This window comes from Pseudomonas sp. Xaverov 259 (assembly GCF_019352915.1).
In the GTDB taxonomy this organism is placed as follows: domain Bacteria; phylum Pseudomonadota; class Gammaproteobacteria; order Pseudomonadales; family Pseudomonadaceae; genus Aquipseudomonas.
In genome coordinates this window covers 153,003-210,673 of record NZ_JAAAFV010000023.1, presented here as the reverse complement: position 1 = coordinate 210,673, position 57,671 = coordinate 153,003, and the positions used below count along the sequence as shown (strand labels likewise).

The following is a 57,671-nucleotide window of genomic DNA, read 5'->3' as shown; positions in this document are numbered from 1 at the left end:
GTAGGTGACCAACTGCACCGGCGGGCCATCCTCCGGCAAGCGGCCATCCTGCAAGCGCGCGATCAGGTCATCTTCGATGCAACCGCCCGACACCGAGCCGATCACCACGCCATCGCCACGCAAGGCCAGCATCGCCCCCGGCGGGCGTGGCGCGCTGCCCCAGGTCTGGACCACGCTGTACAACACTACTCGGTGCCCGGCGCGGCGCCATTCGAGCACGCTGCGCAGGACATTCAGATCCACACTGTCCATCAGGTCTCCTACAGCGGATGAAGTATTTACTTACTGTAAAGCAAGCAAAACCCAAAGCGCCACGTCAGAAACGCAAACGCCCCGAACCAGTCGGGGCGTTTGCAGGCGTTGGGTGTTGTTCACACCCTGGGCAATTTACTTGATAGCAGGAGCAGGGCCTTCGGCCACGCCCAGGTCATCTTCCGGACGGGTATCGGAGATACCAGTGCCGCCGGATGCCAACTCGCTGTGCAGCTTGTCGGTGTCCAGTTCTTTAACCCACTTGGCCACAACAATGGTGGCAACCGCGTTACCCACCAGGTTGGTCAGTGCGCGGGCTTCGGACATGAAGCGGTCGATACCCAGGATCAGCGCCAGACCGGCAACCGGCAAGTGGCCGACGGCCGACAGGGTGGCAGCCAGTACGATGAAGCCCGAACCGGTCACACCTGCAGCGCCTTTGGAGGACAGCAGCAGCACCAGCAGCAGGGTGATCTGGTGGGTGATGTCCATGTGGGTGTCAGTCGCCTGGGCGATGAACACGGCAGCCATGGTCAGGTAAATCGAAGTACCGTCGAGGTTGAAGGAGTAGCCGGTCGGAATCACCAGGCCTACTACGGATTTCTTCGCGCCCAGACGCTCCATCTTGATCAGCATGCGTGGCAGTGCGGACTCGGAGGAGGAAGTACCCAGTACGATCAACAGCTCTTCACGGATGTAACGAACCAGCTTCAACACGCTGAAACCGTGGGCGCGGCAGATGGCGCCCAGCACTACCACCACGAACAGGATGCAGGTGATGTAGAAGCAGATCATCAGCTGACCCAACTGCACCAGCGAACCTACGCCGTAGGCACCGATGGTGAACGCCATGGCGCCCAGGGCACCGATTGGCGCGAGCTTCATGATCATGTTGATGATGTTGAACATCACGTGGGCGAAGCGATCGATGAAGTCCAGCACCGGCTTGCCGTAGGCACCCAGGCGATGCAGGGCGAAACCGAAGATCACCGAGAACATCAGCACTTGCAGGATGTCGCCGTTGGCGAAGGCACCGACGATGGTGTTGGGGATCACATTGAGGATAAAGCCAACCACGCTCTGGTCTGCACCGGCGGTCACGTAGGCCGCGACTTTGGAGGCGTCCAGGGTCGCTACGTCGATGTGCATGCCGGCGCCCGGTTGCACGACGTTGACGACGATCAGGCCGATCAGCAGGGCGATGGTGGAAACAACTTCGAAGTACAGCAGCGCGTAGCCGCCGGTTTTGCCCACCGATTTCATGCTTTGCATACCAGCGATGCCGCTGACAACGGTGCAGAAGATGATCGGCGCAATGACCATTTTGATCAGCTTGATAAAGCCGTCACCCAGTGGCTTGAGGGCCACGCCGGTCTGCGGGTAGAAGTGACCGAGCAAAATACCGATAACGATTGCGACGATCACCTGGAAATACAGGGATTTGTAGATTGGCTGACGAGTCGTCATTGCAAAGTTCCTCAATCGCACCGTGTGGCAAAGATCCGCCATTGCCCACGACACTTGAATTGCGAACCCTCCTGCACTGGAGGGATTTGTTGTTTGCGAGGTCTGTAGGAACAAGCCTGCGCTGTAGTTCTTATCGCAAACGCCGTGCCACTTTGCTAAAAAGCCCTGAAGGCCTTTAGACATCAGGGCCGAGGCCACGCACCACGTCATCGACACTGTGGATGAGGTGGCGGAATTCCGCCCACCCACCCAATCTCGTCCTACAATTTGGCGGATATCCGCCTTGTCGCCCCAGCCGGTGATGGCTAACATCCGCCACTCCATGGACGAGGCCCTCACATGCGTGAACGTACCATCGCCAGTCACTACGCCCGCGCCGCCCTGGGCGGTGCGCGCCGCGCGGGTTACGACTATTCGGGCCTGCTGCTGCAAGTGGGCATCACCCCGGAGCTGCTGAGCGAACCCCGCGCCCGCATCGCCCCGGAGCAATTTACCCGGCTGCTGCAGATGCTGTGGCTGGCGCTGGACGACGAATACCTGGGGTTTGCCGAAGGCCCGAGCAAGCGCGGCACCTTCGCCATGATGTGCCACGCGCTGATTCACTGCCGCACCCTGGAGAAGGCTCTGGAACGCGGCTTATTATTTTATAGCCTATTCCCGCAGGGTCCGCGCTGGCAGCTGAGCAGAGAAGGCGACATGGCCCGCTTGAGACTGGACGATTCGCAATTGTGGGACCCGGACCACTTCCTCAGCGAGTGCCTGCTGGTGATCTGGCATCGCCTCGGCAGTTGGCTGATCGGCCAGCGCATCCGGCTGCAACAGGCCACGTTCAGCTACCCGATGCCGGCTCATGCGGGCGAATATGATTTGCTGTTCCCCTGCCCTCAGGTATTCGACGCGCCGAACAGCAGCCTGGTATTTCCCGCTCGTTACCTGGCTCTGCCGTTGCTGCAGGACGAGCGCACCCTCAAGCACTTTCTCGAGCGCTCACCCGCCGACCTGTTGTCGCGCCCGGATGAAGGCGACAGTTTAAGCAGCCAACTGCGTCGCCTGCTCAGCCGCGACCGCACGCCCTGGCCGGACCTGGAAGCCGTCGCCCAGCACCTGCACATCAGCCCGCAAACCCTGCGCCGCCATTTACGTGAGGAAGGCACCAGCTTTCAGGCGCTCAAGGATGAGTTGCGGCGGGACATCGCCATTTATCACTTGGGGCGTGCGGATTTGTCGCTGCAGGAGATTGCCGAGCAATTGGGGTTCTCTGAACCGTCGGCGTTTCACCGGGCGTTCAAGAAGTGGACGGGGCTGACGCCGGGGGCTTACCGCGCGCAGGAGAGTTAGAAGTGTAGTGCCTGGGCGGGCCTCATCGCGGCATAGGTATCTACACAACCGGTTAACACGAAGTCCGTGGCCAGTGAGCTGTTGTGGCGAGCAGGCTTGCCCTGCGTTGGGCTGCGAAGCAGCCCCAGTAAAGGCACTGCAATTTTCCTGAAAGAACTCAGTGTCTGGGTTTGGGGCCGCTTCGCGGCCCAACGCAGGGCAAGCCTGCTCGCCACAGGAGAAATTGACTGCCTTCAGAAGTTGTATAGATACCTATGCTCATCGCGGGCAAGCCCGGCTCCCACAGTTGAACGGGTTCACACAATCAAAAAGGTGGGAGCTGGCTTGCCTGCGATGGGGCCGGTAAGGGCAATTAAGATCAAGCTGCCGGAAAGTGAATCTTGAACGCCGCGCCACCCAACGGTGAGTCACCCAGGGTCAAACGCGCGTTGTAGCTTTCAATGATGTCCTTGACCACCGCCAAGCCGATACCCTGCCCCGGATGTTGACGGTCCAGCCGCTCGCCCCTTTGCAGAATCCGCGCACGCTGATCGGGCGGCACGCCAGGGCCGTCATCTTCGATGCACAACTCAGTACCTTCAAGGTTCTCCGTCAGGCTGATGCGCACTTCACTCAGGCACAGGCGATAGGCGTTTTCCAGCAGGTTGCCAAGCATTTCCAGCAAGGCGCCCTTCTCGATCGGCACATCACACTCGGGCGGCAACTCGAAGGTCACGGTCACGCGCTTGTCGCGGTAAACCTTGTCCAGCGTGTCGCACAGGCTTTGCAGTACCGGTTCGAGGCGCACCTGGTGACGCACCAGGCCGCTTTTGCGCAGGCTGGCGCGCTGCAACTGGTAGCCGATCTGTTGGCTCATGCGTTCGATCTGCGATTGCAGCACCCAGGCCTGGCCGCGCTCTTCCGGGCGCTGGGCCATGTCTTCGCTCACGCCCTGCAACACCGCCAGCGGAGTTTTCAGGCTGTGGGCCAAATCGTCGAGGGAGTCGCGGTAGCGCGCCCGTTGCTCGCGCTCGCTGTGCAGCAAACGGTTGAGCGAGCCGGTCAGGCGCAGCAGTTCGCGCGGGTGTTCTTCGGTGAGGCTTTCGCGGGTGCCGCCTTCGATCTGGTCAAGCTCCTGGCTCAAGCGCCGCAAGGCTTGCAAGCCCCAAGTCAGGCCCAGCCACAACAACGTCAACAATACGAGCAAGGCTGCGCCGAAACCCAGGTAGAGGTTTTCCTGCAGGCCTTCGAGGGTCAGTTGGTATTCACGCACCGGTTGCAGCGCGACGATACTGAACGCCGCGCTCTTGCCGCCCAGCAGCTTGACCTCGACGTCATACACGAAGAACTCCTGGCCATTGGCTTCGCGAATCCGCGCAAATTCATTGCCGCGCCCGTCGTAGCGCGGCTTGTAGTTGATGTTTTCTTCCTGGGTCGCCCGCGAGCGCCACACCAGATGGCCTTCACGGTCGTAGATGTAACCGAGCAGGCGACTGTCTGTGAGGTTGAAGCGTTCGTCCGGCAACTGCGCCGGCATCAACAGGCGGTTGTTTTCGACCCGCGCGGCGGAAATCAGCGTGGTGACGTCCGAGGCCAGGCGCTGCTCGATGGAATCCTGCAGCGCCAGGCTGAACGCGCCTTGCATCGCGGGCAACAAACCCAGCATAAACAGCACAGCCAGGGTGGTGGCCGCGAGCATCAAGCGCACACGTAGCGAGCGAATCAACGGCAGCGCTCATTGAACAGGTAGCCCAGGCCACGCACGGTGTCGATCGGCTTGAACCCGGCCGGGCCTTCCAGCTTGCGGCGCAGGCGCCCGACCAGCACTTCGATCACGTTCGGATCACGCTCGTCGTCATCGGGGTAGAGCTGTTCCATCAAGCGGTCTTTGGCGACCACCTGCTGATGGTGACGCATCAGGTATTCGAGAATCCGGTACTCGTAGGCCGTCAGCGCCAGCGGTTGCTCATCCAGCGAGGCTTGCTTGCGATTGAGGTCCAGCAGCAACGGCCCGGCGACGATGGTCGATTGGGTAAACCCACTGGAGCGGCGCAGCAAGGCGTTCATGCGCGCCTCCAGCTCTTCGAACTGGAACGGCTTGACCACGTAATCGTCGGCACCGGCGGCCAGGCCTTCGACCTTGTCCTGCCAGTTGCCGCGCGCGGTGAGGATCAGGATCGGGAACGTCTTGGCCTGGCTGCGCAGTTGGCGGATCAGGTCCAGGCCGCCCATGCCGGGCAGGCCCAGGTCGATAATCGCCAGGTCATGGTTGAATTGGCCGGTCTGATACAGGGCCTCCTCGGCATTGGCCACGGCTTCGACCACATGGCCGCTGTCGGTCAGGCGGGTGAACAGGTGATGGCGCAGCAGCGCCTCATCTTCCACGACCAGCAATTTCATAAGGCTCTCCAAGGCGATTCAACTGTCCGACAGGGGGATATCATAGCGGCCCTGCAAGTCTTGCGGGCGCAGTTTAATGCCATTGTATTGGCCCGTCAGGTGTTCGTAGCCGGTACGGTAGGCTGGTTGCGGCAGGGTCATGCCCAAAGATTGGCCCCAGGGCGCGGCGTGGCTGCCCACTTCTTCGAAGCTCACACGTTGGATCAGGTTGCTGGATTTCCTGGTTTTCTCGCTGCCGAAAGCGGCAAAAGCACCGTCCGAAGCCTGAACCCCGGCAGTGGCGCCGAGCATGCTTAAGGCCAGAATCAGCTTTTTGATCGCAGTCATGGGGCTTACCTCTACGCGTTTTGGCTGTTGAAGCCAGACTACGCAGGCGCCCCTGAACTCCCCCTGAACGGGCTCTGAACCGGGCCTGAACCGTTACGGGCTATCCACCGGCGCGCCAACTGACGCAAAATACCGCGCATGACGCCTCTACCCGCTTGCTGCACCCCGCTCAATGCCCACTGGCCACTGCCCATCCCGCTGCCGGGCACGGTGTTCTTGAGCACGCGATTCGACCCGGCCTTGCTGCTCGCCGATGACTTCCAGCGCAGCGCTGTGCCGCCACCCGCCAGCATTCAGCGCTCGGTGGCCAAGCGCCAGGCGGAGTTCCTGGCGGGTCGCCTGTGCGCCCGTGCAGCGCTGCAACAGCTTGACCATCTGGATTGCGTGCCCGCCATCGGCGACGACCGTGCGCCGGTGTGGCCTGGGCATATCAGCGGCTCCATTACCCACAGCACCGGGCACGCAGCGGCGATTGTCGGGCACAAGGCGCAATGGCGCGGGCTGGGGATGGACCTCGAAAACGTGCTGTCACTGGAACGAGCGGAACGTTTGGCTGGGGAGATTCTCACCGCCGACGAGCTGCTGCGCATGGCGTCTGTGCCGCGCGAACAGGTTGCCTTGTTGGTGACGCTGACGTTTTCGGTTAAGGAAAGCCTGTTCAAGGCGCTCTACCCGATTGTGCAGAAGCGCTTCTACTTTGAGCATGCCGAGGTGCTTGAGTGGTCGCAGGCTGGGCGCGTGAGGTTGCGGTTGCTGACGGATCTGTCTGCTGAGTGGTGTTATGGCAAGGAGTTGGAGGGGCAGTTTGCGCTGGAGGGGGAGCAGTTGTTGAGTTTGGTGGCTATCGGCGCCTGAACTACCACCTTCGCAGGCAAGCCAGCTCCCACAGGGGAACGCATTCCAAATGTGGGAGCTGGCTTGCCTGCGATGGCGGCCTTATGTTTTATCCTGATCCCTGGGCCAACTCAGACTAAAGCACGCCCCACCCAGGTTGTTGCTCTTGCTGATCAACGCCCGCCCGCCATGCCAATAAATAATCCGCCGCACAATCGACAAACCCAGACCATGCCCGCCTGAAGCTCGCGTGCGACTGTCGTCCAGACGCAAAAAGGGCGTGAATATCCGCTCCCAGGCGCTTTCCGGCACGCCCGGCCCGTCATCCTCCACATCAATGCGGCAACGCACCTGGCCCACTTGATAACTGATCAGCACCCGGCCCTGGGCATGGCGCATCGCATTGCCCACCAAGTTTTGCAGGGCACGGTGCAGGTAACGCGGCTCGGCGTCGACCCAGGCGTCATCCCAATGCGCCGATGACAGGCAGATACCCCGGGTGACACTGACCTGCGGGCGCAGTGGCGATAATTCGCCGATTACCTGATCGAGCAAGGCATCGAGGTCGACCCGCTGGAAATTCAGCTCCGGCGCACCTTGCTCCAGGCGGGCGTAGGTGAGCATTTCGTCGACCAGGCCGTCGAGGTCCTGGATATCGCTGTCCATGCCTTCCATATATTTACGCCGCGCTTCTGGTGTGGCGGCGTCGCCGATCATCTCCAGGCCGAAACGCAGGCGCGCCACCGGGGTGCGCAATTCGTGGGAGACGGCGCGCACCAGTTCGCGCTGGATCGCCAGCAATTGCTGCAAGTGCTCGGCCATGCCGTTGAAGGCGGCGGCCAAACGCCCTACTGAATCGGCGCCACGTGCCGGTACGCGCACTTCCAGGTTGCCTTTGGCAATGCGCGTGGCCGCCGCCTCCAGGCCTTTGAGGCGGCGCTCAAGCTGGCGCACCAATAAATAGACGATCAAACCGATCAGCGTGAGGCTGATCAACGCGATCAGGATCAGCCACTGCGGCGGGTACGGGTTCATTTGATACAGCGGGCCGATTTCCAGCACCCACGGCGTGCCGACCATGCCGGCGAATACGCGAATGGAGTCACCGCCCTTGCCCAGCGCCATCACCGTGTCGCCCTCCGCGACGCGGCGGCGCTGGTCGTCATCCATATCTGCCTGATCCAATGTCATCAGGTGCATCTCAAAACCAAAGCCCTTGGCCTCTTTTATGTCCGCCAGGCGTTGCGGCTGCTCGGCCACCGGGAAACGCACCAGTTCGTCAGCCAGCAGGTAAATCGTCGCACGCGCCAGTTGCTCGCTGATCTGCTGCACTTCACCGGTGAGCACCAGTTGCGACTGTTCGCTGACCAGGCGCAGCACGCGCGCGGCATGCGGGCCGGTCTGTTCCACCAGCACCTGGCCACGTTGCAGGCGGTTGCGCTGGGTCAGGTCCAACTGCGCGTCCGCCAACGGCCGCAATTCCAGGGGAATGCCGAGCAAGCGCTCCCACACCGCCAGGGCGCGCTGGCGCTCGATGGGGCTCATGGGTTGCAGGTTGTCGCCCATCAGCGCAAAGGTGCCGTGGGCCAGGCGCTCACGGTACTGGCCGCTGCGCACTTCATTGAGCAGGTGCAAGGCCAGCACGCCGAGCAACGCCACCAGGATCAGCGCCGCGCACATGCCGCCGTAGATGCGCAGGAAGATCGAGTTCACAGCGGCATGTCGGCGGCAGCTTCAGGCACGAACAAGTAGCCTTTGCTGCGGATGGTCTTGATCAGCCGCGGGTGAATCGGGTCGTCGCCGATTTTGGGCCGGATACGCGAGATGCGCACGTCGATGGAGCGGTCCTGGCCGTCGTAGCCAACCCCGCGCAAGGCGATAAAGATTTCTTCGCGGGACAGGATGCGCCCGGCATTCGCCACCAGCAGCCACAGCAGGTCGAACTCGGCACTGGTCAGTTCGATGCTGCCTTCATGCAGCCAGGCTTCGCGCAGGGCGTTGTCCACCACCAGTGGGCCGAATTGCAGGCGCCGCTGGTTTTCCACGGCGGCGGGTATTGCCGGCTCGCTACGCCGTAACAACGCCTGGATACGCGCGAGCAACAGGCGCGGGCGCACGGGTTTGCACACATAGTCGTCGGCGCCCATGTCCAGGCCTTGTACCTGGTCCATGTCGTCGGTGCGGGCGGTGAGCATCAGAATCACGCCGTCATAGCGCTCACGCACTTTGCGGCAGATGCTCAGGCCGTCCTCGCCGGGCAGCATCAGGTCGAGGATCACCAGGTCTGGTTGTTCGGCGATGATGCGCGCCGCCGCCTGGGCGCCGTCGCTCTCCACGGACACCTGCAAGCCGTTGCTCTCCAGGTAATCACGGGTCAACTCGGCCAATCGCTCGTCGTCCTCGACGATCAATATCTGCCAGGCTTCTTGCTCCATGCGCTACCTCGGTTCTCATTATTGTCATGTGCAGCAAACACACTACTGCCTCTTTTTATAGAGGCCGATTGTAGCCATGGGCCAGCCATCAAACACAAGCCGGGAATCCATTCGGTGATCACCATTTTTATGATAGGGTTCGCGCCCTTCGAAAATCGGCAGGTTGTTTTAAAGCCGAAACATTTAAAGACAAACGGTTCAATCCAGCAGTAATGCGGCCTACACAGCGATTCAACCTTTCTTACACATTTTACCCACAGCGTTATCCACAGGTTACTGCGTTGCCAACCCTACGAAAACGCATTATCTTGTACCTAGACGACTTGAAAGACCCTACATGTGGGGTTTTTGATAAAAGCGTCCAACCACACAAGTGGCTAAAAACTCAAGCGTTTTATTGCTTACACAGCATGGAACCAACCGATTTTCAGTAGACCAAACCGCTCACGCGGATGGCAGCTGTTTCCCATCCCCGATATGGAAAACGGTACGGGTGTTGCAGGAAGAGCCTGACACTCGCAATCAAATATAGAACGTGGAGACAACCCCCCATGCAAACCGACACAACTCGCGAGAACCCGCAGGGCTCCGTGCCGCAGGCCGCTGATTCGAACCTGGATCTGTCCGCCACCGCACCTGGCCAACTGCGCGTGATCAAGCGTAACGGCACTGTCGTTCCTTACACCGATGACAAAATCACCGTCGCCATCACCAAAGCGTTTCTTGCAGTTGAAGGCGGCACCGCTGCCGCTTCGTCGCGCATTCACGACACCGTTGCCCGCCTGACCGAACAAGTCACCGCAACCTTCAAGCGTCGCATGCCATCGGGCGGTACCATCCACATCGAAGAAATCCAGGACCAGGTCGAACTGGCCCTGATGCGTGCCGGCGAGCAGAAAGTGGCGCGCGACTACGTGATCTACCGTGACGCCCGTTCCAAGGAACGCGCCGTGCGCTCCCCGGCTGAAGAAGCGGCCGTGCACGCTCACCCGTCGATCCGTATCACCCTGGCCGACGGCAGCTTTGCGCCGCTGGACCTGGGCCGCCTGAACACCATCATCACCGAGGCCTGCGAAGGCCTGGAAGAAGTCGACGGTGACCTGATCCAGCGCGAAACCCTGAAAAACCTGTACGACGGCGTAGCCCTGACCGACGTCAACACCGCCCTGGTGATGACCGCCCGTACCCTGGTTGAGCGTGAGCCGAACTACTCGTTCGTGACCGCGCGCCTGCTGATGGACACCCTGCGTGCCGAAGGCCTGGGCTTCCTGGGCGTGGCCGACAGCGCCACCCACCACGAAATGGCTGACCTGTACGCCAAGGCGCTGCCGGCCTATATCGCCAAGGGTATCGAATTCGAATTGCTGAACCCGATCCTGGCCACTTTCGACCTGGAAAAACTCGGCAAGGCGATCAACCACGAGCGCGACCAGCAGTTCACCTACCTGGGCCTGCAAACCCTGTACGACCGTTACTTCATCCATAAGGACGGTGTGCGCTTCGAACTGCCGCAAGTGTTCTTCATGCGCGTGGCCATGGGCCTGGCAATCGAAGAGAAGCACAAAGAAGACCGCGCCATCGAGTTCTACAACCTGTTGTCGTCCTTCGACTACATGTCGTCGACCCCAACCCTGTTCAACGCCGGTACCCTGCGTCCACAGCTGTCGAGCTGCTACCTGACCACCGTGCCGGATGACCTGTCGGGCATCTACCACGCGATCCACGACAACGCCATGCTGTCCAAATTCGCTGGCGGCCTGGGCAACGACTGGACGCCGGTTCGCGCCTTGGGTTCGTACATCAAGGGCACCAACGGCAAATCCCAGGGCGTTGTGCCGTTCCTCAAAGTCGTCAACGACACCGCCGTTGCGGTCAACCAGGGTGGCAAGCGCAAAGGCGCTGTGTGTGCCTACCTGGAAACCTGGCACATGGACATTGAAGAGTTCATCGAGCTGCGCAAGAACACCGGTGATGATCGTCGTCGTACCCACGACATGAACACCGCCAACTGGATCCCTGACCTGTTCATGAAGCGTGTCTTCGATGACGGCCAATGGACCCTGTTCTCGCCGTCCGAAGTACCGGATCTGCACGACCTGACCGGCAAGGCCTTCGAAGAGCGTTACGAGTACTACGAAGCCCTGTCCCAGTACCCAGGCAAGATCAAGCTGTTCAAGACCATCCAGGCCAAAGACCTGTGGCGCAAAATGCTCTCCATGCTGTTTGAAACCGGCCACCCATGGCTGACCTTCAAAGACCCGTGCAACCTGCGCAGCCCGCAGCAGCACGTGGGCGTGGTCCACAGCTCGAACCTGTGCACCGAGATCACCTTGAACACCAACAAGGACGAGATCGCCGTTTGCAACCTGGGCTCGATCAACCTGCCGAACCACATCGTCAACGGCAAGCTGGACACCGCCAAGCTGGAACGCACCGTCAACACCGCCGTACGCATGCTCGATAACGTGATCGACATCAACTACTACTCGGTGCCACAGGCGCAGAACTCCAACTTCAAGCACCGCCCGGTCGGCCTGGGCATCATGGGCTTCCAGGACGCGCTGTACCTGCAGCACATTCCTTACGGTTCGGACGCTGCAGTCGAGTTCGCCGACAAGTCCATGGAAGCGGTCAGCTACTACGCGATCCAGGCTTCCTGCGACCTGGCCGACGAGCGCGGCGCCTACGAGACGTTCCAGGGTTCGCTGTGGTCCAAAGGCATCCTGCCGCTGGACTCGCAACAGATCCTGATCGAGCAGCGTGGCCAGAAGTACATCGACGTTGACCTGGAAGAATCCCTGGACTGGGCGCCGGTACGTGCCCGTGTACAGAAAGGTATTCGTAACTCCAACATCATGGCCATCGCACCGACCGCGACCATCGCCAACATCACTGGCGTATCGCAGTCGATCGAACCGACCTACCAGAACCTGTATGTGAAATCGAACCTGTCGGGCGAATTCACCGTGATCAACCCGTACCTGGTTCGCGACCTCAAGGCTCGCGGCCTGTGGGACTCGGTCATGATCAACGACCTGAAGTACTACGACGGTTCGGTGCAGCAGATCGAGCGCATCCCGCAAGAACTCAAAGAGCTCTACGCGACAGCCTTCGAAGTGGACACCAAGTGGATCGTTGACGCCGCCAGCCGTCGTCAGAAGTGGATCGACCAGGCGCAGTCGCTGAACCTGTACATCGCCGGTGCTTCGGGCAAGAAACTCGACGTGACCTACCGCATGGCCTGGTACCGTGGCCTGAAAACCACTTACTACCTCCGTGCCCTGGCCGCGACCAGCACCGAGAAGTCGACTATCAACACCGGTAAGCTCAACGCTGTTTCCAGCGGCAACCACGGTGATGATTCGGTGCTTGCAGCGCCAGCCGGCCCGGCGCCAGTGCCGAAGGCTTGCGCGATTGACGAGCCGGATTGCGAAGCTTGCCAATAAGCTGAGTGAGTCCTGGGCTTGAACGCCCAGGATATAAAAAACCGATAAACCTGGATGCATTTGGGTTTATCGGTTTTTTTTGCGCTACGTGAATGCGTAAGCGTTGCCTTCCCGGGGTGTTTCGCCGCGGTCACCCCACGCTTCTATGCGCCCGCCAATCACCGCCATTGAATGGCCGCCATAATCCACAACACCCAGCCTGCCGCTTGCCAGCTCGGCACTCGAAGACTGCCTGTAGAGACCTTTCAGCCCAAGCCGGTCCAGCGCTTCCCAACCCATTTCGCCATTGTTCAAACTTTGCATCGCATGAGCGAAACTCTGTTTTGCAGTATTGGGGTTGTCATCATAGCCATTGCCTTCCATTTGAGCCCGCTTGGCGCTCGCGGCATACATGAAATTTGCGTCGGTAAGCATGCCCGGATTATCGCCCTTGAACTGCGCGTAAGTGGCTGCATGCCTTAACTCGCCCTTCGATAAAGCAAGCTCGAAACCGTCTCGCATTTTCACGTAGTAACCACCTCCCGTCTCTTTCACCTCCTTGAAGACGTCGGTAGGTTTTTGACCAAACTTCATCATCGCGCCCTTTATCGCCGACACGGTGACACAATTGCCGTCAGGGCCCTGGCTGAAGCCACTCCAGATATTGTCCGGCTTTTTACCTGGGTTGCTTGCATCCACCTGGTAGTTGAAGTACTTGGAGCCCTCGGTAATCGGCAGATTACTCATGGGTTCGCGACCGCCGAAATCCTTCGGATTTACCCTGACACCACCACCACCACCACCACCACCACCGGGTGACGGTCGAGGAGCAGGTGCTGGAGACGGCTCATCCGCAAATAAATCCGGAAACAGCCTCTTCAACAATGCGAGCAAATCGGTAGACGCGTCCTTCTTCAGTTGCTCAAGGATCTCCTTGAACTTCTCGCCCCCCAGCGCTTTGCGCTTTTCGTTGAGCTTGTCCCGCAAGTCCTGGGCAGTTTGGTTTTTATTGCCCTTTTCGGCCTCATCCAACTGTTTGAGCATCTGGGCGACGTTTTTTTTATCGGCGTCTACGTCATCCTTTTTGTTCTCTGAACGGCTTACGCCCCACAGGTTTGGCCCCGCACCACCCACGCCATAACGCACACCCCCAGCCCCATGGCCAGACATCGACGAATTCCACATAGCCATTCCCCGTAAGATCCACGACCTTTAAGTCCGATAAGTGGAAAGAACGGCGTAGTCAGTTCCAACAAAGGCAGTTCAGCTTGCAGTCGAGCGCAGGGTGGGAATCGTCTCTGCCCAGGACAACAGGCAAAAAAAAGCCCCTCGCTAGAGGGGCTTTCATTCACAGCCGTGTCAGGCCAACCGCATCAGGTCATCTGAATAATGGTCTGCATGATAGTGCTCTGGGTAGAGATGGTCTTGGCGTTGGCCTGGTAGTTGCTCTGGGCCTTGATCAGGTCCACCAGCTCGTTGGTCAGGTTGACGTTGGAGTTCTCCAGGGACTTGGACACGATCGAACCCAAGGTGCCGGATTGCGGGGCATCGTAACCCGGCTGGCCCGAGGCGAAGGTCTCTTTCCAGGTGGTGCCACCCGCTGGCTGCAGGCCCTGTTCGTTGTTGAAGCTGGCCAGGGAGAGCTGGCCAATGGCCTTGCTCTGCTGGTTGCTGAAGGTGGCGAACAGCACGCCGTTACCGTCGATGTTCAGGCCGGTGATCTGGCCGGTGGCGTAGCCATCGGTGACCGGCGGGTTACGGTAGGTGGCCGAGTTGTACTGGGTGATGTTGCCCATGTTAATGGCAATACCGCCAGGGTTGGCATTCGCGCCGTTTTTGGTCCACACACCATTGGTCACGGTGCCCGGCACCCAGCCGTTCAGTTGCAAGGTGGTGCTGGAAGTGGTGCCGGTAACAATCCCGGTGAGTTTGCCGGCGCCGTCAAAGCTCAACGTCGATGCAACTGGTGGCGTCGAGCCTGTGCCGGTCGGCGCCGAACCATCAGGGTTACGGCCGTCGATCAGGGTGTAGGACTTCCAGGTGTTGGAGTCGGTTTTGACCAGGTACTGCACCATCGGGTGCGCGTTGCCCTGGGTGTCGTACAGCGTGGTGTTGTACTGGGTGCTGAACGAGCTGGATTCGGTTGGATCGAACGGGTGGGCCGTTTGGTCGATTACCGGCGAAGACGAGTTCAGGTTACTGGTGGAATCCACTTTGGTGGAGGCCTTGGGCGGCAGGTTCGACAGGTTCAATTGCAGGTCGGTCAGCGCGCCCTTGATGATGTTGCCATCTGCATCCGCCGCGTAGCCTTGCAGGCGCGAGGTGCCGGTGTTGTTGGTGATGTAGCCGTCTTTGTCCGAACGGAAGGTGCCGCTGCGGGTGTATTCCAGCGAACCGTCACTGCCCTTCTGCACGAAGAAGCCGCCGCCCTGGATCGCCATGTCCAGCAGGCCGCCGGTGTTGTTGACGTCACCTTGAGTGAACTGCTGGGACACCGCCGCCAGGTTCACGCCACTGCCGACACTGTTCTGGCCAGTGCCCAGTTTGGACGCCGCGTAGATGTCGGAAAACTCCGCGCGGGACGATTTGAAACCCGTGGTCGCAACGTTGGCAATGTTGTTGCCGGTTACGTCCAGTTGTTTGTTGGCCGCATAGAGGCCGCTAAGGCCGATGTTAAAAGACATGTTTCTCTCCTTCTGCCGTATTTAGCCGGCTCTATGTACCGATAGTCTGGATTTGCGACAGCTTGACGCTGCCCATGCCGCCGGCAAGGTTGAGCAGCATTTCGCCGCCGGTCTTGCTCAACGTCACGCTGGTGACTGTTGCCGGCAGCGACGTCAACAGGGCAACCGCGTCGCCTTTGTCATTCTTGGTGCTGGCTGCGAAGGTATAAGTGCCGGCGGGTGCGACTTCACCTTTGTCGTTCTTGCCATCCCAGATAAAGCTCGAATCACCGGCGCTTTGGGCGCCCATGTCGATGGTGCGTACCACGTTGCCGTCTTTGTCGGTGATTTTCACCGAGACATTGCCCGTCGCTGCCGTCACGGCCACCGAGCCGGTCATGCTTTTGCTGGTATCAACCATGGCTTTGTCGGTCTGGGTGATGATCGAACGCCCGACCAGCGAAGACGCCTGCAGTGCCTGCGAGGAGCTGAAGTTGCTGGAGATCGCATTCACCGAGTCGTTCAGGGTGTTGATGCCTTCCAGGCTGCTGAACTGTGCCAACTGGGCCACGAACGCGCCGTTGTCCTGAGGCGACAGCGGGTTCTGGTTTTTCAGCTGGGTCACCAGCAGTTGCAGGAATGCATCCTTGCCCAACGCCTGGTTGCCCGTGGCCGCCTTGGCAGCACCATTGAGGCCGCTGTTGTCTGTGGCGGTCTTGACCTTGGAGTTGAACAGGTCCTGGACCGCCGTGTTGGGTGTAGAAGTGGTATCAACAATGGCCATTATTTGGCGCCCCTTATCACTGACCCAGGGTCAGGACCTTCTGCATCATGGTTTTGGCGGTGTTCATCATTTCCGCGTTGGTCTGGAACGAGCGGCTGGCGGAAATCATGTCTGCCATTTCCTCGACCACGTTGACGTTGGGGTAGTAGACGTAACCCTTTTCGTTCGCGGCCGGGTGGTTAGGCTCGTAGCGGGCTTCCAGGTTGCTCTGGTCTTCGACCACGCCGAGCACCTGCACGCCTTGACCCGCCGCGTCCTGGTTCTGGAACAGCGAATCACCGCTGCCGCTCTGGCCGGCTTGGCCGCCCTGGAACATGGTGGCGAATACCGGATGACGGGCGCGGTAGGTCTGGTCAATGCTCGAAGACACAGTCTCGGCGTTGGCGATGTTACTGGCGACGGTGTTCAAACGCGTGGTCTGCGCGCTCATGCCACTGCCGGCAATATTGAAAACACTGGCGAGGGACATGGCTTACTCTCCACGCAGGGCTGACATCAGCCCTTTGAATTTGCTGTTAAGCAGGGTGAAGCTGGCCTGAAAGTTCACCGAGTTCTCGGCGTAGGCCGATTGCTCCAGCTGGGCGTCGACGGTGTTCTGGTCGATCGACGGCTGCATCGGCGTGCGATACAGCAGCAACTCGTCACCATTGCCCAGGCCTTGCGCTTCGATATGACGGCTGTTGGTCATGTTCAAAGCGAAGGTGCCGTTCTTGGTCTTGTCCTGCTGTGCGGCGAGCACGGCGGAGAAGTCCAGGTCCCGAGCCTTGTAGTTCGGGGTATCGGCGTTGGCAATGTTGTTGGCCAGGACTTCGGCACGCTGGGCGCGGAAGCCCAGGGCTTGTTCGTGGATACCGAGCGCTTTATCGAAGCTGATGCTCATGGCGGAAACCTTTAGGCTGACCTGCTGTTCGTAACTGGGTTATAGCAAGGTGCATGCCAATTAGCGCAAGGCCCGTTATTCAAGGGGTTGCGCAAGGTTTGACGGCGGCAATGCCAGAAAAGCGGCAATGGGCTTCCGCGTGGCGCCAGTTAAGCGGCAATGGCGGTTGCCGCTTTTACAGTCGGTGGCAATATTCAACAGGCTGCCCCAATGTGCCGGAGACCTTGACCGCTCATCTGCACTGTCATTTCTGACAGTTGTGGCGCCTGCCCCTCTGCGTGCCTCATCGGGTAATCCCCTACATGCGTAAAGCAGAGGCACACCATGCTTGATATTCCAGCCCTCAAATTCATCCTGCAAGACAGAAGACAACCCATTCCAAACCTGGATACCCGCCTGATCGTGGGTGACGTAGTTGAGTTGCTGTGTGATTTCGCCGTGCAACGGTTGGACTTTATCAATGTGAGCATGAGCAGCCGTATCGTCGGGGGCTATTACAATCTGGGTTTCCAAGTGGGAACTGACGCACCGTCACTCAAGATTTACCTTCCAAAAGACGTGGTTATTGCCAACTCAGGCAATAATGTTCAGTTACTGCTGCGCATCCGGCGCGACATGTCCTATTCCGCACCAGACGCAACCGTGTCCATCGACGCAGGCGGCATCGTTGTGCCTATTCCTGGCACAGTGTGGGATTTCGCCGATGGCACGTTCCAAGGCTGGGTACCTCCGACAATTTATGCAGGCGGGAAGCTGTACGTCGTCAACGGCAGCGTGGTCGTTGACCTGCCCAACAGCCAGGTAACCCGCGCTCACATCATCACTCGACCCGTATCGGTGATCGCAGGGCGCACCTACGATGTCAGCTTTGAGGCCATGGGTGGTACAGCCGCTGGAGATGGCTCGACGCTGTACCTGGCGGTTAATGGCAGACGAATCGGCGACAAAGTACAAAACATAACCAACGCGTCAAAACAGACCGGAACCGGGACATTTACCGCAAGCAGTACCGGCACTGTGCATTTGGGTATTTTCAACGAGAATATCCCCCGCACGAACAATCTTCTATTCCTGGGCAATATCCAAATGACACCCAGGCCCTAAGCACCGTCCGTGAAATAAACTGGCGCTTTGCGCGCATAAAAAACGGGAAGCCTTTGCGGGGCTTCCCGTTTTTTATGCTCAAGGCACCTTCACTTGGCCTGATAAATGATGCCAGGACTGCACTGCACCATCTGGTAATGATCCGGTAGCCCGTTGAGCGCTTCGGACGCGCCAAGAAACAGATAGCCCCCGCGTTTGAGCGTACCGTGAATGCGCAACAGAATGTCCTTCTTCACTTCCGCAGAGAAGTAGATCAGCACATTGCGGCAAAACACCATGTCGAACTTGCCCAGACTGGCATAGCTGTCGAGAAGGTTGAACGAGCGAAACTCCACCCGGCTCTTGATCGGCGCCTTGACCGCCCAGCGCCCTGCCCCTTTGGGGTCGAAAAAACGTTGCAGGCGTTCCTGGGACAAACCACGGCCCAGGGCCAGGCTGTCGTATTCGCCGGTCTTGCAGTTGGTGAGCATGGTGCCGGACAAGTCGGTGGCGACAATTTGCGCACCGGCCTTCAATTGGCCCATGTTCGTGCGCTCGAACTCATCGATCGACATCGAGATCGAGTACGGCTCCTGCCCGGACGAACAGGCCGCCGACCAGATACGCAGGCGCTGGCCCGGGCTGGCCTTGATGGCCTCCGGCAGCACTTTGTTCTTGAGCACTTCAAAGGGGTAGGTATCACGAAACCACAAGGTTTCATTGGTGGTCATGGCATCCACCACCATTTCCTTGAGCCCGCTGCGCGGCTGGCCCTGGATGCGCTGGACCAACTCACCCAGGGACTTAATGCCCTGCTGTTCCATCAGTTTGTTGAGACGGCTGGATACCAGGTACTGCTTGTTTTCACCGAGCAATATGCCACAGGCTTTTTCCAGGAAGACCCGGAACTGTTCGAAATCCAAATTACCCGTAGACAATGATACCGCCTCTTAAATCGTGTGACCGCCAGGGGAATGCCCCCTAGCCGTGATCTGCTGCCTTGATCCGGTCGACTACCCGGGATGCCAGGTCATCAGGGCGGAATTTGGCCAGGAAGTCATCGGCACCGACCTTCTTGACCATCGCCTGATTGAAAACACCCGACAATGAAGTATGCAGGATGATATGCAATTTTTGCATGCGTGGGTCGTTACGTATCTCGGCCGTGAGGGTGTAGCCGTCCATTTCCGGCATTTCAATGTCGGAGATCATCATCAGGAACTCTTCTTCCGGCTTCTTGCCTTCGTCCACCAGCTTGCGCAGGTAATCCAAAGCCTGGCGACCATCGTTCAGGGCCACCACTTCCACGCCGACCGTTTGCAGGCAGCGGCTGACTTGCTTGCGTGCCACCGAGGAGTCGTCCACCGTCAGCACGCGCAGCGACACCGCTTTGTGCGCGGTTTCTGCGTCTACCACGCCCACCGAGATGGTTTCCGAGGTGGGTGCGACTTCGGCGAGGATCTTCTCCACGTCGATGATTTCGACCAGCTGGTTATCCACCCGCGTCACCGCCGTGAGGTAATGATCGCGCCCGGTGCCCTTGGGCGGTGGATGGATCTCCTCCCAGTTCATATTGACGATGCGCTCCACCGAGCGCACCAGGAAACCCTGGGTCTTGGTGTTGTATTCGGTGATGATCACAAAAGGGTTTTCGCGGTCTTGCAAACCTGCCGAACCGGTGGCCATGGCCAGGTCAAGAATCGGGATGGTCGCGCCTCGGATATTCGCCACGCCGCAGACCACCGGGCTGGATTTGGGCAATATGGTCAGCTTGGGGCACTGCAGCACTTCCCGCACTTTAAACACATTGATGCCGTACAGCTGCTTGCCGTCCAGGCGAAAAAGCAACAGTTCCAGGCGATTCTGCCCTACCAGCTGTGTACGCTGGTTTACTGAGTCCATTACTCCTGCCATGCCTTGACTCCTACGCTAAAACCTTTGGCTATACCTACAAGGGCAACGACGCTCACCCAACGCTAAACGGCACGAGCTTTGCTATTTATTGGTTTATGAACCTTAAAACGACAGTTTCCCGACGCATCCCACGCTACCGCAGATTGCTCTGCGTCACGATGGCGCTGCTTGCCTTGGGCTCAGGCACCACGGCTCGCGCAGATAATGTCACCTTGCCTGATCTCCTTATCGGCGTCACTCAAGGCTTTCTTGAATTCACTGTAGAAGATTATCTGGCGACCACTCAGACGCCGGGGCGTTATGAAATCCAGGTCAACCAGTTAGACCCGCGCCTGCGTATGCCCATGTGCGACAAGGAATTGACGGCCAGCCTCGAAAGCCCGGCCCAACCGATTGGCCGCGTAACGGTAAAAGTGCGCTGCGAGGGCGCTTCACCCTGGACCGTGTTCGTGCCGGCGCAGGTCAAACTGTTCCGTGACGTCGTGGTGGTCACGCGTCCGCTCAAGCGCACCGGCATCATTGGTTTTGAAGACGTGGCCTTGCGGGAACGCGACATCAGCCTGATCAACCAGGGCTACCTCACCTCTGTAGATCAAGCCATCGGGCAGAAACTCACCCGACCAATGGTCACCGACCAAGTCATTACACTGGTGCATCTGGAACAGGCAGAAGTGATTCGCAAGGGCGATCAGGTGGTGATTTCCGCCAGCAGCGGCGGGCTGACGGTAAAAATGCCGGGGGAGGCGCTGTCCAACGGCGGGATGAGCGAACAGATCAGGGTCAAGAACCTCAATTCCAACCGCGTGATCAAGGCGCAGGTGACCGCGCCAGGCCAGGTTGAGGTGGCGCTATAGATCACTGGTGTGAAACGCCAGCTTTTCCTACACTGTGCGTGGGATGGCGACCTGTACAGGTTTATTGTCAATCGAGCCTAAAGTTTGTCCGGGTATGGCCGAAAACATGGCAAGCGTCCAAATACCCAGAGGTTTTTTAACATGGTCATTGATTTCAGTCGTTTAAATAACACCCAGGCTTTGCCGGGCAATACGCGCACCAGCGGGGCCAAGGACAGCGTAGAAGCCAAGTCCCAGCCAGCACCTGCGGCCAAGACAGAACAGGCCGGCGCCAGCCAGAGCGGGGAATCGGTACACCTGAGCAATGAGGCTCAACAATTGCAGAAGGTCACTGACTCGCTGAGCGATCAACCCGTTGTCAATAAAGCCCGCGTGGCCGAATTGAAACAGGCAATCGCTGATGGCAGCTATAAAGTCGACAGCAATCGTGTCGCCAGCAAGCTGCTTAACTTCGAAGCCGAGCGCTAGGCAAAGGCCTGCGCAGGGCTTTTGGACGCTTAAAACCCAAGGCCAGCCATGCACCACGACGAACATTTGCTTGAACTGATCACTGATGATCTGGCGCCGACGCAACATTTGCTCGAGCTGCTCAAAGAAGAATCCCTGGCCCTCTATGGCCGGGATATGCGCTTGCTGGAAGAAATCCTGGCGCGCAAACAGTCGCTGATCGTGCTGCTGGAGCAGCATGGCAAGAAGCGCAGCGAAATTCTCATCAGCCTGGGCCTGCCGGCTGACCATGACGGCCTGGCACAACTGGCCAGCCACTCCTCGGTAGGCGACCAGTTGCTGGCGCAGAGTACCGCACTCAATCAATTGCTCGCCCAGTGCCAGGAAACCAACCTGCTCAACGGGCAGTTGATCCAGCTGCAGCAGGCTACGACCGCCAACCAGTTGCGTATACTCCACGGCGGAGAGCCTCCGGCCCTTTATAACGCCCAGGGTTCCACCTCGCGCCTGGTCAAGCCAAGCACCCGCAGCCAAGCCTGACACCGGTTTACTGCGCGCCCTATCCAAGGCGCGTTACATGCTGGCAAAATGCCGGTTCTTGCGTGTAGTCGTATTTTGTCTGGAGATGGAAGAACCGTGTTCAACGCCCTTAATGCGGAAGATGCTCCGCAGCCACCCAAGGTGCTCACCACGCCTCTGGAAATCGCCAGCACGTTGCGGATGCTGCAAGAAAGCCATGACCCGCTGATCATCACTTTCCATGAACGCAGCCAGCGGTTTCAAAGCTATCTGGTGGACATTGACCGGGACAGCAAAACGCTGACCCTGGACGAAATGATCCCACGCGACGGGGAACGCTACCTTGAGAATGGTGAACCGTTCCGTATCGAAGGCTTCCATGACGGCGTGCGTATCGCCTGGGAAAGCAACGGCACGCTGACCATCAGTGAAAAAGGCGGCCACCGCATCTACACCGGCAGCCTGCCCGACGAAGTGGTCTACCATCAGCGTCGCAATGCCTTTCGGGCCGCGTTGAAGCTGGCCCAACTGGTCAGCATCGAGCTGGGTGGCGAAAAGCTCAAGGCACCGATCAGTGGCAAGTTGCTGGACATCTCCGCCACCGGCTGCAAGCTGCGCTTTGAAGGCGACATTTCCGATCGCCTGCAACTGGGTCAGGTCTATGACCGCTTTATCGCCGCCCTGCCCTTTGGCAGCATGACCACCTCGGTGGAGCTGCGTTACCTGCACGTCGAAGACAAGATCAACACCACCTTCGCCGGCGTGCGCTTCCACAACATGAGCGGCTTGGTACAGCGCCAGGTTGAACGGTTTGTGTACCAGCTGCAGCGTGAAGCGCGGCGCTTCGACAAAGACGACGACCTTTAAGCTTTAAAGGCCGCGTCAATAAAAACGGGCAGATCCTGATGGGATCTGCCCGTTTTTGCTTTCAGGGACGGGCCCTGCTCAAGTCATGGGGATGCTCCTCCGGCCCCAGAGGCTCCGGCGGCCCCTCGAAAGGAGGTTCATCCGCAGGTTGTTGCGGGTCGGTTTCAGGTTCCGGATCGGGCACCACGGTCTGCATTTGTTCCTGCACCACCGCCTCATCCACCCGCGGGTCGAGGCACGCCACCAGCGGCGAGCTGGACATGCTGTCGGGCATCGCCACGTGGTGCAGCGGCGCATCGTCCACCTGATGCAGGTTGGTCACCGCCTTCGGCCGGATCCGCCATACCAGGACCAACGCACACAGACTGAAAAACGCATACAGCATGTGGCTGCCGAACAGCTTCATCACCACACCCGCCAACAGCGGCCCGACACTCGCGCCGACGCCGTAGGTCACCAGCAACATGGCTGTCAGCGACACCCGACGATCACCTTCCACGTGGTCATTGGAGAACGCCACCGCCAAGGGATACAGACAGAACTGCACCAGGGAACACAAGAAACCGGCGACGAACAGCACTTCCAGCGGCACCTGGGTCATCACGGCCAACGGCAACGCCGCCACCGCCAGGCACAAGGCAAAGCAGCGAATCAGCAAGGCGCGATCATAGCGGTCCGATAACCAGCCCAATGGCCACTGCACCAACAGACCGGCAAAAATGCAGCTACCCATAAACAGACCGACCTGCTCGGTACTCAAGCCTTGCTGCGAGGCATACAGCGGCGCCAGGCCGTAGAAAGAGCCGACGATGAGCCCCGCACCCAGCACCGTGCTCAGCGACTGCGGCACACGCTTGATAAAGAAGCGCGGCTCCATAGGCGCAGGGTGCAGCGGCGCCGGGTGAATGCGTCGGGTCATGGCCACGGGCACCAGGCACAAGGCAAAGCACAGCGCCACCAGCATGAGCAATTCGAGGCCAAGCTGCGGGTGCATGACCAGGATCAACTGACCCAATACCAACCCGAGGTAGGAGGCGATCATGTAGCCGCTGAACACCACGCCACGCTGCTTGGCGTCCGCCTGCTCATTGAGCCAGCTTTCGATAACCATGTACTGGCACATCATCCCCAGGCCCACGATCATCCGCAGCACAATCCAGGCCGGCAGCCAGTTGATGAGGCCATGGCCCAACACCGCCGCGCCGACAATCCCGGCACAGGTGGCATACGCGCGAATATGCCCGACGCGGGCAATCAGGCGATGCCCGATCTTGCCGCCCAGCACCAGGCCGAAGTAGTTGGCGGCCATCAGCGCACCCACCCACAGGCTGTCGACGTGGTCGGCTGCCAGACGCAAGGCCAGGTAAGTACTGAGCAGGCCGGACCCGATCAACATCATCAAGGAGGCGAAATAAAGGGCTCGAAAAGATTTCCAGATCTGGCGCATCGGCGTTCCGAGCGGCTCCTTGCAGTGAGGGACAGGGCTATCGGCATGATAGTCCGGGGTTGCCGGGAGCGGACAGCCGCAGCGGGCCGTTTTCCGGAGAATATTTTGCTTAATCGTTCAGACGCTGCCTGGCCGCATGCAAGGTACATATGCAACGAACAAAAGCTACGAGAAACACACTGCGCACCTGCTGTGAACCCTGACAGGCGGCAAGGTTCGACCGACGTTGCAGGCAAGCACGAAAAAGCCCTGCCAGGGCAACCTGTGCAGGGCTTTTGAAGATGGTGTCCCAGGGCCGGTTCGAACGGCCAACCTTCCCCTTAGGAGGGGGATGCTCTATCCAATTGAGCTACTGGGACAAATGACAGCCATCGGGCACGTGGCACAGCGACGGACGGCGTGCATGTTAACGGCCGAGGTGGGTTTTGTCATGTCGTCCGTGGGCTTTTTGAGTGTAGGCCGATCCTTGTTCGGCCGAGGCCCGCATCGCCCCGCGACCACGGGGCCTAGGCGCCATCGTGCAAAATGCACTACCCCAAAATGCCATCATTGCAAATTGCAACCCAGAGGCGCTTTAAAGTAGACTCAAGTTATTGATTTTAATGAAATAATAGATTGGCACGAGACCTGCAATACTTCTCCTACAAACCCATTCAGCCACGGCGTTTAGCGGAGAACATGACCATGAACAGTGCCCTTCTGTTAGCCCTCAACAGCATAGCCTTGGCTGCACTGGTGATGTTTCATTTCCAATCCACCGGCAGTAATGACCCTGCGCAGCTCAGCCAGGCCGTGCCGCATCACCTGCAACAACGCCCGCAATTGGCGGTGATGACGCCCAACGCGCAATCGCCGGTACGCCTCACCCAAGGCACCCAGACTGCACCGGCATCCGAACATTGGGTTTTCTAAGGACGCCATTCATGAGCAAATCCGCCTGGCTGTTTCTGTGTCTGACTGTCGTCACCGGCCTCTTGGCCCTGGGCGCCACTTCTGAGGAGGGCCAAACCGCTGCTATGGTTGCTGCCGGTGTGTTTACGAGCCTGCTTCTACTGACACTGTTCATGGGCCGCAAAATCAAATTCGACCCCGTTCTACGCTGACCCCTGCGCTGCACCTCCTCCCTCGACCTTATGTCGCCCCGCCCTAGCAAATCGGCAAATTGCCACTAGTCTTAAAGATAAGGGCAAAAGGCCACTTTGCTTTAGGATGTGCGGCCTCAACCCCTGTGCGGGCCTGGACTTACGGGAAGTTCCCTTGAGGAATGACGCGTTGAAAAGTTTTCCAACCAGTCCGCAAAAATACAAATGAGTGCTGGCATTAAGCCTTTAGGCAGTTCAATATTTGTCACAGAATTGACGCCAAGGAACTGTCAAATCTGAGGCATGATGCGGCCTCTTTGCAATTCGGGTTGAACTTTGGTCGTGAGCCTTGTCTTAACACTCATCTTGCGGCCAATTCCAAAAACCGCTCCCCTGAACTAACCGGTTAAATATATGCGCCCATTGAAACAGGCAATTTATTCCAGCCGTACGGCTGACAAGTTCGTCGTACGTCTGCCAGACGGAATGCGGGAACGCATTGCCGAGGTGGCTCGCAATCATCACCGCAGCATGAACTCCGAAATCATCGCGCGCCTGGAGCAAAGCCTTATTCAGGAAGGTGCGCTGGGCGAAGAGTTGAGCATGCGCCTGGACAGCCCCGAGCTGTCACTGCACGAACGCGAACTGCTGCAGCGTTTTCGTCAGCTCTCCCACCGCCAGCAAAATGCTCTCGTCTCGCTTATCGCGCACGACGTTGAGGCGGCCGCAGAAGCCAATTGATCTGCAACTGAAAGCCGAAGCCAGCCATGTGCTGGCTTTTTTTTGCCTGGAATTTGAGGGGCACCGCAGGGGGCTTGTATGGGAGCGGGCTTGCTCGCGAATGCAGTGGATCAGTTAGCAGGCATTTCGACCGCTACACCGCATTCGCGAGCAAGCCCGCTCCCACAGGGGATCAGAGCAGAAAGATCGTTGCCAGACCCAGGAAGATGAAGAAGCCACCGCTGTCGGTCATCGCCGTAATCATCACGCTGGCGCCCATGGCCGGGTCGCGCCCAAGGCGGGCCAGCGTCATGGGGATCAACACCCCCATCAGCGCCGCCAGCAGCAGGTTGAGGGTCATGGCAGCCGTCATCACCACGCCCAGCGACCAACTGCCATACAGCAAGTAAGCCACCACACCAATCACGCCGCCCCACACCAAGCCATTGATCAGGCCCACGGCCAACTCTTTGCGCAACAACCGCGAGGAATTAGCCGTACTCACCTGGTCCAGTGCCATGGCACGCACAATCATGGTGATGGTCTGGTTACCGGAGTTGCCGCCAATACCGGCCACAATCGGCATCAGGGCCGCGAGTGCTACCAGCTTTTCGATAGACCCCTCAAACAAACCGATCACGCGCGAAGCAATGAACGCCGTGATCAGGTTGACCGCCAACCACGCCCAACGGTTATGCAGGGAGCGCCAGACTGACGCAAAGATATCTTCCTCTTCACGCAGACCGGCCATGTTGAGGACTTCGGTTTCACTCTCTTCCCGAATCAGGTCGACCATTTCATCAATGGTCAAACGGCCAATCAGCTTGCCGTTCTTGTCGACCACCGGCGCCGAGATCAAGTCATAACGCTCAAACGCCTGCGCGGCCTCGTAAGCATCTTCATCCGGGTGAAAGCTCACCGTATCGCTGGCCATCAAATCCGCAACTTTCTTGTCCGGATCATTGACCAGCAATCGCTTGATCGGCAACACGCCCTTGAGAATGCCTTCATAGTCGACTACGAACAATTTGTCGGTATGACCCGGCAGCTCTTTGAGGCGACGCAGGTAACGCAAGACCACTTCCAGGCTGACGTCTTCGCGGATGGTGACCATCTCGAAGTCCATCAGTGCGCCAACCTGATCCTCGTCGTAAGACAACGCGGAGCGCACACGCTCACGCTGTTGGCTGTCGAGGGCTTCCATCAGCTCATGGACAACATCACGCGGCAGCTCAGGCGCCAGGTCAGCCAGTTCGTCGGCGTCCATCTCCTTGGCGGCGGCCAGAAGCTCGTGATCGTCCATGTCGGCGATCAGGGTTTCACGGACCGAGTCGGATACTTCCAGGAGGATGTCGCCGTCGCGGTCAGCCTTGACCAACTGCCACAGGGTCAGTCGATCATCGAGCGGCAAGGCTTCAAGAATATAAGCGACGTCGGCGGAGTGCAGGTCATCGAGCTTGCGTTGCAGCTCGACGAGGTTTTGTCGGTGAACCAGGTTTTCAACGCGGTCGTGGTGCGGACCTTCCTGGCGGTGCGTGAGGTCTTCGACCACGCGCTGACGCTGCAGCAGCTCGATGACTTGAGCCAGGCGATCCTGCAGGCTGTCTTGTGTTTTCTTTACTTCTACTTCGGTCATAGGCGAACTCCACTCCCAGCAGCGGGGCACGCCGGAAGGATCAATCAGTCAATTCATGATTGGTAAAACGGGGTACTGAGCAACTACTGGGTAAGTCCATGGAGGTATTCCACAAGCCCCGGCGGGGCTGACGGGCGCAATGATACACGCTGCGCGCGCTTTAAACGTTAAAAAACTGGAAAGAACAAGCGCTTGCGAGCCAAAGCTGAGCATTGGCTGCATCTATGAACTGCGACGACGCAGACGGAAGGGAAAACACATGGGCGCGCGAGAAAAGATGAAATCCTACACAAACCCCAGACGGCAAAAAGCCCGCACTAGGCGGGCTTTTTGTTTGTATGGTGCACTCGACAGGATTCGAACCTGTGACCGCTCGGTTCGTAGCCGAGTACTCTATCCAGCTGAGCTACGAGTGCAGATTGTGTTTTTAGACCAGATCACAACTGGTTGAAGCCAAGTCACCTGCATTGCTGCAACTGACTCTTAAATGGTGCACTCGACAGGATTCGAACCTGTGACCGCTCGGTTCGTAGCCGAGTACTCTATCCAGCTGAGCTACGAGTGCATTTGTTGCCGCGCATTATAGGCCGTTCAATCTCTATGTAAAGCTATTTTTTCGTTTAATTTCAACAACTTAGCGAAAAAACCAGATTGCAACGTACTAAGCAAATAATGGCGGAGAACGGGGGATTCGAACCCCCGACACCCTTTTGAGGTGTACTCCCTTAGCAGGGGAGCGCCTTCGGCCACTCGGCCAGCTCTCCGCAACACGGGGCGTATATTAACCACGTTCATCCCCGTTTGCAAACATAAAAAACGATAAAAATTAAAGGCTTGGTTCTTCGTCCTTCTCTTTCTTGATCCGCAGGTAGATTTCCTCACGGTGGACCGCTACCTCTTTCGGAGCGTTAACCCCGATACGCACTTGATTGCCTTTGACGCCGAGCACAGTCACGGTGATTTCGCCATCACCGATAATCAGGCTTTCTGCGCAACGACGAGTCAGAATCAGCATACCTTTCACCTCACGCATTTCAGTTCAGGAACAACAGTCTGCAAAAAAAAGGCGTTCGGCCTACAACCTGACGGCCGTAGCCCTAACGGCCTAAGTATTGTCGAGCCCACGCAAAAGACCATGCGCCCCACAAAAAAATGAAAGGCGCGGTAAACCGCGCCTTCCTGGCATTGCCTTACTCGCCTTGTCGCGCCGGCGCGTCCAGCTCAAAAGCGGTGTGCAGCGCGCGTACCGCCAGTTCCAGGTACTTCTCCTCGATCACCACCGAGACTTTGATTTCCGAGGTGGAGATCATCTGGATGTTGATGCTTTCCTTGGCCAGCGCCTCGAACATACGGCTGGCAACGCCGGCATGGGAGCGCATGCCCACGCCCACGATCGACACCTTGGCAATCTTGGTATCGCCGACCACTTCACGGGCGCCAATCTCGCTCGCGGTGTTCTGCAGGATACGCTCGGCTGCATCGTACTCGTTGCGGTGCACGGTGAAGGTGAAATCGGTGGTGTTATCGTGCGAAACGTTCTGCACGATCATATCGACTTCAATGTTCGCGCCGCTGATCGGGCCGAGGATCTTGAAGGCCACGCCCGGGGTGTCTGGCACGCCACGGATCGTCAGCTTGGCTTCATCGCGGTTGAAAGCGATGCCGGAAATGATCGGCTGTTCCATGGATTCCTCTTCATCAATAGTAATGAGGGTGCCCGGACCCTCTTTGAAGCTGTGCAATACGCGCAGCGGAACGTTGTACTTGCCGGCGAACTCCACCGCGCGGATCTGCAACACCTTGGAACCGAGGCTGGCCATTTCCAGCATCTCTTCAAAGGTGATCTTGTCCAAGCGCTGAGCCACGGACACCACACGCGGGTCGGTGGTGTACACGCCGTCCACGTCAGTGTAGATCTGGCATTCATCGGCCTTGAGAGCCGCTGCCAGCGCCACGCCGGTGGTGTCCGAACCGCCACGCCCGAGGGTAGTGATGTTGCCCTGCTCGTCCACACCCTGGAAGCCTGCTACAACTACCACGCGGCCGGCTTTCAGATCTGTGCGGATTTTCTGATCATCGATCTGCAGGATGCGTGCCTTGGTATGCGCGCTGTCGGTGAGGATGCGCACCTGGCTGCCCGTGTAGGACACTGCCGGCACGCCACGCTTGTTCAGAGCCATGGCCAGCAAGGCAATGGTCACCTGCTCGCCGGTGGACACGATCACATCAAGCTCACGCGGCAGCGGCTGTTGATCACCACTGATTGCCTTGGCCAGATCGATCAGGCGATTGGTCTCGCCGCTCATGGCCGACAGCACCACCACCAGATCATCGCCGGCGTCGCGGAATTTCTTAACCTTGTCAGCGACCTGCTCGATTCTTTCGACAGAACCGACCGAGGTGCCTCCGAATTTCTGTACGATCAAAGCCATTTCTAAGCCGCCTCAGCCCGTTAAGGGGCGCCCAATAAACAAATCTTCCAGCACCCAAACGAGCCCATGACTAGACCATGGGCTCATTACAGTGCCTTAAATGCCGGCCTCGACAAACGGCACGGTCAGGGCCAGGGCCGCGTCCAGGGAGCCTGCGTCTACACCACCGCCTTGCGCCATGTCCGGACGACCACCGCCCTTCCCGCCCACTGCCGCAGCGGCTTGCTTCATCAAATCACCGGCCTTGAGTTGGCCAGTCAGGTCTTTGGTTACACCGGCAACCAGAACGACCTTTTCCTCATGGACACCGCCGAGCAGGATCACTGCGCGGCCGAGCTTGTTCTTCAACTGATCGACCAAGGCCAACAGCGCCTTGCCGTCCTGGCCGTCCAGGCGCACAGCCAGCACCTTCACGCCCTTGACGTCCAGCGCGGAGGCCGACAGATCGTCGCCCGCTGCGCTCGCCGCCTTGGCCTGCAACTGCTCCAGCTGTTTTTCCAGTGCGCGGTTGCGCTCCAGCACGGCCGACAGCTTGTCGATCAGGTTGTCGCGGCTGCCCTTGACCAGGCTGGCCGCTTCCTTGAGTTGTTCTTCAGCCGCATTGAGGTAGGCCAGGGCCGCAGCACCAGTGACCGCTTCAATACGCCGTACACCAGAGGCCACGCCGCCTTCACTGATGATTTTCAGTAGGCCGATATCGCCGGTACGGTTAGCGTGGATACCGCCACACAGCTCCACCGAGAAGCTGCCGCCCATGCTCAGTACGCGCACTTCGTCGCCGTACTTCTCGCCAAACAGCGCCATGGCGCCTTTCTTCTTGGCGGTCTCGATGTCGGTTTCTTCGGTTTCAACCGCAGTGTTCTTGCGAATCTCGGCGTTGACGATGTCTTCCAGCGCCTTGATCTGCTCAGGCTTGATCGCTTCAAAGTGGCTGAAGTCGAAACGCAGGCGCTGGCTATCCACCAACGAACCCTTCTGCTGCACATGCTCACCCAACACTTGGCGCAACGCAGCATGCAGCAAGTGAGTGGCGGAATGGTTCAAAGCAGTTGCATGCCGCACGTCGGCATCGACTTGAGTGTCGACCGGCGCGCCGACCGTCAGGTTGCCCAGCACCAGCACACCGTGATGCAGGAACGCCCCGCCGGTCTTGGTGGTGTCACGCACTTCAAAACGCCCGGAGGTCGAACTGAGGAAACCACAGTCACCCACCTGGCCACCGGATTCGGCGTAGAACGGCGTCTGATCCAGCACCACCACCGCTTCGTCGCCTTCGCTCAATACGTCGACCGACTTGCCGTCTTTGTAGATGGCCACGATCTTGGCCGCGCCAACGGTCGCCGCGTAACCGGTGAACTCGGTGGGCACGTCAACCTTGACCAGAGTGTTGTAGTCCAGGCCAAAGGAGCTGGCGGAACGGGCACGCACGCGCTGGGCTTCCATCTCACGCTCAAAACCCGCCTCATCGACGGTCAGCTCGCGCTCACGGGCGATGTCGGCGGTCAGGTCCATCGGGAAACCGTAGGTGTCATACAACTTGAACACTACATCGCCCGGCACCACGGTGCCTTTGAGTTCAGCCAGGTCCTGCTCAAGGATCTTCAGGCCGTGCTCCAGGGTCTTGGAGAACTGCTCTTCTTCAGCCTTGAGCACGCGCTCGATGTTGGCCTGCTGCTGCTTGAGTTCCGGGAAGGCATCGCCCATCTCGGCCACCAGCGCGGCAACGATCTTGTAGAAGAAGCTGCCGGTGGCGCCCAGCTTGTTACCGTGGCGGCAGGCACGACGGATGATGCGGCGCAGTACATAGCCGCGGCCTTCGTTGGACGGCAGCACACCGTCAGCGATCAGGAAGCCGCACGAACGGATGTGGTCCGACACCACCTTGAGCGAAGACTGGTTGTCATTGGCGCAGCCAATGGCGGCCGCCGATGCGCTCAGCAGGTTGGTGAACAGGTCGATTTCGTAGTTGGAATGCACGTGCTGCATCACCGCACTGATCCGCTCCAGGCCCATGCCGGTGTCCACCGACGGCGCCGGCAGCGGATGCAACACGCCATCGGCGGTGCGGTTGAACTGCATGAAGACGTTGTTCCAGATCTCGATGTAACGGTCGCCGTCTTCTTCCGGCGAGCCCGGTGGGCCGCCCCAGATGTCGGCGCCGTGATCATAGAAAATCTCGGTGCACGGGCCACACGGTCCGGTATCGCCCATGGTCCAGAAGTTGTCGGACGCGTAAGGCGCACCCTTGTTGTCGCCGATGCGAATCATGCGCTCGACGGGCACACCAATTTGCTGGGTCCAGATGTCGTAGGCTTCGTCGTCGGTCGCGTAGACCGTCACCCAGAGTTTTTCCTTGGGCAGCTTCAGCACGCCGGTCAGGAAGGTCCAGGCGAAGGTGATCGCATCTTTCTTGAAATAGTCGCCGAAGCTGAAGTTACCCAGCATCTCGAAGAAGGTGTGGTGGCGGGCGGTGTAGCCGACGTTTTCCAGGTCGCTGTTCTTGCCGCCGGCGCGTACGCACTTCTGGCTGCTGGTGGCGCGGGTGTAGGCGCGCTTTTCCTGGCCCAGGAAGCAGTCCTTGAACTGGTTCATCCCCGCGTTGGTGAACAGCAGGGTTGGGTCATTGCCTGGGATCAAGGAGCTGGAGGCTACACGGGTGTGGCCTTGCTCTTCGAAGAAGCGAAGGAAGGCTTCACGGATTTCTGCGCTTTTCATTAGGTTCTTCCACGGAGTCTGCGGCCAAAGGCCAGTGCGCAACATCATCAGACGGAGCGACGGCAAAGGGCCGCATTATATCGGCCCTTTGCCGGTGGTACAGCGTGTTTATGTGATAGAAACAGTCAATTAGACGGTCTGCACGATCATTTTCGGGAAAACTCGACAAATGTCTGCACCACTTGCTCCATCTGCGCCCGGCTGACATCCAGGTGAGTGACCATGCGCAGTCGTGGCGCGGCGCTCAACTTAATCCCGCGTTCGGCGGCAAAGGCCTTCAGCGCCTGGGCCTGATCACCGATCTGCACATACACCATGTTGGTTTGCACCGGCTCCACCTCAAAGCCGGCGTCGCGCAGTGCATCCCCCAGCCATTGGGCGTTGGCGTGGTCGTCCGCCAGGCGCTGCACCTGATGATCCAGGGCATACAGGCCCGCCGCCGCCAGCGAGCCGGCCTGGCGCATGCCACCGCCGACCATCTTGCGCAGGCGCCGCGCCTTGGCGATCAGCGCCGTGGAGCCACACAGCACCGAGCCGATCGGCGCGCCAAGGCCTTTGGACAGGCACACCGACACCGAGTCGAAATGCTGAGCAATCTCCCGCGCATCCACACCGAGCTTCACCGCAGCGTTGTAGAGTCGCGCGCCATCCAAGTGCAACGCCAGGCCATGTTCACGGGTAAACGCGCGGGCTTTGGCCAGGTATGCCAGCGGCAGCACCTTGCCCTGCATGGTGTTTTCCAACGCTAACAAGCGGGTGCGGGCGAAGTGGAAGTCATCGGGCTTGATCGCCGCCAGTACGTGGTCCAGGTCCAGCGAACCGTCGGCTTGCACCTCCAGCGGCTGCGGCTGGATCGAGCCAAGCACCGCCGCGCCACCGCCTTCGTATTTGTAGGTGTGGGCCTGCTGGCCGACGATGTATTCCTCGCCGCGCTCACAGTGCGCCATCAGCGCCAACAGGTTGCTCATGGTGCCGGTGGGCACGAACAGCGCGGCAGCGAAGCCCAGGCGCTTGGCCAACTCGGCTTCCAGCTGGTTGACGCTCGGGTCTTCGCCGTACACGTCATCACCGCTGACGGCAGTGGCCATCGCGTCGAGCATGCCGGGGGTGGGTTGGGTCACTGTGTCGCTGCGCAGGTCTATGACGGTCATCCGGGGGCCTCTGAACATGGTTGTCGTATTGACGATTACTGCGGGCAAAGCCACGCAATATCAAGCCCCACGTGCATTCAATCGAATACCAACCAAACAAACCGATATAGCTTATCGATACGGCGATCGTGCAGTTTTTGAAAAACCATGTTAAAAACTCTCCGCCGCCAGGGTTCTGGCGGCAACGTTCTCAGGGCGGGGTGTAATTCCCCACCGGCGGTAATTGCACGCAATGTGCATAGCCCGCGAGCGCTTGGCGCCTCGAACTGCTCACGCAGGACGGCGACAAGGTCAGCAGACCCGGTGTGATCCCGGGGCCGACGGTCATAGTCCGGATGAAGAGAGAACGGGATTGGCACCCAAGGGCCGCGCGCTGAACTCATGCCTGCATGACGCCGCCGTTCGTACCCTTGAAATCCCATTCGATTCATAACGCCCTGTTTTTTTCTTAAACAGGAGTCAGAACATGCAACCCACCGCAATCGACAGCAAAAGCAAAAACCACCACGGCGAGCGCGTCGCGTTTATCCAGGCCTGCTGGCACAAGGATATTGTCGACCAATCGCGCAAAGGCTTCCTCGCCGAAATGATCGCCCTGGGCTACCAGGAATCGGACATCGATTTCTTCGAAGTCGGCGGCGCCTTTGAAATGCCCCTGCACGCCAAGCTGCTGGCCAAGACCGGCCGTTACGCCGGTATCGTTGCCGCCGCGCTGGTGGTGGACGGTGGCATCTACCGCCACGAATTCGTCGCCCAATCCGTGGTCAGCGGCCTGATGCAAGTGCAGCTGGAAACCGAAGTGCCGGTGTTCTCGGTGTCCCTGACCCCGCATCACTTCCACGCGGGCAGCGAGCACCACACTTTCTTCTATGAGCACTTCGTGCACAAGGGCCAGGAAGCCGCGCGCACTTGCGCCGACACGCTGCACAAGGTGCGTGCGATCCGTCGCAGCGAGCCGCGTGCTGTAGCGGTCTAAGCAACACCACAAAACCCGGCCTCAGAGCCGGGTTTTCTGTGGGAGCTGGCTTGTGTGGGAGCTGGCTTGCCTGCGATAGCGGCAGGTCAGTCAAAATCACTGTTGCCTGTGCCGCCGCCATCGCAGGCAAGCCAGCTCCCACATTTGACCGAGCAAGCCTTTAGATTTATGCCAACCCAGCATCCGTGGTCGGCACGATCAATATCCCCGCCCGCAAACCATTCTTGACCTTCGGGTTCGGGAAGATGATGCGTGCGCCCTCCTCCTCGATCACCCATCGGGTCTTGGCCACGTCTTCGGCCAGCAGGTAGCCCTTGGCCAATGGCGAAAAGTTCTCCACATCCGCCGGCAGGTGCAGCAGGAAGGCATCACTGTGCTTGATTACTTCGCGGGAAACGGCAAACAGTTGCAGGCCATCAAGGCTCTCGGTTTCAGGCTCATTACCCTCGATGATCTGCTTGAGGCGCGTCTCCAGGCGTGACACATCCACACCCTGGTTCTGCCCGAACGGCCGGGCCTTGCCCAATTCCAGGGTGAAGGCCTCAGCGTCCAGTTGCTCGTAGGTGAACGCGGTGAAGGTGATCGAGGTTTTGTTCTGCAACAACACCGCCTGCATACCGGCAGCGTTCAGGCGCGCCAGCTCATGGCGCGAATGCTGGCGCCCGTCCTTGAACGGGTACAGCGCGAACTGCTCGATCTTCGAGCCCCGAATGGCCGTGTGCAGGTCGTAATGCAGGCGCGAACGGCCCGGCAGGCTGAAGAAGCTGCGAGCCAGTTGCTCAAGCTCGGCGGCGCGCATGGCCTCCGGGCCGATGTTTTGTTCGTGGCGGCCGTTGAACAGCCGGTTGACGTCCAGTTCCAGGTAACGCTCGCCGCGGCGCATGGCCTCGGGGTTACCGAACAGGAACAGAATACGATTGCGGGGTTTGATCTCCCCACGGGCGATGCCATGCAACAGGCGGTCGAGCAATTCGATCGGCGCAGTTTCGTTGCCATGGATGCCGGACGACAGTAGCAGGTCGCTGCCATTGTCCAATGCCTGCGGCGGGCGCACTTCAAGCGCGCCTTCGCTGAGCCAGCGCATCTGCACGCCGTCGACAGTCAGTTGAATTTTTTGCGCCGGTTCGCGACCGGCGAGGGTCAGTTCAAGCAATTTGCCGAGGGCGAGCATAAGCAGCTTCCTTAGTGGTTGCAGCCAGGACCATGAACGTGATCGTCGTCATCACCTTCAACGTCGGCCGGTTCCATTTCCAATTGCAGGCTCATCAGGTTGGTGGCCAGCGGGCGCATCAGCAGGTTGGCGTATTCAGCGTCACCTTCTTCCACGTCCACGCCGATCAGCAGTTGGCCACGGCCGTCGTGCTGGATCCAGATCTCCTTGCCCTGCCACACCACGGCAACGCGGGTGCAGGAGGTTTCCAGCTGGGTGCCGTCGGTGTCTTCAAGGATCAGTTTCAGGGTGTCGGTGGTCATAAATAGTTCTCAGCCATAGGGTGTAAAAAGAGGTGGCGTTAATTGATCTGGAAAGGATAAACCGAGCCCAGTTTAAGGATTTGCGTCAGTTCATCCAGTGCCGTCCGGCACTCAAGCAGCAATTGCGGGTCAGCCAGGTCGCTTTCACGCAGGCTGTCGCGGTAGTGCTTGTCGACCCATTGGGTCAGGGTTTCGTACAACGGCGCGGTCATGATAACGCCTGGGTTCACCGCCGCCAGTTCCGTTTCATTCAAGGCCACACGCAAGCGCAGGCACGCCGGGCCACCGCCGTTCTGCATGCTTTGCTTGAGGTCGAACACTTTCACTTCGCGGATCAGCCCACCGGAGGCAGTGAGGCCTTGCAGGTACTGCCAGACGCGCTCGTTGGCGCGGCATTCTTCCGGCACGATCAGCAGCATCGAGCCATCAGCGCGGGTCAGCAACTGGCTGTTGAACAGGTAGGAACGCACCGCGTCCTCGACGCTGACCTGGGCGCGCGGCACACACACCGACTGGAAGTTACCCCCCAGTTTGCCCAGCTTGCCCTGCAGTTCGGCGAGCATCTGTTCGGTATTGAGGAACGCGTCCTCGTGGTAGAACAGCACCTCGCCGTTACCCACTGCGATCACGTCGTTGTGGAACACGCCGGCATCGATCACCGCCGGGTTCTGCTGGCCGTACACCACGCTGTCGTCTTTCAAGCCGTGCAGGCGTGCAACCGCCTGGGAGGCTTCGAGAGTCTGGCGCGCCGGGTATTTTTGCGGCGCCGGGTAACGGGTGTCGAACGCACTGCGGCCGAACACGAAGAACTCAACGCCGGCCTCGCCGTACTCTCGGCAAAAACGCGTGTGGTTGGCCGCGCCTTCGTCACCGAACTGCGCCACCGCCGGCAACGCGGCGTGATGGGCGAAGTGTTTGCCGTCAGCGAACATCGCCCCCAGCACACGGCTGGTGGTCGGGTGCTCGATACTGCGGTGGTATTTGCAGTTGAGGTTGGCAGCAGTGAAATGCACGCGGCCATCCGCCGTGTCGGCGCTCGGGCTGACCGTGGCGGCGTTGGCCACCCACATGCTCGACGCAGAGCAACTGGCGACCAGCAATGGCATCGCCTGCTTGGCGGCTTGCTGAATCACTTGGGCGTCAGTGCCGCTGAAGCCCAGGTTGCGCAAGGCGGCCACATCCGGGCGCTCTTGCGGCGCCAGCACACCTTGCACAAAGCCCATGTCCATCAGGGCTTTCATTTTCTGCAGGCCCTGCAACGCCGCTTCCTTTGGGTTCGAAGACTGCTGGCTGTTGCTCTGGGACGCGACGTTGCCGTAGGACAAACCGCCGTAGTTATGGGTCGGCCCCACTAGACCGTCAAAATTGACTTCATAGGATTTCATCGGCGAGGCTCCACGAACATCTGTTTTTATAGGCATCTGGTGCAGATCTGTATCTGTAAACCCGGTCAACTGTGGGAGCTGGCTTGTATGGGAGCGGGCTTGCTCGCGAATACGGTGTGTCAGTCAATACATCTGGCGACTGAACCACCGCTTTCGCGAGCAAGCCCGCTCCCACATGGGCCCGCACCCACCTTTAGATCAGTGTAATGCCCGGCGTCAGTGTCGCTGGCAATACCAAACTTGGGGTTTCCAGGGACGCCACCGGGTACGCGCAATAGTCCGCCGCGTAATACGCACTGGCGCGATGGTTGCCCGAGGCGCCCACACCACCGAACGGCGCAGTACTGGCGGCGCCGGTCAGCTGTTTGTTCCAGTTGACGATACCCGCGCGGCTTTCCAGCCAGAACTGCTGATAGCGCGCTTCGGAGTCCGACAACAGCCCCGCAGCCAGGCCATATTGAGTGTTGTTAGCCTCGGCGATCGCCCCAGCAAAATCAGCGTAGCGGATCACTTGCAGCAATGGGCCGAACAGTTCTTCATCTTCGCGCTCGGTCACGCCAGTCACATCGATGATGCCAGGGGTCAGCAAGGCTGCTTGAGCCTGAGGCTGGGTCATTTCCAGCAGCGCCACGGCGCCATTGGCCAACATCAATTCCTGGGCGTCCATCAAGGCTTTGGCAGCGCCCAGGGAAATCACTGAACCCATGAATGGCGGCGGTTGCTGGTCGAATGCACCGACTTCAATCGTCGCGCTCACCGCCACCAGACGCGCCAGCAAGGCATCGCCCCAGGCGCCTTGCGGCACCAGCAAACGACGGGCGCAGGTGCAACGCTGGCCAGCCGAAATAAATGCCGACTGAATAATGGTGTAGACCGCCGCGTCCACATCGGCCACTTCGTCGACCACCAGTGGGTTGTTGCCGCCCATTTCCAACGCGAGGATCTTGTCCGGGCGCCCGGAGAACTGCTGGTGCAGATGATTGCCCGTACGGCTGGAGCCGGTGAAGAACAAGCCGTCAATGCCTGGGTTGGCCGCCAGCGCTATGCCGGTTTCCCGCGCACCTTGCAGCAGGTTCAGCACGCCCGCCGGCAAACCGGCTTCGATCCAGCATTGCACGGTCAGCTCGGCGACTTTGGGGGTCAGTTCACTCGGTTTGAACAATACCGTGTTACCCGCCAGCAAGGCCGGGACGATATGCCCGTTGGGCAAGTGGCCCGGGAAGTTGTAAGGGCCAAACACCGCCACCACACCGTGGGGTTTGTGGCGCAATACGGCCGTGGCGTCGCCCAATGGGCCGCTCTTCTCGCCGGTACGCTCGCGGTAGCTTTGCACCGAGATGGCAATCTTGTTGGCCATGCTGGTGACTTCGGTGGCCGATTCCCACAGCGGCTTGCCGGTTTCCTCACCGATGCAGCGGGCGATTTCATCGGCGCGCGTTTTCAGCGCGGCGGCAAAGGTTTCCAGCACACTGATGCGTTCTTCGAGCGGGCGGCGCGCCCAGCCTGGAAACGCCTGGCGCGCGGCCTGCACGGCGGACTCAACCTGCTCGGCAGTGGCACCATTGCCGGCCCACAACACCTGCTGGGTCACCGGGTTGCGCGATTCAAACAGTTCACCCTGGCCAGCCAGCCAGCTACCTGCGATATACAGCGAATTCATTATTTCGACTCCCGAGCAGCAGACAACGCAACAGCGCGCACTTGGTCACCCACCACCAGTTGCAGGCGCTTGGCGGTTTGCGGATCGACCACCAAAGTGCCTGCCGCCAGCCGGGCCGGAGCGGCCGTAATGCGGCACTCCTCGCGCTTGCGGTTATGGATCAGGAACGGCGTAGCGTCGTCCCCCGGCGTGCCGATGGCCAACACCAGCGACTGGCTGTCACGCACCGCACGGATTTTGCTGGTTTCACATTCCACCGCCGGGCCGGCGTCGAAGATGTCGACATAGCCCTGGTAGCTGAAGCCTTCACTCTTGAGCATGCTCAGCGCCGGCTCGGTGTCCGGGTGAACCTTGCCGATGACATTGCGCGCGTCTTCAGACAAGAAGCAGCTGTACAGCGGAAACTTGGGCATCAGCTCAGCGATAAACGCCTTATTGCCCACACCAGTGAGGTAATCCGCCTGGCTGAACTCCATCTTGAAAAAGTGCCGGCCCAGGCTTTCCCAGAACGGCGAGCGCCCGGCTTCGTTGGACACGCCACGCATCTCGGCAATGATCTTGTTACCGAACAGCTGCGGGAACTCGGCGATAAACAGCATGCGCGCCTTGGCCAGCATGCGGCCGTTAAGGCCGTTGCGGTAATCGGCGTGCAGGAACAACGAGCACAATTCGGAATTGCCGGTGAGGTCGTTGGCCAAAAACAGCGTCGGAATCTCGCGGTAAATGTTCAGCTCCTGGGAAGCGCTGACCGTGAGGCCGACCCGGAAGTTGTACCAAGGCTCACGCAGGCCGACGGCACCGGCGATGGCAGAAATGCCCACCACGCGGCCTTCGTCGTTTTCCAGCACGAACAGGTAGTCGGCATCGCCACGCCCGGCTTCGCCACGGAAGGTTTTTTCCGCCCAGCCAACCCGGTGGGTCAGGCGTTCTTCGTTGGCCGGCAGGGTGGTGAGGCCGGTGCCGGTGCTGCGCGCCAGATCAATCAGGGCCGGTAAATCGCTGCTGCGTACGGGACGAACGATCATGCTATCTCCTCAGACGGGCCGCCGTTAAGCCACCCGCGAAACTCAGTCTTAAACAGCCACCAGGCGCACGCTTGCGCCTTCGCCAACGCCCAAAGCTTCGGCCGCTTGCAGGTCCAGGGTCACTGGCTTGCCGGGCGCGTAATCCAGTTCCAGCATCACCGCGCGGTAATCCTGCAACTGCGCGTTGCTCACCAGGTACTGGCGACCGACACCCTTGGCCATCTCGCCGATTTTTACCGGCACCACACGGCTCTGGGCGATCGAGCGAATGCCCGAAACCCGCGCGTGCAACGTTGGGCCACCGTCGAAGATGTCGATGTAATGGTCGGTCTCGAAGCCTTCGCGCATGAGGATGTCGAAGGTGATCTGTGCACGTGGATGCACCTGGCCCATGGCTTCCTGGGCTTCGTCCGGCAACAGCGGTACGTAGATCGGGTAATGCGGCATCAGTTCGGCGAGGAAGGTGCGGCTTTTAAGCCCGCACAGGCGCTCGGCGGCGGCGTAGTTGAGGTCGAAGAAGTTGCGACCGATGGCGTCCCAGAACGGCGAGTCACCGTTCTCATCGCTGTAGCCGACAATTTCGGTCACCACCGAGTCGGCAAAGCGCTCGGGGTGGCTGGCGACGAACAACAGGCGGCCACGGGAATTGAGTTCCGACCACGGCGAACCGACCAGTGCAGGCTGCACATAAAAACTGGTGAGCAGGCTGTTGCCGGTGAGGTCGTGGCACTGGGAAAGCACGTGGATCTTGTTGTGGATCTTCAGCTCGCGCGAAGCATGCACGAAGGTCTCGTTACGAAAGCTGTAGAACGGCTCCGAGTAACCGGCCGAGGCGACAATGGCCGAGCAGCCGGCAAGCTTGCCGGTCTCGGTGTCTTCGAGCACGAAGAAATAGCTTTCTTCACCGTTGAAACTCACCTCGGCCGCGAAGGACGCTTCGCTGGCGGCGATCTTGTCGCTCAGGCGTTCCACATCGTCCGGCAAGGAGGTGACACCAATCGGGCTGTCCGCAGCCAGACGCTGTACCTCGCCCAGATCAGCCATTTGCGCGGGGCGCATCACCAGCATGGTGTCACTCCTTAACTCGAAAAACTCACAGAGGGAAAAATGCCGGGCACGGTCTTGAAAACAGTGAGGTCAAGTGTGGGAGCGGGCTTGCTCGCGAAAGCGGTATGTCATTCAGCATTTAAGGTGACTGAACCACCGCCTTCGCGAGCAAGCCCGCTCCCACATTGAATCTTCACAGCTCCAATTAAGGGGCCCGGCACAAAAAATTGGGTTCGATGCTCAATCGCCTGAGCACCGAACGGTCTATCAAGCTTGCGTCAGCGTCTTCACAGCACGTTCGAAGCGGTCCAGGCCTTCGTTGATATCCGCGTCTTCCACCACCAGACTCGGCGCGAAACGCACCACGTCGGGGCCGGCTTGCAGGATCATCAGGTTTTCTTTTTCGGCCGCGTTGAACACGTCCTTGGCACGGCCTTTGAACGCGTCGCTCAGCACGCAACCGATCAGCAGGCCCAGGCCGCGCACTTCGGTGAAGATGCCGTATTGCTTGCCGATCTGCGTAAGGCGCGCCTTGAACAGGTCGTGCTTGGCGTTCACACCGGCCAGCACTTGCGGGGTGTTGATCACGTCGATCACCGCTTCCGCCACCGCACACGCCAGCGGGTTGCCGCCGTAAGTGGTGCCGTGGGTACCGACCACCAGGTGCTTGGCCAGGTCTTCACGGGTCAGCATGGCTGCGATCGGGAAACCACCGCCCAGGCTCTTGGCGCTGGTGAGGATGTCTGGCGTCACGCCGTAATGCTGGTAGGCGAACAGGTGGCCGCTGCGGCCCATGCCGGTTTGCACTTCGTCGAACACCAGCAGCGCGTTATTGGCGTCGCACAGTTCGCGGGCGCCTTGCAGGTAAGCCAGCTCGGCCGGCAATACGCCGCCTTCGCCCTGGATCGGCTCCAGCACCACAGCGCAGGTCTTGTCCGACACGGCCGCTTTGAGCGCGTCCAGGTCGTTATAAGGCACGTGGGTGATGCCGGTGATCTTAGGCCCGAAACCATCGGAATACTTGGACTGGCCACCGACATTGACGGTGAACAGGGTACGGCCGTGGAAGCTGTTCAGCGCGGCAATAATTTCGTATTTCTCGGTACCGAAACGGTCGAACGCCACGCGACGGGCCAGCTTGAACGCGGCCTCGTTGGCTTCGGCGCCGGAGTTGCAGAAGAACACGCGCTCGGCAAAGGTGGCGTCGATCAGCTTATGGGCCAGGCGCAGGGCCGGCTCATTGGTGAACACGTTGGAGACGTGCCACAGCTTGTTGGCCTGTTCGGTCAGTGCACCGACCAGCGCCGGGTGGGCGTGGCCCAATACGTTGACCGCGATGCCGCCGGCAAAGTCGATCAGCTCGCGACCGGCCTGGTCCCAGACGCGCGAACCTGCGCCACGCACGGGGATAAAGGCGGCAGGTGCGTAGTTGGGCACCATCACCTGGTCGAAATCGGCACGTTGCACCGGGGCTTGCTCAACGGACATCGGAGTCTCCTGAAGAGGAACGCCTGCCTGGAACTGGCGGGCGATGCAGGGATTGTAAGGACAGTTTTCAGTGCAGCCTTGTCGCCAAGCGACAACTTCTTATAGCGCCAACCCGCGTTTTTGGCGGGTTTACGCCAATGCGACAAATAGCGTCGCAATGGCGCAGTTTAAACGCTGCATCGTTTCAGAGGCAGGGGCGTTGCCGGTTGATTTTCGCCAATTGCATTAACTATCTGCCTCTCTCACGTCCATCAGGCTTGCTGTGATGTCGGTGCCGCAACTCACTGAAGAATCAGCCACATGCCCAATCCGACTCAAACAACACTCACCCCACACCTTGAAAACGCTGCTGGCCGCGTGCCCATTAGCGTCCACAGCCGCCTTCCACCCTGGCTGGGCGAGGCCTCGAGTGCCCGGCGCGACGCCTTGAAAACCACCCGACTGCACTTCGCCGGCTGGCTGGCCGACGCCAATCGCCAGCAACACACGCCGCTCAAAGAGGCCATGGACCACCATTGGACCACGCAAAACCAGCTCGACAGCGCCCTGGCTGCACTTGAATCGCCTCAGGCTTTCGCCGCGCCCCTGCTGCACCAGGCTCTCAAGACTCGGTTTGGCATTGAGCGTGATGTCAGCACGACGTTTTTGCGCCTCTACGCCCCCCTGACGATACCGCTGTTCCCCATAGAAACCGGTGGGGTCAAGGCATGGACGGTGTCGCTGGTGGACGCGGCGCTGCACAATTTCGACGCAACCGAAGGCCAACCAGCCGCCTATACCGACGACTCCACCTTCATCACCCAACCGTCGGCCACCGGTCAGTTCGACACCCTGCCCGCCGTGACCGATAAAATCAGCATCGTGCAATTTGTCGGACTGTGCCGTGAGCTGGACATCGGTGCGCAGTACCAACGCTACCTCAAAGGCTTTTTCGGCTTCCAAAATGCCACGCTCCAGGCATCGCTGCGCAGCAAGGTGATCGCCAATCTCAAAGCCGAGGCGCTTACCTGCGTGCAGATGGCGCGCCTGAAAAAAGACGCGAGCGAATCGACGCTGCGCACACTCCGGGCGCACCTCTCCGAGCATCGCGGCCTGACGTTGCAAGGCAAGACCCTGCTCAACCACGATTTGAGCCTGATGGGCGCGCCGCTGACGGGCGTGGTGCTGTTCGCCGCCGACCTTGAGTCGCACCAGACTGCCGTGCCCGTGGTGGCGTACATTCCCGGCGACCCACAGGCACCTCTCAAGTACTACGCCAACGGCACTGCGTTCATGCGCGACCTCGCCGACAAGCTGAGCGACCCCGACTATCAGGCGTTTTTCAGCCGTTTCGTCAACCAGGAACACCGCGCCTACTTTTTCGCCGACCTCAACAACCGCCTGTCCCACATTGTCTGGCACCCGCCGCAGCCAGGCGACCCGCGTCCCACCTGGCATAAAGAGCCCGTGGCAAAGCCCAACCTGCAGTTTTACGCGACAAAAATCCCTGGCGAGCTGTTCGAACACCTGTATCAGCGCAAACTCAACAAGCTGCTCAATGATGCGCGAGCCATCGCCGTCCCCACCGCCGACGCCGACAGCAAGGCTCGCTGGCAGCGTTGGGACATCGTGCAGAAGGTCGGCAAAGCCATTCTCGAAATCGCCGCCTTTATCGTGACCCCTTTTGTGCCGCCGCTGGGCGCGCTGATGCTGGGCTACAGCGCTTATCAACTGCTCGACGAAGTGTTTGAAGGCATCATTGACTGGGCCGAAGGCCTCAAAACCGAGGCCCTTGAGCACTTGATGTCAATCACAGAACAAATGGTGCAATTGGGCCTGTTCGCGGTCGGCGCCCCCATTGCTCAAGGCTTGTTGCGACAGGCGCTGCCGAAAAAACTATGGGATTTTTTTGACTCCCTCACCCCCGTTACCGACGGCGACAAAACTCGCCTGTGGCCCGCCGACCTGGCGCCCTATGCCCATGACATTCAACTGCCGCCCGAGTCACGCCCCAGTGACGAGGGGCTGCACGCGCACACCGACAAACAGATCCTCGCGCTTAATGGGCAACACTTTTCCATTCAGCAGGAAGCAGGCAGCACCTACCTTGGCCACCCCGCCCGCACACACGCCTACCGCCCGCGGATCAGCGGTAGTGGCAAGGGCGCCTGGCTGATGCCCACCGATCGCCCGCTGACATGGGATCGCAACACCTTGCTGCGTCGGCTCGGTGCACCGGCCGACGAACTCACTGAAGCCCGCCTGGAATGGGCCCATCGCATCAGCGGCAGCGACGATGGGGCTTTGCGCAAGCTGTACATGGATCGCCAACCTGCGCCGGGGCTGCTGGCCGACACCCTCAAGCGCGTCGCCATCGACCAGCATCTCCAGGATTTCATCGACCAGATGAACAGCGATGATCAACAGCAATATCAAAAAGCCGATACCCAAACCCAACTGTGGCTGCTGAGCCAGACCAGCCTGTGGCCAGAAACCAAGACCCTGCGCTTTCTCAACGCCAAAGGTGAAACCGTCTGGGAGCACCGGGGCCGGGAAGACGCGGCAGTGGCCCAGATACATGAAGCCCAGATGAAAAATGGCGACTTGCTGAAAACCCTGCTGGAAACCCTGAACGAATCAGAGCGCAAAACCCTGCTTGAAGAACCCTTCGGTACGCCTGCCGCGCAACTGCACGTGCGCGCGGCAACATTGCGTAAACGGTTGGCACGCCAAGCCCGGAACCGTCAAGCCAGCATGTTTGACTCACGCTATCGAGGGCTGGAGACAACCCGCGACCCGCGCGTGCAAAAAATCATCGACAGCGCACCCGGCCTGCCCATCAGTGTTGCGCAGGAGGCGCTATTCGGCGCCACGGGCCAGGAGCTGCTGGAGATGGATCAAGGCATCCTGCCTCAGCGCCTGAGAGACCTCGCACACTGGGCCGCCCATGAGGTCAGAATCAGCCGCGCATATGAAGGCCTGTATATGGAGGCCCTGGAAAGTGGCGATACGCAGCGGCTCGCCCTGCATTCCCTGGAAAACCTGCCGGGCTGGTCGCCCCTGGTACGCCTGGAAGTACGCAATTTTCGCCGCACCGGCGCCTTACGGGACGCCGTCGGGCCTCCCGAGGGATCAATCCAACGCATTCTCGTGCGTACGATCGAGGGCCAATACATCCCTGAAGACGGCAAGGGCACCCTGTTCGGTGAAACCGACCTGTATACCGCCGTTATCCAAGCCTTGCCCGATACGCAGCGCGATGAACTGGGCATGCAAATCGGGCAAGGCCCACTGCTGCAAAATACCCTGCGTCAATACGCCCTGGGCCGTGAGCCACTGGGTGAGCTGCTGGCGACCGACCCGGTGCGCAAGCCCAATTACGACCCCACGCTGATGCGCCTGCCCGGCGGCATGGAGGGCTACGGCGCCGTAGCGCCAAACCATAACCTTGAGGCTCAATTACTGCGCGAGCTATACCCCAGCCTCAACCAGGAGCAAACAACCTATCTACTGTCCGCGCTCCACACCTTTGCGGGCTCACCCTTACAGACGCTTCAATACCTCAAGAGCGAGTTCTCACAGCTGGAAACCGCCCTGGCAAGCTGGCGCTCCAACCTCTCCGAAGTCTTCCTCAACCCCCAAGTACCGCTGTTTTCCTCGAGGGTGGCCGAAGAGCGGCTTCATCGCTGGATCTGGACCCACCAACTGATCCGTGCCTGGCGTCATGAAACCCCGCAGGACACAGAATTTGCCAGCGGCCGCCAATTACACCTCACCGCCCCCACACACGGCGAACTCCCGGTGCTGAGTGCCAACTTCGACCACATCTCCAACCTGGGATTGAGGGGCTATCCCACCACGCGCGGTGCGCCTGCCTTCGTGGCTCGCTTCCCCAATCTGCGCACACTGGCGATCAACGATATAGCACTCAACACCCTCCCCCCCGAGGTAATGGCGCTGCCCCATCTCAACAGCCTGACGCTGCGTAATTGCAACATCAACCTGACCCTGCAAAGCCGTGCCCAGCTTGCCCTGATGACCCGGCTTAAAAACCTGGACCTCTCCAACAACCGTCAACTGTCACTGTCCCCCAACCTTGGGCAAATGCCCGAGTTGCAGACACTGAACCTGAGCCACACGTATATTTCGCTGTTCCCCGAACACCTGCTGACTCGCCTTCAACTGACGAGCGCCAACCTCAGCAATAACTACTTGAGCAGGTTGCCTGAAGGCCTGTTTAACCTGCCTGCCCAAAGAGCCAGAGTCTTTAACTTGTCGGGCAACCCGCTCTCACGCGTCACGCTGGAAAAGATCAAAACCTATTGCCAAACGACCGGCGAACACTTCGGCGCAGACGCCAACCCGGCCGAGCGCCGCCTGGTTCAAGAGCTTTACCCCACCTACAGCGCCAATCAGGCGAATAACTTGATCTTCAGGTTGCCCGGTGGCCTGAATAACTCAATGGCAATACTCGAACGCCTCAAAGCTGATAAGGCCGATTACGAGCGCCTGCAAGCAGACTTGGGAGAATGGGTGCTGGGTGTACCCGAACGGTATCCGTTCATAAACACCCCTATAGACGAAGGGGTCCGCGCGCAGCAACAAATCCTTCGACGCCAGGCCAAGGCTGTATTGGAAGCCGGCTGGCGCGGGGAAACACGACTGGACTCAAGCCAGGAGCCACCGACAAGCACCCATGAACTGGAGCTGAAACTGCCGCTGCTCGGCGATTTACCGGCACTGAATATCAATTTCAAACATGTGTCGAAGATGGAACTGGCGGGAGAGCAAACAACCTCGATCCCGCAGGGTTTTCTTGAGCGCTTCCCCAACCTGGAAACCCTGCATATCCGCAGTTATGCCCTGCCAGACATCCCTGCGGGGGTGTTCAAGCTGACGCAGCTCAAGACACTGATCATCTCCCGTAGCCGTGTACAGCTGACGGCCACCAGCGCAGCCGCCCTTAGCGACCTGCACAATCTTGAATACCTGGACCTGAGTGGCAATCCATTGGGGCTGACGCCGGACGTCAGCAAGATGACCGGCTTAACCGGCCTGATCATCGAAGGCGCGGGCCTTACAGAGGTGCCCAACGGAACATTCAATCTGCCATTGCTCGGTCAACTGGATTTGCGCGACAACCAGATCACCGAGTTGCCCACCGACATACTGGAAGTGGAGCCAGACAGAGCCGAAGGCTTCGTTCTCAGCGGCAACACCTTCTCGCCGGAGACCATCACGCTGCTGGTGCCCTATTACCATCGCCACGCTGTGGACTTTGAAATCCCTGAAGTCAGGCAGCGCGCGCAGTTGAACCCAACCAACTCAACCGACACGTCGGAGGACGAGTCGGAACAGTAACAGGGCGCTCAACCGCGCTCAGACGGCACCGACGACAATTCAAACGGGCTGCTGCTGCGCCGCTGGTTACGGTCTTCACGCGGGGTGGCGCCAAAGAAGTTGCGGTAGGCGCTGGAGAAGTGCGGCCCCGAGGAGAAGCCGCACGACAAGCCGATCTGGATGATCGACTTGCTGGTTTGCATGAGCATCTGGCGGGCCTTGTTCAGGCGCAATTCCAGGTAGTACTGGCTGGGGACGCGATTGAGGTACTGCTTGAAGATCCGCTCGAGTTGTCGTCGCGACACGCACACATGCTGGGCAATTTCGTCGGTGGTCAGCGGCTCTTCGATATTGGCTTCCATCAGCAACACCGCCTGGGTCAGCTTCGGATGGCTGGAACCCAGGCGGTTTTGCAGCGGAATACGCTGACGCTCGCCGCCTTCGCGGATGCGCTCCACCACCAGTTCTTCGGAGACCGCACCGGCCAGTTCGGCGCCGTGGTCACGGGCCAACACGGCCAGCAACAGGTCGAGCACCGACATGCCGCCGCAGGCGGTCAGGCGGTCGCGGTCCCAGTCGAACAAATGGCTGGTGGCGATCACCTTGGGGAAACGCTCGGCGAAGTCATCCTGCCAGCGCCAATGCACGGCGGCGCGGTAGCCGTCGAGCAAACCCAGTTGGGCCAGTGGGTACACGCCCGCCGACAAGCCACCAATCACACACCCGGCCCGAACAAGCTGCTTGAGCGCGGTGCTGAGCTGAGAGGCGATCACGGTCGGCGGTTCGTCCGCCAGCAGGAACAGTTTCTGGAAGCCTTCAAGCTTGCCGGCCCAGGGCTCGCCCGGTAATTGCCAGGCCCCTTCGGTGCGCGGTTCGGCCTGCAAGAACGACAGTTCGTATACCACGTCCGGATGCACCCGCTGAGCAACGCGCAAAGCCTCCTCAGCCAGCGCAAGCGTGAGTGCTTTTGTGCTGGGCCAAATCAGGAAACCAATTTTATGGGCGGTCATTTAGGGGCTATCCGAAGCGAGTAACAGTAATGAAGACAAGGGCCAATGCTAGCCGGTAAACCAACACAAATCTCAAAACATATGGAGATCCAAGGTGGGAGCCGGCTTGCCTGCGATGGCGGTGGGTCAGTTGGCACATCTTTAACTGATACACCGCCATCGCAGGCAAGCCAGCTCCCACAGGGAACGAGGCGACCTCAAGGCTGCGAAATATGCACTATTTGAGTGCACAAAAGCAGTCTTGATTATTTCAGGCTACCCGAAAGGAACTGCTGCAACCGCTCGGACTGCGGGTTCACCAGCACCTCACGCGGGTTGCCACGCTCTTCGACGATACCTTTGTGCAAAAACACCAACTGGTTGGAGACTTCACGGGCAAAGCCCATTTCGTGGGTCACCACCACCATGGTGCGGCCTTCCTGGGCCAGGTCCTGCATCACCTTGAGCACTTCGCCAACCAGCTCCGGGTCAAGGGCTGAGGTCGGTTCGTCGAACAGCATCACCTCCGGCTCCATCGCCAGGGCGCGGGCGATGGCCACGCGCTGCTGCTCACCGCCGGACATGTGGCCGGGGAACGCATCCTTACGATGGCCCACGCCGACTTTGGCCAGGTAGTGCTCGGCCTTTTCACGCGCGTCTTTTTTCGACATGCCCAACACATGCACCGGCGCTTCCATCACGTTTTCCAGCGCAGTCATGTGCGACCACAGGTTGAAATGCTGGAACACCATCGACAGCCGCGAACGCATGCGCTGCAGTTGCTTCGGGTCGGCGGCCTTCATGGCGCCGTCCTTGTTGGCCACCAGTTTCAGCTCTTCGTTATTGAGCAAAATCTTGCCGGCGTGGGGTTGCTCCAGCAAGTTGATGCAGCGCAAAAAGGTACTTTTGCCCGAACCACTGGAACCGATGATGCTGATCACATCACCGGCCGCTGCGGCCAGGGACACGCCTTTGAGCACTTCATGACTGCCATAGCGTTTATGCAGGTCTTGGACTTCAAGTTTGTACATGCGGTCGGTTCTCACAAAAACAGGTGGTCAGTCGTTGAGCAAGCGCCCGTGACGCAGCGCTTCGCGCCCCGCCACCTTGGCCAGCCAGAAACCCGCTTGGGCATAACGTAGCCGTTCAACGGCAAACAACACCCCGGACGTACCCGCGCAAACAATGCTGACGCGATCAGTCAGGGGGTCAATCACTTCAAAAATCTCATCGCCCGCCTGCACCGAATCACCGGCTTTACGCAGGTAACTGATCACACCGGCATGGGGCGCGAACAACAATTCGGTGCCTTCAAACGGCAAGCCTTCGCACGCTTCGTATTGCGGCGCCGGCCATTGGCCTGTGATCAAGCCCTGCTCGGCCAGAAAAGCGAGGATGCCTTCGGCGTGGAAAATCGCTTCGTCACGGCCGGTGTCGGCCTGGCCGCCCAATTCCAGGGTAGTCGCCAGGCACGCCAGTGGAATCTGCGCGTCCGGGAACGCCTGCGACAGACGCAACCACGGCAGCGAGCACGCCTCATCAAACGAACTGCCGCCGGAGTCTTCCGCCAGCAGGCCGACTTTCACATTCAAGTGCGCCGACAACGAGCGCCACTGCGGCCAGTGTTGCGGCAACGCATACATGTGCAACGCAGCTTCAGCGTCGCAATGCAGGTCAAGGACGATATCGGCAGTGCAGGCGTGGCTCAGCAAGATGCGCTGCATGCCTTGCAACTGACTGCTCGGCGCGGGCAATGCGGCGAGTGCGTCGGCCATCGCCTGGCGGATCATGCGCACATTGGCGTGCGCATCATCTCCCAGCTTGCCCTTGAGCAACTCGGCTACCGGCGCGCTCAACTCGACGAAATCACGGTTGAAATTCTTGCCGCTACCCACCTCGAAACGCCCCTGGTGGCTGCCTTGCAGCAACTGGCCCAGGCCCATCGGGTTGGCCACCGGCACCAGCTCGATCACCCCGTTGAGGGCGCCTTGCTGTTCAAGCTCGGTAAGGCGCTTTTTCAGCTCCCACGCCGCGCGCATCCCCGGCAATTCGTCGGCGTGCAGGCTGGCCTGGATATAGGCCTTGCGCTCGCCACTGCCGAAGCGAAACACGCTCAGTTGGCGTTCACACCCCAGGTGACCCCAGGGCAACAGGTGATCGATACGTTCCATATCAATGCTTCCGTGGAGCCAGGTAGCTCAGCCAGCGGCGCTCGGCCAACTTGAACAGGCGCACCAGGATAAAGGTCAGGCACAGGTAGAACACGCCCGCGGTGATATAGGCTTCGAACGGCAAGTAGTACTGGGCGTTCACGGTGCGTGCAGCACCGGTAATGTCGATCAAGGTGACGATGGACGCCAGGCTGGTGGTCTGCAGCATCATGATCACTTCGTTGCTGTACTGCGGCAGCGCGCGGCGCAGGGCCGACGGCAGCAGGATGCGGCGGTACAGCTTGTAGCGCGACATGCCCATGGCCTTGGCCGCTTCGATCTCACCGTTCGGCGTTGCCTTGAGGCTGCCGGCGATGATTTCGGCGGTGTAGGCGCTGGTGTTGATCGCAAAGGCCAGGCATGCGCAGAACGTGGCGCTCGACAGCAGCGGCCACAGGAAGCTTTCGCGTACCGCTTCGAATTGCGCCAGGCCGTAGTAGATCAAAAACAGCTGCACCAGCATCGGTGTGCCGCGAATCACGTAGGTGTAGAGCCAGGCCGCGCCGTTGATGACCGGCTGCTTGGACACGCGCATCAAGCCCAGGGGCAAGGCAGCAAGCAGGCCGAAAAACAGCGAAATGGCCAGCAGTTTCAGGGTGGTTACCAGGCCGCCAAGGTACAGCGGCATGGCTTCCCAGATGACGTTGTAGTCGAAGATCATAGATCAGCCGCCCTTACGCCTACCGAGTAGCGCTTCTCAAGATAACGCAGGGCCAGCAACGACACGCTGGTGATCACCAGGTACATCGCCGCCACTGCGAGGAAGAAGGTAAAAGGCTCGCGGGTGGCGTCTGCCGCCTGCTTGGCCTTGAACATCATGTCTTGCAGGCCCACCACCGAAATCAGCGCGGTGGCCTTGGTGAGTACCAGCCAGTTGTTGGTGAAACCAGGGATCGCCAGCCGGATCATCTGCGGCACCATCACCCGGAAAAACACTTGGAAACTGCTCATGCCATACGCAAGGCCGGCCTCGGCCTGGCCCTTGGGGATGGCCATGAAGGCGCCACGGAAGGTTTCCGAGAGGTAGGCGCCAAAGATGAAACCCAGGGTGCCGATACCGGCGGCCAAGGGGTTCAAGTCGATATAGTCGTCATAGCCGAGCATCGGCGCGACGCGGTTTAACAAGTCCTGGCCGCCGTAGAAAATCAGCAGAATCAGCACCAGGTCGGGGATCCCGCGGATCACCGTGGAGTACAAGTCACCCAGCCAAGCCAGCCAGCGCACCGGCGACAGGCGTAACGCGACCCCGATCAGACCCAGAACAATGGCCAAGGCCATGGACGACAAGGCGAGCTGAAGCGTCAACCATGCGCCATCGAGGATGACAGCCCCGTAGCCGTTCAACATGATTCAGGTCCTCGAAAAGGGGGATGAAAAAATGGCGCAAACCTCAGGAATTCTGTTGCTTGCGCCATTTAGGACAGACAGCTGCGACGAGTTACTTAGGGTCAGCGCCGTAAATATCGAAGTCGAAGTATTTGTCCTGGATTTTCTTGTATTCGCCGTTGGCACGGATCGCCGCGATGGCCGCGTTGATCTTGTCCAGGTCGGCCTTGTCGCCTTTGCGTACCGCGATGCCGATACCGTCACCGAAGTACTTGGCGTCGGTGAACTGTGGGCCCACGAACGCGTAGCCTTTACCGGCCGGGGTTTTCAGGAAGCCGTCTTGCAGCAGGGTGGCGTCGGCCACGGTGCCATCGAGGCGACCGGCTTCCACGTCCAGGTAGATTTCGTTCTGCGAGCTGTAAGGCACAACCGTGACACCTTTAGGCGCCAGGACTTCCTTGGCGAAACGATCGTGGATCGAACCGCGTTGCACGCCGATTTTCTTGCCCTTCAGTTCATCCAGGCTGTCGCTGACCTTGGTGCCTTCCTTCATCACCAGCTGCGCTGGGCTCAGGTAGTAGCGGTTGGTGAAGTCCACAGACTTCTTGCGGTCTTCGGTGATGGACATGGACGACAGGATCGCGTCGATCTTGCGCACTTTGAGCGCAGGGATCAGGCCGTCGAATTCCTGCTCAACCCATACGCACTTGACCTTCATCTCAGCGCACAGGGCGTTGCCGATGTCGTAGTCAAAACCGACGATGCTGCCATCCGGCGCCTTCGAGGCAAACGGAGGGTAAGCCGCTTCGATACCAATTTTCAGAGGCTTTTCATCAGCGAAGGCCTGCATGGACAGCACGGACAGCGCCAGGGCGCCCAACAGCACAAGTTTCTTCATCTTGGGACTCCATCGGTATAGGGCAAAAAGCAGAATGAGCCGTGGCCCACGATGCGACTTAAGTGAAACCGAATAGCGGTGCTGCGTCCTACCCCGAATTGATACAGGAGACGACGAGCGAGTGATCGGCATTCTAACGACAGGCCGGAAGCCGATATTTCCTCAATGCGACAACAATTTACAGAAGCACTGAGAAAGCGGTTCCAGCACATTGACAGCCTCTGAATTTTATGCAGAGACAAAAGATATTAAACCTGTTGATGCTGCAAATTGCGGGCCTATTATTCGCAAACCCTTCTAGCACGGCAAGTCTGGCGTTTAATCTTATTTCCGCGGGTGTCTAAAACGCGGGTTTTCGGGGCGCAGGCGTAGCACATTGCCTCAGGAATGGGCGTGGGGTTACACATTTGGCGGCAGCGGTAACATTCAGAAATGCCCTACATGAAAAACCGATATTTATTGGCTTGGTGGTTTGCAGGGCCGCCTGACAGCTCACCTGCCGCCATTTGAAATGCGATCCAACTGTGGGAGCGGGCTTGCTCGCGAATGCGGTGGTTCAGCCACACATCTGCCAACTGACCCACCGCTTTCGCGAGCAAGCCCGCTCCCACAGGGAATCTCCACTGTTCTCAAGAGCCCACAAAAAAGCCCCACCCGGTTTTCACCGAGTGGGGCTCTTTACGCGGCCTTACGCGACGTTCATGGTCTTGTGCGTCTCAATCAAATGCGCCACCACACCTGGGTCGGCCAAGGTGGAGATATCCCCCAAGCCGTCATACTCAGCCGTGGCAATCTTGCGCAGAATCCGGCGCATGATTTTCCCCGAACGTGTCTTCGGCAAGCCCGGCGCCCACTGGATCACATCCGGCGAGGCAATCGGCCCAATCTCTTTGCGCACCCAGTTCTTCAGCTCCAGGCGCAGCGCTTCGTTCGGCTCCTCGCCATTCTTGAGCGTGACATACACATAGATGCCCTGTCCCTTGATGTCATGGGGCACACCCACCACCGCCGCTTCAGCGACTTTCGGGTGCGCAACCATCGCGCTTTCAATCTCGGCGGTGCCCATACGGTGGCCGGACACGTTCAGCACGTCGTCCACCCGCCCGGTGATCCACCAGTAGCCGTCTTCATCGCGGCGCGCACCGTCGCCGGTGAAATACATACCACGGAAGGTCTTGAAGTAAGTGTCGACAAACCGATCGTGGTCGCCATACAGCGTACGCGCCTGGCCCGGCCATGAATCGAGGATCACCAGGTTGCCTTCGGCAGCGCCCTCGATGATGTTACCGAGGTTGTCCACCAACGCTGGCACCACACCAAAGAACGGGCGTGCCGCCGAACCCGGCTTGAGGGCGTGGGCACCCGGCAGCGGGCTCATCAAGGTGGCGCCGGTTTCGGTCTGCCACCAGGTGTCGACGATCGGGCAACGGGATTGGCCAACATTCTTGTAGTACCAATCCCAGGCTTCCGGGTTGATTGGCTCACCCACCGAACCGAGCAGGCGCAGGCTGCTACCGTCAACGCCCTCACAGGCGGCGGTGCCCGACGCCATCATCGCGCGGATCGCGGTCGGTGCGGTGTAGAGGATATTGACCTTGTGCTTGTCGACGATCTTGCCCACCCGCGTGATATCCGGGTAGTTCGGCACGCCTTCAAACAGCAGCGTGGTCGCGCCATTGGCCAGCGGGCCGTAGACGATATAGGTGTGGCCGGTGACCCAGCCGACGTCGGCGGTGCACCAGTAGATTTCACCCGGGCGGTAGTCGAACACGCGTTCGTGGGTCAGGGCGGCGTACAGCAAGTAGCCGCCAGTGGTGTGCTGCACGCCTTTAGGCTTGCCGGTGGACCCCGAGGTGTAAAGGATGAACAGCGCCTCTTCGGCGCCCATCTCTTTTGGCGCACACACAGTGCCCGCCACTTTCATCAGGTCTTCGTACCAGATGTCGCGATGCTGGTTCCACTTGATGTTGCCATTGGTGCGCTTGCACACGATGACTTTCTGGATGCTGCTGGTTTCCGGGTTGGTCAGCGCGTCGTCGACGTTGGCCTTCAGCGGAATTTTCTTACCGGCGCGGATGCCTTCATCGGCGGTGATCACCACCTTCGACTTACAGTCGATGATGCGACCGGCCAGGGCTTCCGGTGAAAAACCGCCAAACACCACGGAGTGAATCGCACCGATGCGGGTACAGGCCAACATGGCGACCACGGCTTCGGGGATCATCGGCATATAGATAGTCACTACGTCGCCGCGATGCACATCCTGGCCACGCAGGGCGTTGGCGAACTTGCAGACTTCTTCATGCAGCTCGCGGTAAGTGATGGTGCGGCTTTCGGAAGGGTCATCGCCCTCCCAGATGATCGCCGCCTGATCACCACGCTCGGCGAGGTGGCGGTCCAGGCAGTTGTAGGAAACGTTGAGGGTACCGTCGGCGAACCATTTGATGTCGACATGGTGGTCGTCGAAAGAGGTCTGCTTGACCGCAGTGAAAGGCTTGACCCAGTCAAGGCGCTTGGCTTGCTCGCGCCAGAAGCCATCGGGGTTGACCACCGACTGCTGGTACATGGCCTTGTAGGTCGCCTCGTCGGTCAGCGTGTTGGCTGCTACTTCGGGGCGAACGGGGTACAGGGAAGCCGCACTCATCTTTCTTACCTCGGTGACAATAGTTGTTTTTGTATGCCCTGTTGTAGCCGGGGCGCCCCCATAGAACCATTCGACGATGGTAGTAACAAGCCCCTACAAAATGCCCTGCTATGCCCTTTCAGGGCTCTGGCCCGCGCCCTGCGTGGCTTTCACGCCTGATGAAAAAACCTTTACCACGGGATTGTTACAAAAACCGCCAATAGTGTTTATCAAAAGCACGGGTATATGAATATAACCCGCAGGCCTAAAATCAACTCCGCCAACAAGGCACCGTGATTAACACCGTAACAGCCCCCACGAAGGCAACGTTAATCCGAACTTCCCAACTCTTAAGTTACACACGCGGCCTCATAAGGGCCCCGTGACCCCTTTCGCCCTGAAGAAGGTAAATACACAAATGAAAGCTTTAATAGTTATGGCCCTCAGCAGCTTGTGCGCTACCGCCGCCCTGGCCGACGAAGCCCCGACTGAGCTGGCTGGTCAGAACGCACCGATAGTTGAGGATTACACTTACAGCACACACTTGGATGTGGCCAAAGTATTGTCCATGAGCAACATCCCAGATGTCTGCAACGTTGTACCAGTGCAAATGGAATATGAAGACTCGCAGGGCCAGCGTCATATTCTTAATTATCAAGTGATGGGCAATGGTTGCTCTAACGGGTAATAACTTTTTCAGTAAGATTTAAACCCGGATCTTGGTCGCCGCAAGAAATCGTTCTTGCGGCCAAGAACCGCCCCCTGGCCCACTGCCAACCCAATGTGGGAGCTGGCTTGCCTGCGATGGCGATCTCAGCCAAACACACCCCACTCAGCCCTCCACCACTCCCCCTCTCCCAGCCCTACAAAAACTATCCCACCGCCCGTCAAAAAATTCCTACCCCAGCAAAGCCTTGCAAACACACGCTCCGGCCGAAAACCACAGCATTTTGGCCCTCAATCGTGACCATCCGCCGCAACACAAAGCCGATTTTTTCCCTATAATGCGCGGGTAAATCGGGCCTGCAATATCCCTTTACACTGGGATAAAGAGCCAGACCTGAGGCCTCCGCGCGAGCCTGCATCTGTTGCTGCGCACCTCAAGCCTCAAGCAGAACCCGTAATCCTATTCCGTTTAATTGCCTGCGCGAGCTGTTGCAACAAACGATTCCTTAAGATCCACCGCGGCCTCAGGGCCGTGTGAACACCCAACCATCCGGTTTCACACGGGCACCTTTGAGCCCTCACGCAGGAGACGACACGTCATGCTGAGCTGGGACGAATTCGACAAAGAAGAAGAAGGCGAAGTAGCCGCCAAAGGCGCCAACGCCGGCCACGCCACCGAAGCCAACATGGACCGCCTCGACGGTGCCGGCGCTGCCGCCGCCATCGAAGCCCGCGCCGTCACCGCCAGTGACTCCGCCGCCATCGTGCGCGCCAAGGCCGCCCTGGACAAACTCGACGTCGCCGAAGGCCTCGCCGAACTCGAAGGCTCCGCCGCCCGCGTCGCCGTTGACGAAAAGCGCATGATCAACTGCCGCGCCGACCTCAACCAACTCGTACCCTTCAAGTACGACTGGGCCTGGCAAAAGTACCTCGAC

48 protein-coding genes, 4 tRNA genes, 1 pseudogene and 1 riboswitch (1 of these 54 only partly in view) are annotated in these 57,671 nt (G+C 59.5%); of the genes and pseudogenes, 15 read left to right on the top strand and 38 right to left on the bottom strand.

Features of this window, described 5'->3' with window-relative positions; genetic code table 11:
• Both K0H48_RS08075 and K0H48_RS08070 read right to left on the bottom strand, forming a co-directional pair.
• Nucleotides 1–252, bottom strand: the beginning of a protein-coding gene (locus K0H48_RS08075; RefSeq protein ID WP_219267061.1) for an XdhC family protein. Its footprint begins 735 nt before the window's first position; only the first 252 of its 987 coding nucleotides appear in the window; it begins with the start codon at nt 250–252; its stop codon lies off the left edge, out of view.
• Between the two features lie 135 nt (nt 253–387).
• Nucleotides 388–1,719: a dicarboxylate/amino acid:cation symporter gene (locus K0H48_RS08070; RefSeq protein ID WP_017138374.1), complete on the bottom strand. Its 1,332-nt coding sequence runs from the start codon at nt 1,717–1,719 to the stop codon at nt 388–390.
• Between the two features lie 339 nt (nt 1,720–2,058).
• Here K0H48_RS08070 and K0H48_RS08065 point away from each other — a divergent pair, with 339 nt between their 5' ends.
• A complete protein-coding gene (locus K0H48_RS08065) occupies nt 2,059–3,057 on the top strand; it encodes an AraC family transcriptional regulator (RefSeq protein WP_219267060.1) in 999 nt (332 codons plus the stop codon).
• 358 nt (nt 3,058–3,415) lie between these two features.
• Here K0H48_RS08065 and K0H48_RS08060 read toward each other — a convergent pair whose 3' ends face one another.
• The 3 genes from K0H48_RS08060 to K0H48_RS08050 are packed head-to-tail and all read right to left on the bottom strand — an operon-like array spanning nt 3,416 to nt 5,763.
• Nucleotides 3,416–4,762 (bottom strand): ATP-binding protein, encoded by a 1,347-nt coding sequence (locus K0H48_RS08060; protein WP_138814225.1) that lies wholly within the window; start codon nt 4,760–4,762, stop codon nt 3,416–3,418.
• Complete coding sequence (locus tag K0H48_RS08055; RefSeq protein ID WP_017138377.1) at nt 4,759–5,436, bottom strand: response regulator; 678 nt, start codon at nt 5,434–5,436, stop codon at nt 4,759–4,761. The genes K0H48_RS08060 and K0H48_RS08055 overlap by 4 nt, the downstream gene beginning before the upstream one ends.
• Before the next feature lie 18 nt (nt 5,437–5,454).
• Nucleotides 5,455–5,763, bottom strand: coding sequence for a hypothetical protein (locus tag K0H48_RS08050; RefSeq protein ID WP_219267059.1), 309 nt, complete (start codon nt 5,761–5,763; stop codon nt 5,455–5,457).
• 138 nt (nt 5,764–5,901) lie between these two features.
• Here K0H48_RS08050 and K0H48_RS08045 point away from each other — a divergent pair, with 138 nt between their 5' ends.
• Entirely contained in the window at nt 5,902–6,618 is a 717-nt protein-coding gene (locus tag K0H48_RS08045; RefSeq protein WP_219267058.1) for a 4'-phosphopantetheinyl transferase, read from the top strand.
• An 81-nt stretch (nt 6,619–6,699) separates the two neighbouring features.
• On the opposite strand, the gene K0H48_RS08040 is transcribed toward K0H48_RS08045, so the two are convergent.
• Both K0H48_RS08040 and K0H48_RS08035 read right to left on the bottom strand, forming a co-directional pair.
• A complete protein-coding gene (locus K0H48_RS08040; protein WP_219267057.1) occupies nt 6,700–8,310 on the bottom strand; it encodes an ATP-binding protein in 1,611 nt (536 codons plus the stop codon).
• Entirely contained in the window at nt 8,307–9,032 is a 726-nt protein-coding gene (locus K0H48_RS08035) for a response regulator (protein ID WP_219267056.1), read from the bottom strand. Before K0H48_RS08035 ends, K0H48_RS08040 begins: the two co-directional genes overlap by 4 nt.
• Nucleotides 9,033–9,583: 551 nt before the next feature.
• Here K0H48_RS08035 and K0H48_RS08030 point away from each other — a divergent pair.
• Nucleotides 9,584–12,478 carry a ribonucleoside-diphosphate reductase subunit alpha gene (locus tag K0H48_RS08030; protein WP_219267055.1) on the top strand — a complete coding sequence of 965 codons (2,895 nt, stop codon included), beginning with the start codon at nt 9,584–9,586 and terminating at the stop codon, nt 12,476–12,478.
• 84 nt (nt 12,479–12,562) lie between these two features.
• Here the strand turns inward: K0H48_RS08030 and K0H48_RS08025 are convergent, their stop codons facing one another.
• The 5 genes from K0H48_RS08025 to flgB all read right to left on the bottom strand — a co-directional run bounded on the left by K0H48_RS08025 (nt 12,563) and on the right by flgB (nt 16,784).
• Nucleotides 12,563–13,642, bottom strand: a complete 1,080-nt coding sequence (locus K0H48_RS08025; RefSeq protein WP_219267173.1) for a hypothetical protein — start codon at nt 13,640–13,642, stop codon at nt 12,563–12,565.
• Nucleotides 13,643–13,830: 188 nt separating this feature from the next.
• Nucleotides 13,831–15,141, bottom strand: a complete 1,311-nt coding sequence (flgE, locus tag K0H48_RS08020; RefSeq protein ID WP_138814218.1) for a flagellar hook protein FlgE — start codon at nt 15,139–15,141, stop codon at nt 13,831–13,833.
• Nucleotides 15,142–15,172: 31 nt separating this feature from the next.
• Nucleotides 15,173–15,904 (bottom strand): flagellar hook assembly protein FlgD, encoded by a 732-nt coding sequence (flgD, locus tag K0H48_RS08015; protein ID WP_219267054.1) that lies wholly within the window; start codon nt 15,902–15,904, stop codon nt 15,173–15,175.
• Between the two features lie 16 nt (nt 15,905–15,920).
• Nucleotides 15,921–16,373: a flagellar basal body rod protein FlgC gene (flgC, locus tag K0H48_RS08010; protein ID WP_017138385.1), complete on the bottom strand. Its 453-nt coding sequence runs from the start codon at nt 16,371–16,373 to the stop codon at nt 15,921–15,923.
• A 3-nt stretch (nt 16,374–16,376) separates the two neighbouring features.
• Nucleotides 16,377–16,784, bottom strand: a complete 408-nt coding sequence (gene flgB / locus K0H48_RS08005) for a flagellar basal body rod protein FlgB (protein WP_219267053.1) — start codon at nt 16,782–16,784, stop codon at nt 16,377–16,379.
• A gap of 324 nt (nt 16,785–17,108) precedes the next feature.
• On the opposite strand from flgB, the gene K0H48_RS08000 reads away from it, so the two are divergent.
• Entirely contained in the window at nt 17,109–17,888 is a 780-nt protein-coding gene (locus K0H48_RS08000; protein WP_219267052.1) for a hypothetical protein, read from the top strand.
• An 89-nt stretch (nt 17,889–17,977) separates the two neighbouring features.
• Here the strand turns inward: K0H48_RS08000 and cheR are convergent, their stop codons facing one another.
• Nucleotides 17,978–18,805: a protein-glutamate O-methyltransferase CheR gene (gene cheR, locus K0H48_RS07995; protein ID WP_017138387.1), complete on the bottom strand. Its 828-nt coding sequence runs from the start codon at nt 18,803–18,805 to the stop codon at nt 17,978–17,980.
• Nucleotides 18,806–18,848: 43 nt separating this feature from the next.
• Nucleotides 18,849–19,781, bottom strand: a complete 933-nt coding sequence (locus tag K0H48_RS07990; protein ID WP_138814213.1) for a chemotaxis protein CheV — start codon at nt 19,779–19,781, stop codon at nt 18,849–18,851.
• A gap of 95 nt (nt 19,782–19,876) precedes the next feature.
• On the opposite strand from K0H48_RS07990, the gene flgA reads away from it, so the two are divergent.
• The 4 genes from flgA to K0H48_RS07970 all read left to right on the top strand — a co-directional run bounded on the left by flgA (nt 19,877) and on the right by K0H48_RS07970 (nt 22,468).
• A complete protein-coding gene (gene flgA / locus K0H48_RS07985) occupies nt 19,877–20,635 on the top strand; it encodes a flagellar basal body P-ring formation chaperone FlgA (protein ID WP_138814212.1) in 759 nt (252 codons plus the stop codon).
• A gap of 141 nt (nt 20,636–20,776) precedes the next feature.
• Nucleotides 20,777–21,103 carry a flagellar biosynthesis anti-sigma factor FlgM gene (flgM, locus tag K0H48_RS07980; RefSeq protein ID WP_219267051.1) on the top strand — a complete coding sequence of 109 codons (327 nt, stop codon included), beginning with the start codon at nt 20,777–20,779 and terminating at the stop codon, nt 21,101–21,103.
• Between the two features lie 48 nt (nt 21,104–21,151).
• On the top strand, nt 21,152–21,622 hold the full coding sequence (locus tag K0H48_RS07975; protein WP_219267050.1) for a flagellar protein FlgN: 471 nt from the start codon (nt 21,152–21,154) through the stop codon (nt 21,620–21,622).
• A gap of 96 nt (nt 21,623–21,718) precedes the next feature.
• Nucleotides 21,719–22,468, top strand: a complete 750-nt coding sequence (locus K0H48_RS07970) for a flagellar brake protein (RefSeq protein WP_219267049.1) — start codon at nt 21,719–21,721, stop codon at nt 22,466–22,468.
• A 61-nt stretch (nt 22,469–22,529) separates the two neighbouring features.
• On the opposite strand, the gene K0H48_RS07965 is transcribed toward K0H48_RS07970, so the two are convergent.
• Together K0H48_RS07965 and K0H48_RS07960 are read right to left on the bottom strand one after the other, a co-directional pair.
• Entirely contained in the window at nt 22,530–23,915 is a 1,386-nt protein-coding gene (locus K0H48_RS07965; protein ID WP_138814208.1) for an MFS transporter, read from the bottom strand.
• Nucleotides 23,916–24,197: 282 nt separating this feature from the next.
• A tRNA-Arg gene (locus K0H48_RS07960) sits at nt 24,198–24,274 on the bottom strand.
• A 325-nt stretch (nt 24,275–24,599) separates the two neighbouring features.
• On the opposite strand from K0H48_RS07960, the gene K0H48_RS07955 reads away from it, so the two are divergent.
• The 3 genes from K0H48_RS07955 (at nt 24,600) to K0H48_RS07945 (ending at nt 25,738) form a co-directional block, all read left to right on the top strand.
• Complete coding sequence (locus K0H48_RS07955; protein ID WP_138814198.1) at nt 24,600–24,827, top strand: hypothetical protein; 228 nt, start codon at nt 24,600–24,602, stop codon at nt 24,825–24,827.
• Nucleotides 24,828–24,838: 11 nt separating this feature from the next.
• Nucleotides 24,839–25,018, top strand: coding sequence for a PA3371 family protein (locus K0H48_RS07950; RefSeq protein WP_138814197.1), 180 nt, complete (start codon nt 24,839–24,841; stop codon nt 25,016–25,018).
• A gap of 393 nt (nt 25,019–25,411) precedes the next feature.
• Nucleotides 25,412–25,738 (top strand): Arc family DNA-binding protein, encoded by a 327-nt coding sequence (locus K0H48_RS07945; RefSeq protein ID WP_003193592.1) that lies wholly within the window; start codon nt 25,412–25,414, stop codon nt 25,736–25,738.
• 172 nt (nt 25,739–25,910) lie between these two features.
• On the opposite strand, the gene mgtE is transcribed toward K0H48_RS07945, so the two are convergent.
• The 8 genes from mgtE to ltaE all read right to left on the bottom strand — a co-directional run bounded on the left by mgtE (nt 25,911) and on the right by ltaE (nt 33,651).
• Nucleotides 25,911–27,353 (bottom strand): magnesium transporter, encoded by a 1,443-nt coding sequence (gene mgtE, locus K0H48_RS07940; RefSeq protein WP_065929353.1) that lies wholly within the window; start codon nt 27,351–27,353, stop codon nt 25,911–25,913.
• A 339-nt stretch (nt 27,354–27,692) separates the two neighbouring features.
• Nucleotides 27,693–27,769, bottom strand: a tRNA-Arg gene (locus K0H48_RS07935).
• Between the two features lie 72 nt (nt 27,770–27,841).
• A tRNA-Arg gene (locus K0H48_RS07930) sits at nt 27,842–27,918 on the bottom strand.
• Nucleotides 27,919–28,026: 108 nt separating this feature from the next.
• A tRNA-Ser gene (locus K0H48_RS07925) sits at nt 28,027–28,117 on the bottom strand.
• Between the two features lie 62 nt (nt 28,118–28,179).
• Nucleotides 28,180–28,368: a carbon storage regulator CsrA gene (gene csrA, locus K0H48_RS07920; protein ID WP_003175645.1), complete on the bottom strand. Its 189-nt coding sequence runs from the start codon at nt 28,366–28,368 to the stop codon at nt 28,180–28,182.
• Between the two features lie 175 nt (nt 28,369–28,543).
• The gene (locus K0H48_RS07915; RefSeq protein ID WP_056861669.1) at nt 28,544–29,785 is read right to left on the bottom strand and encodes an aspartate kinase; all 1,242 of its coding nucleotides are present in this window, start codon (nt 29,783–29,785) and stop codon (nt 28,544–28,546) included.
• A 96-nt stretch (nt 29,786–29,881) separates the two neighbouring features.
• Nucleotides 29,882–32,500: an alanine--tRNA ligase gene (alaS, locus tag K0H48_RS07910; protein WP_219267048.1), complete on the bottom strand. Its 2,619-nt coding sequence runs from the start codon at nt 32,498–32,500 to the stop codon at nt 29,882–29,884.
• Nucleotides 32,501–32,646: 146 nt separating this feature from the next.
• The gene (ltaE, locus tag K0H48_RS07905; protein ID WP_219267047.1) at nt 32,647–33,651 is read right to left on the bottom strand and encodes a low-specificity L-threonine aldolase; all 1,005 of its coding nucleotides are present in this window, start codon (nt 33,649–33,651) and stop codon (nt 32,647–32,649) included.
• A gap of 182 nt (nt 33,652–33,833) precedes the next feature.
• Nucleotides 33,834–34,003, top strand: a riboswitch (FMN riboswitch).
• A gap of 114 nt (nt 34,004–34,117) precedes the next feature.
• On the opposite strand from ltaE, the gene K0H48_RS07900 reads away from it, so the two are divergent.
• A complete protein-coding gene (locus K0H48_RS07900) occupies nt 34,118–34,627 on the top strand; it encodes a 6,7-dimethyl-8-ribityllumazine synthase (protein ID WP_138814194.1) in 510 nt (169 codons plus the stop codon).
• A 166-nt stretch (nt 34,628–34,793) separates the two neighbouring features.
• On the opposite strand, the gene astE is transcribed toward K0H48_RS07900, so the two are convergent.
• The 7 genes from astE to K0H48_RS07865 all read right to left on the bottom strand — a co-directional run bounded on the left by astE (nt 34,794) and on the right by K0H48_RS07865 (nt 42,705).
• Complete coding sequence (astE, locus tag K0H48_RS07895) at nt 34,794–35,798, bottom strand: succinylglutamate desuccinylase (protein WP_200433169.1); 1,005 nt, start codon at nt 35,796–35,798, stop codon at nt 34,794–34,796.
• A gap of 11 nt (nt 35,799–35,809) precedes the next feature.
• Nucleotides 35,810–36,100: a hypothetical protein gene (locus K0H48_RS07890; RefSeq protein WP_003214319.1), complete on the bottom strand. Its 291-nt coding sequence runs from the start codon at nt 36,098–36,100 to the stop codon at nt 35,810–35,812.
• A gap of 38 nt (nt 36,101–36,138) precedes the next feature.
• Nucleotides 36,139–37,485 (bottom strand): N-succinylarginine dihydrolase, encoded by a 1,347-nt coding sequence (astB, locus tag K0H48_RS07885; protein ID WP_219267046.1) that lies wholly within the window; start codon nt 37,483–37,485, stop codon nt 36,139–36,141.
• Nucleotides 37,486–37,678: 193 nt separating this feature from the next.
• Nucleotides 37,679–39,148: a succinylglutamate-semialdehyde dehydrogenase gene (astD, locus tag K0H48_RS07880; RefSeq protein ID WP_219267172.1), complete on the bottom strand. Its 1,470-nt coding sequence runs from the start codon at nt 39,146–39,148 to the stop codon at nt 37,679–37,681.
• Entirely contained in the window at nt 39,145–40,170 is a 1,026-nt protein-coding gene (gene astA / locus K0H48_RS07875) for an arginine N-succinyltransferase (protein WP_106576117.1), read from the bottom strand. The genes astD and astA overlap by 4 nt, the downstream gene beginning before the upstream one ends.
• 48 nt (nt 40,171–40,218) lie before the next feature.
• On the bottom strand, nt 40,219–41,238 hold the full coding sequence (gene aruF, locus K0H48_RS07870) for an arginine/ornithine succinyltransferase subunit alpha (protein ID WP_219267045.1): 1,020 nt from the start codon (nt 41,236–41,238) through the stop codon (nt 40,219–40,221).
• Between the two features lie 246 nt (nt 41,239–41,484).
• On the bottom strand, nt 41,485–42,705 hold the full coding sequence (locus K0H48_RS07865; RefSeq protein ID WP_219267044.1) for an aspartate aminotransferase family protein: 1,221 nt from the start codon (nt 42,703–42,705) through the stop codon (nt 41,485–41,487).
• Between the two features lie 426 nt (nt 42,706–43,131).
• Here K0H48_RS07865 and K0H48_RS07860 point away from each other — a divergent pair, with 426 nt between their 5' ends.
• The gene (locus K0H48_RS07860) at nt 43,132–48,045 is read left to right on the top strand and encodes a leucine-rich repeat domain-containing protein (RefSeq protein WP_257626879.1); all 4,914 of its coding nucleotides are present in this window, start codon (nt 43,132–43,134) and stop codon (nt 48,043–48,045) included.
• 8 nt (nt 48,046–48,053) lie between these two features.
• Here the strand turns inward: K0H48_RS07860 and K0H48_RS07855 are convergent, their stop codons facing one another.
• The 7 genes from K0H48_RS07855 to acs form a co-directional block, all read right to left on the bottom strand.
• Nucleotides 48,054–49,034, bottom strand: coding sequence for a GlxA family transcriptional regulator (locus tag K0H48_RS07855; RefSeq protein ID WP_017138427.1), 981 nt, complete (start codon nt 49,032–49,034; stop codon nt 48,054–48,056).
• A gap of 245 nt (nt 49,035–49,279) precedes the next feature.
• Nucleotides 49,280–50,044 carry an ABC transporter ATP-binding protein gene (locus tag K0H48_RS07850; RefSeq protein ID WP_003214336.1) on the bottom strand — a complete coding sequence of 255 codons (765 nt, stop codon included), beginning with the start codon at nt 50,042–50,044 and terminating at the stop codon, nt 49,280–49,282.
• 27 nt (nt 50,045–50,071) lie between these two features.
• A complete protein-coding gene (locus tag K0H48_RS07845) occupies nt 50,072–51,184 on the bottom strand; it encodes a succinylglutamate desuccinylase/aspartoacylase family protein (RefSeq protein ID WP_219267042.1) in 1,113 nt (370 codons plus the stop codon).
• 1 nt (nt 51,185) lies between these two features.
• On the bottom strand, nt 51,186–51,884 hold the full coding sequence (locus K0H48_RS07840; protein WP_099548200.1) for an ABC transporter permease: 699 nt from the start codon (nt 51,882–51,884) through the stop codon (nt 51,186–51,188).
• Entirely contained in the window at nt 51,881–52,570 is a 690-nt protein-coding gene (locus K0H48_RS07835; RefSeq protein ID WP_017138431.1) for an ABC transporter permease, read from the bottom strand. Before K0H48_RS07835 ends, K0H48_RS07840 begins: the two co-directional genes overlap by 4 nt.
• Nucleotides 52,571–52,661: 91 nt before the next feature.
• Entirely contained in the window at nt 52,662–53,447 is a 786-nt protein-coding gene (locus tag K0H48_RS07830) for an ABC transporter substrate-binding protein (protein WP_138814186.1), read from the bottom strand.
• Between the two features lie 688 nt (nt 53,448–54,135).
• Nucleotides 54,136–56,091 (bottom strand): acetate--CoA ligase, encoded by a 1,956-nt coding sequence (gene acs, locus K0H48_RS07825; RefSeq protein WP_056861684.1) that lies wholly within the window; start codon nt 56,089–56,091, stop codon nt 54,136–54,138.
• A gap of 397 nt (nt 56,092–56,488) precedes the next feature.
• On the opposite strand from acs, the gene K0H48_RS07820 reads away from it, so the two are divergent.
• Together K0H48_RS07820 and K0H48_RS07815 are read left to right on the top strand one after the other, a co-directional pair.
• Complete coding sequence (locus K0H48_RS07820) at nt 56,489–56,758, top strand: DUF2790 domain-containing protein (protein ID WP_138814184.1); 270 nt, start codon at nt 56,489–56,491, stop codon at nt 56,756–56,758.
• Nucleotides 56,759–57,335: 577 nt separating this feature from the next.
• Nucleotides 57,336–57,671 (top strand): annotated as a pseudogene (locus tag K0H48_RS07815) (ribonucleotide-diphosphate reductase subunit beta); the annotation flags it as partial.

What these genes read in the sequence shown, in the direction of transcription:
- ltaE (WP_219267047.1), bottom strand. Translation starts at nt 33,651, where the DNA reads ATGACCGTCATAGACCTGCGCAGCGACACAGTGACCCAACCCACCCCC.
- flgD (WP_219267054.1), bottom strand. Translation starts at nt 15,904, where the DNA reads ATGGCCATTGTTGATACCACTTCTACACCCAACACGGCGGTCCAGGAC.
- K0H48_RS07840 (WP_099548200.1), bottom strand. Translation starts at nt 51,884, where the DNA reads ATGATCTTCGACTACAACGTCATCTGGGAAGCCATGCCGCTGTACCTT.
- K0H48_RS08070 (WP_017138374.1), bottom strand. Translation starts at nt 1,719, where the DNA reads ATGACGACTCGTCAGCCAATCTACAAATCCCTGTATTTCCAGGTGATC.
- K0H48_RS08000 (WP_219267052.1), top strand. Translation starts at nt 17,109, where the DNA reads ATGCTTGATATTCCAGCCCTCAAATTCATCCTGCAAGACAGAAGACAA.
- acs (WP_056861684.1), bottom strand. Translation starts at nt 56,091, where the DNA reads ATGAGTGCGGCTTCCCTGTACCCCGTTCGCCCCGAAGTAGCAGCCAAC.
- K0H48_RS07830 (WP_138814186.1), bottom strand. Translation starts at nt 53,447, where the DNA reads ATGAAGAAACTTGTGCTGTTGGGCGCCCTGGCGCTGTCCGTGCTGTCC.
- K0H48_RS07915 (WP_056861669.1), bottom strand. Translation starts at nt 29,785, where the DNA reads ATGGCTTTGATCGTACAGAAATTCGGAGGCACCTCGGTCGGTTCTGTC.
- K0H48_RS08050 (WP_219267059.1), bottom strand. Translation starts at nt 5,763, where the DNA reads ATGACTGCGATCAAAAAGCTGATTCTGGCCTTAAGCATGCTCGGCGCC.
- K0H48_RS07820 (WP_138814184.1), top strand. Translation starts at nt 56,489, where the DNA reads ATGAAAGCTTTAATAGTTATGGCCCTCAGCAGCTTGTGCGCTACCGCC.
- K0H48_RS07845 (WP_219267042.1), bottom strand. Translation starts at nt 51,184, where the DNA reads ATGGAACGTATCGATCACCTGTTGCCCTGGGGTCACCTGGGGTGTGAA.
- K0H48_RS07835 (WP_017138431.1), bottom strand. Translation starts at nt 52,570, where the DNA reads ATGTTGAACGGCTACGGGGCTGTCATCCTCGATGGCGCATGGTTGACG.
- flgC (WP_017138385.1), bottom strand. Translation starts at nt 16,373, where the DNA reads ATGTCCCTCGCCAGTGTTTTCAATATTGCCGGCAGTGGCATGAGCGCG.
- K0H48_RS07865 (WP_219267044.1), bottom strand. Translation starts at nt 42,705, where the DNA reads ATGTCCGTTGAGCAAGCCCCGGTGCAACGTGCCGATTTCGACCAGGTG.
- astB (WP_219267046.1), bottom strand. Translation starts at nt 37,485, where the DNA reads ATGAAATCCTATGAAGTCAATTTTGACGGTCTAGTGGGGCCGACCCAT.
- K0H48_RS08025 (WP_219267173.1), bottom strand. Translation starts at nt 13,642, where the DNA reads ATGTGGAATTCGTCGATGTCTGGCCATGGGGCTGGGGGTGTGCGTTAT.
- csrA (WP_003175645.1), bottom strand. Translation starts at nt 28,368, where the DNA reads ATGCTGATTCTGACTCGTCGTTGCGCAGAAAGCCTGATTATCGGTGAT.
- mgtE (WP_065929353.1), bottom strand. Translation starts at nt 27,353, where the DNA reads ATGACCGAAGTAGAAGTAAAGAAAACACAAGACAGCCTGCAGGATCGC.
- K0H48_RS08035 (WP_219267056.1), bottom strand. Translation starts at nt 9,032, where the DNA reads ATGGAGCAAGAAGCCTGGCAGATATTGATCGTCGAGGACGACGAGCGA.
- K0H48_RS08065 (WP_219267060.1), top strand. Translation starts at nt 2,059, where the DNA reads ATGCGTGAACGTACCATCGCCAGTCACTACGCCCGCGCCGCCCTGGGC.
- flgA (WP_138814212.1), top strand. Translation starts at nt 19,877, where the DNA reads ATGAACCTTAAAACGACAGTTTCCCGACGCATCCCACGCTACCGCAGA.
- K0H48_RS07990 (WP_138814213.1), bottom strand. Translation starts at nt 19,781, where the DNA reads ATGGCAGGAGTAATGGACTCAGTAAACCAGCGTACACAGCTGGTAGGG.
- flgB (WP_219267053.1), bottom strand. Translation starts at nt 16,784, where the DNA reads ATGAGCATCAGCTTCGATAAAGCGCTCGGTATCCACGAACAAGCCCTG.
- aruF (WP_219267045.1), bottom strand. Translation starts at nt 41,238, where the DNA reads ATGCTGGTGATGCGCCCCGCGCAAATGGCTGATCTGGGCGAGGTACAG.
- alaS (WP_219267048.1), bottom strand. Translation starts at nt 32,500, where the DNA reads ATGAAAAGCGCAGAAATCCGTGAAGCCTTCCTTCGCTTCTTCGAAGAG.
- K0H48_RS08055 (WP_017138377.1), bottom strand. Translation starts at nt 5,436, where the DNA reads ATGAAATTGCTGGTCGTGGAAGATGAGGCGCTGCTGCGCCATCACCTG.
- K0H48_RS07855 (WP_017138427.1), bottom strand. Translation starts at nt 49,034, where the DNA reads ATGACCGCCCATAAAATTGGTTTCCTGATTTGGCCCAGCACAAAAGCA.
- flgE (WP_138814218.1), bottom strand. Translation starts at nt 15,141, where the DNA reads ATGTCTTTTAACATCGGCCTTAGCGGCCTCTATGCGGCCAACAAACAA.
- K0H48_RS07890 (WP_003214319.1), bottom strand. Translation starts at nt 36,100, where the DNA reads ATGACCACCGACACCCTGAAACTGATCCTTGAAGACACCGACGGCACC.
- K0H48_RS07975 (WP_219267050.1), top strand. Translation starts at nt 21,152, where the DNA reads ATGCACCACGACGAACATTTGCTTGAACTGATCACTGATGATCTGGCG.
- astA (WP_106576117.1), bottom strand. Translation starts at nt 40,170, where the DNA reads ATGATCGTTCGTCCCGTACGCAGCAGCGATTTACCGGCCCTGATTGAT.
- K0H48_RS07945 (WP_003193592.1), top strand. Translation starts at nt 25,412, where the DNA reads ATGCGCCCATTGAAACAGGCAATTTATTCCAGCCGTACGGCTGACAAG.
- K0H48_RS07900 (WP_138814194.1), top strand. Translation starts at nt 34,118, where the DNA reads ATGCAACCCACCGCAATCGACAGCAAAAGCAAAAACCACCACGGCGAG.
- flgM (WP_219267051.1), top strand. Translation starts at nt 20,777, where the DNA reads ATGGTCATTGATTTCAGTCGTTTAAATAACACCCAGGCTTTGCCGGGC.
- astE (WP_200433169.1), bottom strand. Translation starts at nt 35,798, where the DNA reads ATGCTCGCCCTCGGCAAATTGCTTGAACTGACCCTCGCCGGTCGCGAA.
- K0H48_RS07955 (WP_138814198.1), top strand. Translation starts at nt 24,600, where the DNA reads ATGAACAGTGCCCTTCTGTTAGCCCTCAACAGCATAGCCTTGGCTGCA.
- K0H48_RS08030 (WP_219267055.1), top strand. Translation starts at nt 9,584, where the DNA reads ATGCAAACCGACACAACTCGCGAGAACCCGCAGGGCTCCGTGCCGCAG.
- K0H48_RS07850 (WP_003214336.1), bottom strand. Translation starts at nt 50,044, where the DNA reads ATGTACAAACTTGAAGTCCAAGACCTGCATAAACGCTATGGCAGTCAT.
- K0H48_RS07950 (WP_138814197.1), top strand. Translation starts at nt 24,839, where the DNA reads ATGAGCAAATCCGCCTGGCTGTTTCTGTGTCTGACTGTCGTCACCGGC.
- K0H48_RS07965 (WP_138814208.1), bottom strand. Translation starts at nt 23,915, where the DNA reads ATGCGCCAGATCTGGAAATCTTTTCGAGCCCTTTATTTCGCCTCCTTG.
- K0H48_RS08045 (WP_219267058.1), top strand. Translation starts at nt 5,902, where the DNA reads ATGACGCCTCTACCCGCTTGCTGCACCCCGCTCAATGCCCACTGGCCA.